The 57,671-nt window shown below is 67.6% G+C and carries 43 protein-coding genes (1 of these 43 running past the window's edge); 23 read left to right on the forward strand and 20 right to left on the reverse strand.

The genetic code is table 11. The features are described 5' to 3' along the window. Window positions 1–1,311 (reverse strand): septum formation family protein (locus AWC25_RS13865; protein ID WP_425320230.1); only part of this gene is annotated, 1,311 nt, incomplete at its 3' end. Between the two features lie 117 nt (window positions 1,312–1,428). On the opposite strand from AWC25_RS13865, the gene serS reads away from it, so the two are divergent. Continuing rightward, complete coding sequence (serS, locus tag AWC25_RS13870) at window positions 1,429–2,682, forward strand: serine--tRNA ligase (protein WP_069401506.1); 1,254 nt, start codon at window positions 1,429–1,431, stop codon at window positions 2,680–2,682. Here serS and AWC25_RS13875 read toward each other — a convergent pair. Beyond that, window positions 2,679–3,164, reverse strand: a complete 486-nt coding sequence (locus AWC25_RS13875) for a DUF2834 domain-containing protein (protein ID WP_085166951.1) — start codon at window positions 3,162–3,164, stop codon at window positions 2,679–2,681. The genes serS and AWC25_RS13875 overlap by 4 nt on opposite strands. Window positions 3,165–3,252: 88 nt before the next feature. Here AWC25_RS13875 and AWC25_RS13880 point away from each other — a divergent pair, with 88 nt between their 5' ends. After that, window positions 3,253–3,897, forward strand: a complete 645-nt coding sequence (locus AWC25_RS13880; protein ID WP_069401508.1) for a TetR/AcrR family transcriptional regulator — start codon at window positions 3,253–3,255, stop codon at window positions 3,895–3,897. A 48-nt stretch (window positions 3,898–3,945) separates the two neighbouring features. Then, window positions 3,946–5,502: a phytoene desaturase family protein gene (locus AWC25_RS13885; protein ID WP_069401509.1), complete on the forward strand. Its 1,557-nt coding sequence runs from the start codon at window positions 3,946–3,948 to the stop codon at window positions 5,500–5,502. Here the strand turns inward: AWC25_RS13885 and AWC25_RS13890 are convergent. Together AWC25_RS13890 and AWC25_RS13895 are read right to left on the reverse strand one after the other, a co-directional pair. Continuing rightward, window positions 5,499–5,825 carry a hypothetical protein gene (locus AWC25_RS13890; RefSeq protein WP_069402467.1) on the reverse strand — a complete coding sequence of 109 codons (327 nt, stop codon included), beginning with the start codon at window positions 5,823–5,825 and terminating at the stop codon, window positions 5,499–5,501. The two genes, AWC25_RS13885 and AWC25_RS13890, sit on opposite strands and share 4 nt — an antisense overlap. Beyond that, on the reverse strand, window positions 5,822–7,372 hold the full coding sequence (locus tag AWC25_RS13895) for an MBL fold metallo-hydrolase (protein ID WP_069402472.1): 1,551 nt from the start codon (window positions 7,370–7,372) through the stop codon (window positions 5,822–5,824). The genes AWC25_RS13890 and AWC25_RS13895 overlap by 4 nt, the downstream gene beginning before the upstream one ends. A gap of 153 nt (window positions 7,373–7,525) precedes the next feature. Between AWC25_RS13895 and AWC25_RS13900 the strand changes: the two genes are divergently transcribed. The 8 genes from AWC25_RS13900 to AWC25_RS13935 all read left to right on the forward strand — a co-directional run bounded on the left by AWC25_RS13900 (window position 7,526) and on the right by AWC25_RS13935 (window position 13,486). Continuing rightward, window positions 7,526–8,293, forward strand: a complete 768-nt coding sequence (locus AWC25_RS13900) for a lysophospholipid acyltransferase family protein (protein ID WP_069402466.1) — start codon at window positions 7,526–7,528, stop codon at window positions 8,291–8,293. Between the two features lie 6 nt (window positions 8,294–8,299). Further along, window positions 8,300–9,049: a lysophospholipid acyltransferase family protein gene (locus AWC25_RS13905; RefSeq protein ID WP_085166952.1), complete on the forward strand. Its 750-nt coding sequence runs from the start codon at window positions 8,300–8,302 to the stop codon at window positions 9,047–9,049. Between the two features lie 23 nt (window positions 9,050–9,072). Next, window positions 9,073–9,858: a lysophospholipid acyltransferase family protein gene (locus AWC25_RS13910; protein WP_069402464.1), complete on the forward strand. Its 786-nt coding sequence runs from the start codon at window positions 9,073–9,075 to the stop codon at window positions 9,856–9,858. Between the two features lie 56 nt (window positions 9,859–9,914). Next, complete coding sequence (locus tag AWC25_RS13915) at window positions 9,915–10,742, forward strand: Cof-type HAD-IIB family hydrolase (RefSeq protein ID WP_069402463.1); 828 nt, start codon at window positions 9,915–9,917, stop codon at window positions 10,740–10,742. Between the two features lie 166 nt (window positions 10,743–10,908). After that, window positions 10,909–11,550, forward strand: a complete 642-nt coding sequence (locus tag AWC25_RS13920) for a hypothetical protein (protein ID WP_232327292.1) — start codon at window positions 10,909–10,911, stop codon at window positions 11,548–11,550. Continuing rightward, window positions 11,547–12,713 carry a glutathionylspermidine synthase family protein gene (locus AWC25_RS13925; protein WP_069402462.1) on the forward strand — a complete coding sequence of 389 codons (1,167 nt, stop codon included), beginning with the start codon at window positions 11,547–11,549 and terminating at the stop codon, window positions 12,711–12,713. Before AWC25_RS13920 ends, AWC25_RS13925 begins: the two co-directional genes overlap by 4 nt. 29 nt (window positions 12,714–12,742) lie before the next feature. Next, the gene (locus AWC25_RS13930) at window positions 12,743–13,216 is read left to right on the forward strand and encodes a DUF350 domain-containing protein (protein ID WP_069402461.1); all 474 of its coding nucleotides are present in this window, start codon (window positions 12,743–12,745) and stop codon (window positions 13,214–13,216) included. A 9-nt stretch (window positions 13,217–13,225) separates the two neighbouring features. Beyond that, window positions 13,226–13,486, forward strand: a complete 261-nt coding sequence (locus AWC25_RS13935) for a hypothetical protein (protein WP_085166953.1) — start codon at window positions 13,226–13,228, stop codon at window positions 13,484–13,486. On the opposite strand, the gene AWC25_RS27410 is transcribed toward AWC25_RS13935, so the two are convergent. The 3 genes from AWC25_RS27410 to AWC25_RS27415 all read right to left on the reverse strand — a co-directional run bounded on the left by AWC25_RS27410 (window position 13,483) and on the right by AWC25_RS27415 (window position 18,246). Further along, the gene (locus AWC25_RS27410; protein ID WP_244899516.1) at window positions 13,483–15,414 is read right to left on the reverse strand and encodes an alanine racemase; all 1,932 of its coding nucleotides are present in this window, start codon (window positions 15,412–15,414) and stop codon (window positions 13,483–13,485) included. The two genes, AWC25_RS13935 and AWC25_RS27410, sit on opposite strands and share 4 nt — an antisense overlap. 37 nt (window positions 15,415–15,451) lie before the next feature. Beyond that, complete coding sequence (locus AWC25_RS13945) at window positions 15,452–17,104, reverse strand: LGFP repeat-containing protein (RefSeq protein ID WP_211281048.1); 1,653 nt, start codon at window positions 17,102–17,104, stop codon at window positions 15,452–15,454. A 140-nt stretch (window positions 17,105–17,244) separates the two neighbouring features. Next, window positions 17,245–18,246, reverse strand: a complete 1,002-nt coding sequence (locus AWC25_RS27415) for a PirG (RefSeq protein WP_244899517.1) — start codon at window positions 18,244–18,246, stop codon at window positions 17,245–17,247. A gap of 250 nt (window positions 18,247–18,496) precedes the next feature. Here AWC25_RS27415 and glf point away from each other — a divergent pair, with 250 nt between their 5' ends. The 11 genes from glf (at window position 18,497) to AWC25_RS14005 (ending at window position 37,832) form a co-directional block, all read left to right on the forward strand. Next, window positions 18,497–19,714, forward strand: a complete 1,218-nt coding sequence (gene glf, locus AWC25_RS13955; RefSeq protein WP_085166956.1) for a UDP-galactopyranose mutase — start codon at window positions 18,497–18,499, stop codon at window positions 19,712–19,714. Window positions 19,715–19,763: 49 nt separating this feature from the next. Further along, window positions 19,764–21,650, forward strand: coding sequence for a glycosyltransferase (locus tag AWC25_RS13960; RefSeq protein ID WP_069402455.1), 1,887 nt, complete (start codon window positions 19,764–19,766; stop codon window positions 21,648–21,650). After that, the gene (locus AWC25_RS13965) at window positions 21,643–22,179 is read left to right on the forward strand and encodes a phosphatase PAP2 family protein (protein ID WP_069402454.1); all 537 of its coding nucleotides are present in this window, start codon (window positions 21,643–21,645) and stop codon (window positions 22,177–22,179) included. The genes AWC25_RS13960 and AWC25_RS13965 overlap by 8 nt, the downstream gene beginning before the upstream one ends. An 11-nt stretch (window positions 22,180–22,190) precedes the next feature. Beyond that, window positions 22,191–23,102 (forward strand): decaprenyl-phosphate phosphoribosyltransferase, encoded by a 912-nt coding sequence (locus AWC25_RS13970; RefSeq protein ID WP_069402470.1) that lies wholly within the window; start codon window positions 22,191–22,193, stop codon window positions 23,100–23,102. Beyond that, window positions 23,089–25,059: a terminal beta-(1->2)-arabinofuranosyltransferase gene (gene aftB, locus AWC25_RS13975; protein ID WP_269749149.1), complete on the forward strand. Its 1,971-nt coding sequence runs from the start codon at window positions 23,089–23,091 to the stop codon at window positions 25,057–25,059. Before AWC25_RS13970 ends, aftB begins: the two co-directional genes overlap by 14 nt. Window positions 25,060–25,382: 323 nt before the next feature. Further along, a complete protein-coding gene (gene ag85A, locus AWC25_RS13980) occupies window positions 25,383–26,423 on the forward strand; it encodes a diacylglycerol acyltransferase/mycolyltransferase Ag85A (protein ID WP_069402452.1) in 1,041 nt (346 codons plus the stop codon). A 149-nt stretch (window positions 26,424–26,572) separates the two neighbouring features. Beyond that, on the forward strand, window positions 26,573–27,484 hold the full coding sequence (locus AWC25_RS13985) for an esterase family protein (protein ID WP_276048679.1): 912 nt from the start codon (window positions 26,573–26,575) through the stop codon (window positions 27,482–27,484). 131 nt (window positions 27,485–27,615) lie between these two features. Beyond that, window positions 27,616–28,629: a carboxylesterase Culp6 gene (culp6, locus tag AWC25_RS13990; RefSeq protein ID WP_085166957.1), complete on the forward strand. Its 1,014-nt coding sequence runs from the start codon at window positions 27,616–27,618 to the stop codon at window positions 28,627–28,629. Between the two features lie 274 nt (window positions 28,630–28,903). Continuing rightward, window positions 28,904–30,802: a long-chain-fatty-acid--AMP ligase FadD32 gene (gene fadD32 / locus AWC25_RS13995; RefSeq protein WP_069402450.1), complete on the forward strand. Its 1,899-nt coding sequence runs from the start codon at window positions 28,904–28,906 to the stop codon at window positions 30,800–30,802. Between the two features lie 116 nt (window positions 30,803–30,918). Next, window positions 30,919–36,252: a polyketide synthase Pks13 gene (pks13, locus tag AWC25_RS14000; protein ID WP_244899520.1), complete on the forward strand. Its 5,334-nt coding sequence runs from the start codon at window positions 30,919–30,921 to the stop codon at window positions 36,250–36,252. After that, entirely contained in the window at window positions 36,252–37,832 is a 1,581-nt protein-coding gene (locus tag AWC25_RS14005) for an acyl-CoA carboxylase subunit beta (protein WP_069402449.1), read from the forward strand. Before pks13 ends, AWC25_RS14005 begins: the two co-directional genes overlap by 1 nt. Window positions 37,833–37,853: 21 nt before the next feature. On the opposite strand, the gene AWC25_RS14010 is transcribed toward AWC25_RS14005, so the two are convergent. From AWC25_RS14010 to AWC25_RS14045, 8 genes are all read right to left on the reverse strand, one after another. Continuing rightward, window positions 37,854–38,720: a cyclopropane mycolic acid synthase family methyltransferase gene (locus tag AWC25_RS14010; RefSeq protein ID WP_069402448.1), complete on the reverse strand. Its 867-nt coding sequence runs from the start codon at window positions 38,718–38,720 to the stop codon at window positions 37,854–37,856. A gap of 60 nt (window positions 38,721–38,780) precedes the next feature. Beyond that, the gene (locus AWC25_RS14015; RefSeq protein WP_085166959.1) at window positions 38,781–40,583 is read right to left on the reverse strand and encodes an acyl-CoA dehydrogenase family protein; all 1,803 of its coding nucleotides are present in this window, start codon (window positions 40,581–40,583) and stop codon (window positions 38,781–38,783) included. Between the two features lie 48 nt (window positions 40,584–40,631). Then, on the reverse strand, window positions 40,632–41,138 hold the full coding sequence (locus AWC25_RS14020) for a hypothetical protein (RefSeq protein ID WP_069402446.1): 507 nt from the start codon (window positions 41,136–41,138) through the stop codon (window positions 40,632–40,634). A gap of 174 nt (window positions 41,139–41,312) precedes the next feature. Next, window positions 41,313–44,555, reverse strand: a complete 3,243-nt coding sequence (locus AWC25_RS14025) for an arabinosyltransferase domain-containing protein (protein WP_069402445.1) — start codon at window positions 44,553–44,555, stop codon at window positions 41,313–41,315. Further along, window positions 44,552–47,875, reverse strand: a complete 3,324-nt coding sequence (locus tag AWC25_RS14030) for an arabinosyltransferase domain-containing protein (protein ID WP_085166960.1) — start codon at window positions 47,873–47,875, stop codon at window positions 44,552–44,554. The genes AWC25_RS14025 and AWC25_RS14030 overlap by 4 nt, the downstream gene beginning before the upstream one ends. Before the next feature lie 73 nt (window positions 47,876–47,948). Further along, window positions 47,949–48,575 (reverse strand): maleylpyruvate isomerase family mycothiol-dependent enzyme, encoded by a 627-nt coding sequence (locus AWC25_RS14035; protein ID WP_069402443.1) that lies wholly within the window; start codon window positions 48,573–48,575, stop codon window positions 47,949–47,951. Further along, on the reverse strand, window positions 48,572–49,051 hold the full coding sequence (locus tag AWC25_RS14040; RefSeq protein WP_069402442.1) for an SRPBCC family protein: 480 nt from the start codon (window positions 49,049–49,051) through the stop codon (window positions 48,572–48,574). The genes AWC25_RS14035 and AWC25_RS14040 overlap by 4 nt, the downstream gene beginning before the upstream one ends. Further along, the gene (locus AWC25_RS14045) at window positions 49,048–49,374 is read right to left on the reverse strand and encodes an ArsR/SmtB family transcription factor (RefSeq protein WP_069402441.1); all 327 of its coding nucleotides are present in this window, start codon (window positions 49,372–49,374) and stop codon (window positions 49,048–49,050) included. Before AWC25_RS14045 ends, AWC25_RS14040 begins: the two co-directional genes overlap by 4 nt. Before the next feature lie 87 nt (window positions 49,375–49,461). On the opposite strand from AWC25_RS14045, the gene AWC25_RS14050 reads away from it, so the two are divergent. Next, a complete protein-coding gene (locus tag AWC25_RS14050; RefSeq protein WP_085166961.1) occupies window positions 49,462–49,812 on the forward strand; it encodes a hypothetical protein in 351 nt (116 codons plus the stop codon). Window positions 49,813–49,815: 3 nt separating this feature from the next. On the opposite strand, the gene AWC25_RS14055 is transcribed toward AWC25_RS14050, so the two are convergent. The 5 genes from AWC25_RS14055 to AWC25_RS14075 form a co-directional block, all read right to left on the reverse strand. Further along, window positions 49,816–53,094: an arabinosyltransferase domain-containing protein gene (locus AWC25_RS14055; protein WP_084229557.1), complete on the reverse strand. Its 3,279-nt coding sequence runs from the start codon at window positions 53,092–53,094 to the stop codon at window positions 49,816–49,818. After that, window positions 53,094–55,061 (reverse strand): galactan 5-O-arabinofuranosyltransferase, encoded by a 1,968-nt coding sequence (locus tag AWC25_RS14060; RefSeq protein WP_069402647.1) that lies wholly within the window; start codon window positions 55,059–55,061, stop codon window positions 53,094–53,096. The genes AWC25_RS14055 and AWC25_RS14060 overlap by 1 nt, the downstream gene beginning before the upstream one ends. A 2-nt stretch (window positions 55,062–55,063) precedes the next feature. Next, window positions 55,064–55,828, reverse strand: coding sequence for a decaprenylphospho-beta-D-erythro-pentofuranosid-2-ulose 2-reductase (dprE2, locus tag AWC25_RS14065; RefSeq protein ID WP_069402648.1), 765 nt, complete (start codon window positions 55,826–55,828; stop codon window positions 55,064–55,066). Next, window positions 55,829–57,220: a decaprenylphosphoryl-beta-D-ribose oxidase gene (gene dprE1, locus AWC25_RS14070; RefSeq protein WP_069402649.1), complete on the reverse strand. Its 1,392-nt coding sequence runs from the start codon at window positions 57,218–57,220 to the stop codon at window positions 55,829–55,831. A gap of 110 nt (window positions 57,221–57,330) precedes the next feature. Further along, on the reverse strand, window positions 57,331–57,671 hold the 3' portion of the coding sequence (locus AWC25_RS14075) for a GtrA family protein (RefSeq protein WP_069402650.1). 82 nt of this gene lie beyond the right edge of the window; only the last 341 of its 423 coding nucleotides appear in the window; its start codon lies off the right edge, out of view — the gene reads right to left on this strand; the stop codon is at window positions 57,331–57,333.

Consider the following 57,671-nt stretch of genomic DNA (forward strand, 5'->3'; position numbering starts at 1 on the left):
GTCCGGCATGGGCGGCGGGGCTGGGTTGGCCGGTGGCGGGGGGGCGCCGGCATCGGCAGGCGGCGGCGGCACGTCCTGCGGCGCCTGAGTCTCCGGCGCTTGCGGGGCGGTCGCGCGCGGCGGCGTCACGACGGGTTGCTGTTGAGGCAGGTGCTGGTTACCCGGCGGCATCTCGGGCGGGGTGTTGGACTGCTGGGGCGGGCTGGCGGGCACCTGCACGGGGATCGGCGGCAACGTGAGCCGCTCCTCGGGAATGTCCGGCGGCGGCACCGGCGCCTGACCGTTGATCAGCAGCCGCCCCTTGGCGCTGTTGACCAATGTGGCCCAGCCGCCGTTGCCCAACGTCGCGCCGATGCTGCAAGCGACCTCGCGGCTGCCCGCAGACCAACTCGGCAGCGATACGGTCGGGTAGATCAGCGTCAGTGTGGTGGTGCGCAACTTGACCGGCGACAGGTAGGCGCCGGTCATCTTGGTGCAGGCGTCCTTGATGTAGCCGTCTTGCTCCGGTTCGGTCGGCAGCCCGCCGGGGAACTTCTCGCCCAGGTTGACCGTGCCGGTGACCTCCATCGCATGCGGGGCCTTGCAGTCGACCGGGACGTCGATGGGTTGGTTGGCGGTGGTATCGATGCCCAGGCAGGTCCCGGCGGGCCACACCTTGGACTGGTCGACATCGGCGACCTTGCCCTTGAACGCCGCCTGCTCGTTGTTGGACCCGGGCATCTGCAGCCCGCACAGCATGCGGCGCTCACCGGCCTGCCGCCAGGCGCGGTCACCCGCCCACAGCAGGCTGACACTGAACTTGCTGTTGGGGTCGTACTTGGGTCCCATGTAGCGGCGCACCGCCGCCTCGCACTGTTCCTGGCTGATCTGCTGAATCCGCGCCGGCGACGGCGGCGCGGCGGTGGGCCCGTACTCCGACCCGGGGAAGGTCCGCATGTCGATGGACTCGGCCACCTCGAACTTGTGATCATCCGAGCACTTGACGATGGTCGCCGCCTCCGGGGTGAGATCCGGCCACATCAGGCAGTCGCCGGACTTGGCGCGGTTGAAGGTGGCGTCGCTCTTCGCGCCGGTGCTGGGCACCGGATTGCTGTCCAGGTAGCCCGCAAGCCGGCCCTGGCCCGGACCGCCGACCGGCAGCGCGGTGACCAGCCCCGCGATCAACAGCCCGCCGAGGGCGAACAGCAGCAGGGCCCGTCGGGTCGCGGCCGCCTGCAGCGTGCGCGGCCACCGGAAGCTGGCCAGCTGTTCCTCCGCCTCGGCGGCGGGTGGGCTGGGTGCAGAAACTTCCGTCTGGAGGGCGTCCGACATCGCCTCCATTCTGACAGCACCCCCCGTCGGGCGTGACAAAAGTTACAGATGTGAGTCCTGGGGAGCACTCGCGGATGCTGCGCGCGCCCGTTGTGGGGAAAAAGTAGTCTTCAGGCCGTGATCGACCTCAAGCTGCTCCGGGAAGACCCCGACATCGTCCGCGCCTCTCAACTCAGCCGCGGCGAGGACCCGGCGCTGGTGGACGCGCTGCTGGCGGCGGACGCCGCCCGTCGGTCGGCGATCTCGACCGCGGACGCGCTGCGCGCCGAGCAGAAGTCCGCAAGCAAGAGCGTCGGCGCTGCGTCACCCGACGAACGCCCCGCCCTGCTGGCGCGCGCGAAGCAACTCGCCGAGCAGGTCAAGGCGGCCGAGGCCGCGCAGGCCGACGCGGAGACGGCGTTCACCGCCGCCCACATGGCGATCTCCAACGTCGTCATCGACGGGGTGCCGGCCGGCGGCGAGGACGACTTCGCCGTACTGGACGTCGTCGGCGACCGCCCCACGATCGAGAACCCCAAGGATCACTTGGAGCTGGGCGAGTCGCTGGGCCTGATCGACATGCAGCGCGGCGCCAAGGTGTCTGGTTCGCGGTTCTACTTCTTGACCGGGCAGGGTGCGCTGCTGCAGCTGGGCCTGCTGCAGCTGGCGCTGCGACTGGCCGTCGAGCACGGGTTCACGCCGATGATCCCGCCGGTGCTGGTACGCCCCGAGGTGATGGCCGGAACGGGGTTCCTGGGCGCCCACGCCGACGAGATCTACCGGGTCGAAGCCGACGATCTGTACCTGGTGGGCACGTCGGAAGTGCCACTGGCGGGCTATCACTGGAACGAGATCATCGATTTGTCCGGGGGGCCGTTGCGCTATGCGGGCTGGTCGTCGTGTTTTCGCCGTGAGGCCGGCAGCTACGGCAAGGACACCCGGGGCATCATCCGGGTCCATCAATTCGACAAGGTCGAGGGCTTCGTTTACTGCACGCCCGCCGACGCCGAGGCCGAGCACCAGCGGCTGCTGGGCTGGCAGCGCGAAATGTTGGCCCGCATCGAGGTGCCGTACCGCGTAATCGATGTGGCCGCAGGCGATCTGGGGTCGTCGGCGGCCCGCAAGTACGACTGCGAGGCGTGGGTGCCCACCCAGCACACCTACCGCGAGTTGACGTCGACCTCGAACTGCACCACGTTCCAGGCGCGCCGGCTCTCGACGCGTTACCGCGACGAGAACGGCAAGCCGCAGATCGCCGCCACGCTCAACGGCACGCTGGGCACCACCCGGTGGCTGGTGGCCATCCTGGAGAACCACCAGCAGCCCGACGGCAGCGTCCGCGTCCCCGCGGCGCTGGTGCCCTTCGTGGGCACCGAAGTGCTTGAGCCCTAAGCGTTTACGGCGGCGCGGTCCTGTTCGTGGCCGCGCTGGCGCTCGATCGTCGCGAAGTAGAAGGCGAACGCGAACGCGAAGCTGGTGAACAGGCTGGACACGAAGTACAGCCACGGGTGGCGCAGCCCGCGGCGGTATCCGTCGACGATCGTAAAGATCGGCAGCAGAATCACATTCGCGATCGTGTAGTCCTGGCTGGCCGAACTTGCGGCGGGGTTGGTGAACATCAACTTGATGTACTCCAGCCAGCTCCCGTGTTCACCCCACAGCGGGTTGGTGGAGCCTTGCGAGTACTCCCGCACGAAGGTGATGTTGAAGTACCAGCCGAGGGCGATCGACGCGATGCCGACGACGTAGTACACGATCTCCATGGGCGAGAACAGCCCACCATTGGTGGGGCGGGCGAAAACCGTTGGGTTGGCCCGGACGATCCAGGTGATGACGGCGAGGCCGAGTACCGCGTGAGTGAGTAGCGAGACCATGGGCGCAGTCTCACCCCGTGCGCAAAGTTTTGTCAACATTGACATAACAGGCGCAATGGCGGTGCGCGTGACTTGATACCTTACTGACATGGTCAGGCCGGCTCAGACGGCGCGCAGCGAACGCACGCGCGAGGCATTGCGGCAGGCTGCCCTGGTGCGGTTCCTGGCCCAGGGTGTGGAGGACACCTCCGCCGAACAGATCGCGGCCGATGCCGGGGTGTCGCTGCGCACGTTCTACCGGCACTTCAGCTCCAAGCACGATCTGTTGTTTGCCGACTACACCGGACTGCACTGGTTCCGCGCCGCCCTCGATGCCCGACCCGCCGACGAGGCGATCATCGATTCGGTGCAGGCCGCCGTGTTCTCCTTTCCGTATGACGTTGACGCGGTGGCCAAGATCGCCGCACTGCGCCAGGACGAGCTGGACCCCGTCCGCATCGTTCGTCATATCCGGGAGGTGCAGGCCGACTTCGCCGATGCCATTGCCACGCAGTTGCACCGGCGGAGCAAGGCCGTCAATGGGACGGCCCGCACGGCCGACGAGCAGGTCCGTACCGCGGTGACGGCGCACTGCATCGCGGCCGCGGTGTTCGGTGCGATGGAGGTCTGGATGACCGGCGGCGACCGCTCGCTCGGCGAACTTGCGCGGCTGTGCCACGTCGCCCTGGAGGCGCTGCGGGTGGGGATCACCGATACCTGGCGGACCGCAACCGATCGCCAAGTTTCGTCATAATTGACAAAACTTTGTGGCCATGCGAGCCTCCTTTGCGGAGGGCAGGACATGACTGACTTTGACGCGATAGTTATCGGTGCCGGGCACAACGGGCTGACCGCCGCCGTCCTGCTGCAAAAGGCGGGACTGCGAACACTGTGCCTGGATTCGAAGCTCTACGCCGGCGGAATGGCTTCTACGGTAGAGCTTTTCGACGGATACCAGTTCGAGATCGCGGGTTCGGTGCAGTTCCCGACGGCACAGGTGGTGGTCGACGAGCTGGGCCTGGACACCCTGCCGACCATCGACCTCGACGTGATGTCGGTGGCGGTACGCGGTGTCGGCGACGACCCGCTGGTGCAATACAGCGATCCGATCAAGCTGTTCACCCACCTCAACGAGGTGCACGGCGCGGACGCCGTCAACGGTATGGCGGGCCTGATGGCCTGGGGCCAAGGCCCGACCCGCGCCCTGGGCCGATTCGAGGCCGGGGCACCGCCCAAAAGCATCGACGAGATGTATGCCTGTGCCACAAGCGAATTCGAACGCGCAGCGATCGACGACATGCTGTTCGCCTCGGTGACCGACGTGCTGGACCGTTACCTGCCGGACCGCGAGAAGCATGGTGCGCTGCGCGGCTCGATGACGGTGCTCGCGGTCAACACGCTGTATCGGGGCCCGGCGACCCCGGGCAGCGCCGCCGCGCTCGCGTTCGGGCTCGGCGTGCCCGATGGCAGCACCATGCAGATGAAGAAGCTACGGGGCGGTATCGGCGCGCTCACGTCCCACCTGTGCGACGTGCTGACCGGTCACGGCGGCGAACTGCGGTTGCGCACCAAGGTGACCGAGGTCTTGGTCGACGACGGTCGGGTCGCCGGTGTGCGCACCGAGGCTGGTGACACGGTGACGGCGCCCATCGTGGTCTCGGGCATCGCCCCGGACGTCACGCTCAACGAGCTGGTCGATCCCGCCGCGCTGCCGGCTGACCTGCGTGAGCGCTATGCCCGCATCGACCACCGGGGCAGCTACCTGCAGATGCACTTCGCCCTGGACGAGGCACCGCTTTTCGCCCCTCCCTACGAGGCGCTCAACGATCCGGCGATGCAGGCGTCGATCGGCCTGTTCTGCACGCCCGAAGAGGTTCAGCAGCAATGGGAGGACGCGCGGCGCGGGATCGTCCCGGCCGACCCGACCGTGGTGTTGCAGATTCCCTCGCAGAACGATCCGGACCTGGCCCCGCCGGGCAAGCACGCCGCGTCAGCGTTCGCCCTGTTCTTCCCGATCGAGGGGGAGGTGGATTACGGGCAGGCCAAGGTGGAGATGGGGCAACGCGTGATCGACAAGATTACCCGGCTCGCGCCGAATTTCGAGCGGAGCATCATCCGGCACACCACCTTCACCCCACGGCACATGGGGGTGATGTTCGGCGCACCCGGCGGCGACTACTGCCACGGACTGTTGAACGCGAACCAGATCGGCCCCAACCGACCCGGGCCGAAAGGCTTTCTTGGCCAACCTATCCCGATCAAAGGACTGTACCTGGGAAGTGCGGGCTGCCATGGCGGCCCGGGCATCACCTTCACCCCGGGGTACAACGCCGCGCGCGCGGTGCTCGACGATCGCTAGCGGGCCAGCAGCTCGTCGAACAGGGCGATGAACTCGTCCGGGCGGGCCGGGGTGAACGCGGGGCTGGGCCGGGTGCCCGGCACGTCCAGGATGATCAACCGCGACTTGAGGGGCCGTTGCACGTCCAGCGGCAGCCAATAACGCGGATCCGTCCCGCCCCAGAAGGTGAAGCGCGCGGTGAACCAGCCGAGCGGCTGCGCCTTGTACCCGCGGATCGCGTCCAGCGCGATGATCTTCGAGGTACCGTCCGGAAAGTGGTAGCGCCGCAGCGTGATCGCCGTGCGGTCGAGTTGAACTACCCCGTCTTCGTAGGTATCGCTCATGTACGACGGCTTCGCAGCTGGTGACCGCGGGTGGTCAGGCAACGACCATCTTCCAGTCGCCACTGCCAGCCGTGCAGGTTGCACGTCAGTGTATTGCCTTCTACCACACCAAATTTCGATAGGTCCGCCTTCAGGTGCGGACAACGGCGCTGGATCTCCCAGCCGTCCAGAGTGATCGACGCGGAATCGTCGTGCGACTCGGCGAACCAGCCGTCGGCGTACGCGATCCGTTCATCGGTGAGGCACTTGAAGAAGGTGTACAGGTACTCGTTGTAGCCGCCGACGCGCCAGGCCCGGAACCGGGTCGACAAGAAGATGGTGTTGACCCAGTCCGGTTCGCGATCGCGCAGCACCGTGCGGACCAGCTCCGGCGCGATTTCGAACCCGTAGCGGACCTTCTCATGCGGAATTCGTTCGCGCACAGTTCGTTTAGGAAAGTCCAAGACCACCGTCTCCGGGCCGATCACCAATTCGACGGGGTAGCCGATGCCATCGCAGATCTCGTCGCTTTGCGACATGATCGGCTCGAACAATGCCCGCATCGGTTCCAGCAGTGGCTCGCCGGTGGCTGGTGCCCAGCTCTGCCGCTCGGCGGCCAGAACCGGCGCCATGCGCTCGGCGTAATCGGCGATATAGGTGGCCTTGCCGGTGGTGAAGATTGCGTCCACCTCCGGCAGAGGTAACGGATGCTGCAACGAGTTCAGTTGCTTACCAGTGAAATCCGCGACCGAACCGGGAATCATCAACAGGCCGCGGTCATGTCCGTGACGGCGCATTTGGTCGAGGAAAACCATTTGATCGGGGAAGATGTTGGCCGGGTCCCCGTGGTCGTCGTTGAGGTGCCGCAACTGCGGATCCAGGAAACACGGGGGACCTGCGGACGGGACCACCCAGGTCGCGTCGACCTGCGCGATGTACTGACGGGCGCGGTCCATCTGACGCTGCCGCTTCTGGGTACCGAACGACTCCTTGGCCCGGGCCGGCATGTCGTAAACCATCGGATACCAGATCGCACCGGAGTATTGCAGCAGGTGCACGTCGATGTGCCCGAACTCGGTGGCCAGCATGTCCAGGTCGACCGGGCGGGCGTCGTTCATGTTGAAAACCGTTGTCTGACCGTCGGACACGACCAGGGCCGAGTCACCGATGGGTCCGTCGGCGGGCGCCCGGAGCGCGACGATCATGATGTCGAGCGCACCCTTGGGTCCGTCGACCCGATGTTTGATCGAATCGCTGGTCTCGAAGAAACGCCAGAAACCCAACTCCTGCAACGCATTCCGGAGATCTGGAACCGGAAAGTCGGGCAGCAGTACCATCGCGTCCTTGTTGACGTGGTCCCGCAGCAGTTTGGCGTCGAAGTGATCCTTGTGCAGGTGCGAGACGTACAAATAGTCGCAGTCGCCCAACGCGTCCCAGTCCAGCCCGGAGTTGTCCGGAAACGGAAACCAGGAGGCGAAGTAGGCCGGGTTGACCCAGGGGTCGCACAAGATGCTGCCTGCCCGGGTCCGGATCAGAAATCCGGCGTGGCCTACGCTCGTGACCTGCACAAATGCCTTTCGCATCGGTTTGGGAATTGCTTGCAGCTTACCGTGCGGGGACACCGTCGGCCCGCCACCGCCGCCGCGCGGCTACCGATCCGGCCGGCGTCTGTTTTCCCCACTTTCCGCGGCGCGCCGGTGGTGGCACTAGGCTGAGAACCTGTGGAACCGGTATATGGGACGGTCATCTTCCTCGCGCGCACGATCTGGCGGCTTCAGGGGCTCAAGATCACCGTCTCGGGTGTGGAGCATTTGCCGGCCACCGGTGGCGCGGTCATCGCGATCAACCACACCGGCTACCTCGACTTCACCTTTGCCGGGCTGCCGGCCTACCAGCAGGGCCTCGGCCGCAAGGTGCGGTTCATGGCCAAGCAAGAGGTGTTCGACAGCAAGACCACCGGACCGCTGATGCGCAGCCTGCGGCACATCCCGGTGGATCGGCAGGACGGCGCCGCCTCCTACGAAGCGGCGGTCAGAAACCTCAAGGACGGCGAACTCGTCGGCGTCTACCCCGAAGCCACCATCAGCCGCAGCTTCGAGATCAAGGAATGCAAGAGCGGCGCCGCACGCATGGCGGTGGAGGCGGGCGTGCCGATCATTCCGCACATCGTGTGGGGTGCCCAGCGGATCTGGACCAAGGGCCACCCCAAGAAGCTGATCCGGCCCAAGGTGCCGATCACCGTGCTCGTCGGCGAACCGATTGAGCCGACGCTGGAAGTGCCCGAACTGCGGGGCCTGCTGCACTCGCGCATGCAGCATCTGCTGGAACGAGCGCAAGAGCAGTACGGCCCGCACCCGGCCGGCGAGTTCTGGGTACCGCACCGGCTCGGCGGCGGGGCCCCGTCGTTGGCCGAGACCGCCCGGCTGGACGCCGAGGAAGCGGCCGCGCGGGCGGCCCGGCGCGCCCAAGCCGCGGGGGCGCCGGAGTAGTCGCCGATGGTGGAGCCGACCTACCGCACCCTCGAGATCCTGGCCCAGCTGGCGGTGTTGGCCACCGGAACCAAAATCACCTACGGCGGGATCGAGCACATCCCCGAACGCGGTGGGGCGGTGGTCGCGATCAACCACACCAGCTACGTCGACTGGCTACCGGCCGGGTTGGCCATGCGCCGCCGCAACCGCCGGCTGCGGTTCATGATCAAGGCCGAGATGCAGCAGGTGAAGGTGGTCAACTTCCTGATCAAGCGCACCGGCTCCATTCCGGTGAACCGCAAAGCCGGCGCCGGCGCCTACGCCGAGGCGGTCCGGCGGCTGCGCGCGGGCGAGCTCGTCGGCGTCTATCCGGAGGCCACCATCAGCCGCAGCTTCGAACTCAAGGAGTTCAAAAGCGGCGCCGCACGCATGGCGCGCGAGGCCGAGGTGCCGATCATCCCGGTCATCGTCTGGGGCGCGCAGCGGATCTGGACCAAGGACCATCCGCGACGCCTGGGCCGCCGCAACGTCCCGATCACCGTGCTGGTCGGCCCGCCGGTGCGCGCCGATGACGACATCGCGCGCACCGATGACGCGCTGCGCGCAGCGATGACCGACCTGCTGCACGCGGCCCAGCAGCACTACCCGCACCCCGCGGGACAATATTGGGTGCCGCATCGGCTGGGCGGCGGGGCGCCGACGTTGGCCGGGGCGGCTCGGATCGAGGCCGACGAGGCCGCGGCCAGGGCGGCAAACCGGGCACCGCGCCAGTAGCCTTAAGGGGCGAAGGAGAAGACATGGCAGAGCCGTTCTATCGGTTCGGGGAATTGGTCGTTCCCTCACTTGTCGCGATGAACGGGACGAAGTTCACGTTCCGCGGACTCGAGAACATTCCGCAGCGCGGTGGCGCACTGCTCGCGCAGAACCACACCAGCTACCTGGACTGGCTGCCGCCGCTGTTCGCGGCGCGGGAGCGGGGCCGACGGATGTACTTCATGATCAAGGCCGAGATGGCCGACGTGAAAGCCGTCGACTACGTGATCAAGCACGCCCGGCTCATTCCGGTGGACCGCCGCAACGGACACGACGCGCTCAGCGTGGCGGTCCAGCGGTTGCGCGCCGGCGAGTTGATCGGGATGCATCCCGAGGCCACCATCAGCCGCAGTTTCGAGCTGCGGGAATTCAAGACCGGGGCCGCGCGGATGGCGCTGGAGGCCCAGGTGCCGATCGTTCCGGTGATCGTGTGGGGCGCCCACCGGATCTGGCCGAAGGATCATCCGAAGAAGGTGTTTCGCAACAAGGTGCCGATCACCGTCGCCGCGGGGAGGCCGATCCCGCCGCACGGCACGGTCGAGCAGCTCAACGTGACGCTGCGGCAGGCCATGAACACGCTGCTGTATCAGGTGCAGGAGGAGTATCCCCACCCCGAAGGTGAGTTCTGGGTGCCGCGACGGCTGGGCGGCAGCGCGCCGACCCGGGATGACTCGCAGGCGATCCGGCTGGCCGAACTGCAACAGCGGGTGCAGAAGTACGGAACCGACGGTGTGACCCGGCCCGGGCAGTCGCAAAGTGGACGGCATTGACGAGCGTGCCTGGCCGGCCGGGTGGATCGGCCCAGTGACCGCTCGATGACACCTAAATGACGGGGCCGACTTCCAGGCCGGCGCTGATTGCGTGCGATGTCGACGGCACCCTGTTCGACGACAACGAGGCCATCACTCCGCGTACCCGTGACGCCGTGCGGGCCGCCGTCGGCGCGGGCGCCACCTTCGTGGTGGCAACCGGTCGGCCGCCGCGCTGGATACGCCCCATCGTCGACGAGCTGGGGTTCGCGCCAATGGCGGTGTGCGCCAACGGCGCGGTCGTCTACGACCCGGCCCACGACCGGGTGGTGTCGGCACGCACCCTGTCGGTGGACACCTTGGCCGAATTGGCCGAGGTCGCGATGCGTGTGATTCCGGGCGCCGGCCTGGCGGTGGAGCGCATCGGTCGCAGCGCCCACGACACCGCCACGCCGCAGTTCGTCAGCTCCCCGGGCTATGAGCATGCGTGGCTGAACCCGGACAACACCGAGGTGTCCATCGAGGACCTGCTCAGCGCGCCGGCGATCAAGCTGTTGATCCGCCAAGCCGGCGCGCGCAGCGCGGACATGGCGGCCGAACTCGCCAAACACGTCGGCATCGAAGGCGACATCACCTACTCGACCAACAACGGGCTGGTGGAGATCGTGCCGCTGGGCATCAGCAAGGCCACCGGCATCGAAGAGATCGCCGTCCCGCTGGAGATCGGTAACGACGAGGTGGTGGCGTTCGGGGACATGCCCAACGACCTGCCGATGCTGCGCTGGGCCGGGCGCGGCGTGGCGATGGGCAACGCCCATCCCGACGTCCTGGCCGCCGCCGACGAGGTGACCACACGAAACAACGACGACGGGGTGGGACGGGTGTTGGAGCGCTGGTGGAGCTAGCGCAGGGCCGTGCTGGTAGCCCCGCCGAGCTCCGCCACAGCCGTAGCAAAATGTGGCAGACTGCCCGCGTGCCCGCCTTCTGGCCCGTCGCTGTCCGTCAGGTGTTCGCTCGCCTGACCGGCAGGGGTGCTGGGGGCGGCCTGGTGTCCGGACCGAAGGACCGGTAATGGTGTCCGACGAAGAGCCGCCCAAGGGTGGCGAGCGCGCGGACGACAAGTCGCAGCCGTCCAGCGCCGGCGACGCGGCCGAGGTGGAAGAGCAACCGACGCAGCAGGACGACGACTCGGACGAGTTCGCCGCCGGCGGCAGCATGCAGTTTCAGGACGCGGAGACGACCAAGCCGCGCCCCCCGACCCCGGCCGAGGTGCGGGCGCGGGACAAGTACGCCAAGAAGCAGCAGGAGCTTGAACAGGCGCGTCTGGAAGCCGAGGAGAAACGCCGCCGCCAGCGCCGCGTCTTGATGGGCGCCGCGGCGGGGGTCGGAGTGGTCGGTTTGGTGGCCGGCCTTGGATATTGGATGTTTTCGTCGCCCACCGTCACCGCGCAATGCGTCCGGGATGATCCGAGTGGTCAGCCGATCATCGTGCCGGACAGTTACTGCACCGGGCACACCGCGGGGCTCAACGGCTTTTTCTTCTTTGGCGGACACCAATACCGCTACTACTACGGCAGTTCCGGGACGATAGGGTCGCGGCCCACCGGCGGCAGCACCGTCGCGCCCAAGGGTGCCACCATCACCACGAAGTCCGGAACCACCATTTCGCGCGGCGGGCTAGGCGGCTCATCGAGTAAGAGCAGCGGATCGTGAAGCGTGCCAGGCACCAGCCGCGGCCGACGTGGCAGACGATCGTGGAATCGCAAGGGCTGGTGTACGGGACACCCGCGCGCGACGCCCGGGGCCGGGCCCGGCCATATTGGGACGAATCGGTTCACTACGTGTTCGACATGGACGAGATCCTGGCGCTGGAGGCCGATGTCGAACTGCTGCACTCGATGTGCCTGAACGCCGTCGAGCAGGTGGTGCTGATGGAACGGTTCGCGGATTTCGGTCTGCCGGAATGGAGTTGGCAGGCCATCGCCGAGTCGTGGCGGCGCTCCGACCCGCATGTGTACGGCCGTTTCGACTTGCGTTACGACGGGCGCCGGCCGGCGGTGCTGCTCGAGTACAACGCCGATACGCCGACGACGCTCTTGGAAGCCGCTATCCTGCAATGGTATTGGCTCAAAGACGTCTTCCCCGCGGATGACCAGTGGAATTCCCTGCATGAGCAACTGGTGGACCGCTGGAAGCAGCTGCGAGATCTGCTGCCCAGCAACGAATTACACCTGAGCTGGTCCGGGGTGGAAGCCACCGGCGAGGATCAGATCACCACCACCTACATGCAGGAGACCGCGGCGGAGGCGGGTTTTGCAACGGTAGGGCTGATGATCGAGGACCTCGGCTGGGATTCCGCCCTGGAGCGTTTCGTCGACCTGGAAGAGGCCCCGATCGACGCGGTGTTCAAGCTCTACCCGTGGGAGTGGGTGCTCGACGACGAGTTCGGCAAACACGTGGTGTCCAGCCTGCCGCAGACGGCGTGGATCGAGCCGCTGTGGAAGACCCTGCTGTCGAACAAGGCGATTCTGGCGGTGCTGTGGGAAATGTATCCGGGACACCCAAACCTGTTGCCCGCCTACATCGATGATCCGCATGAGCTGACCGAGTACGTGCGCAAGCCCAAGCTCGGGCGGGAGGGGGCGAACATCACCGTCGTCGGCGCCGGTATGCAGGCCGCGACCGGTGGTGTCTACGGCGAGGAGGGCTACGTCTATCAGTTGCTGGACCCGTTGCCCGAATTCGACGACATGCGCCCCGCGCTGGGGGCCTGGATCGTCGGCGATTCGGCGGCCGGGCTCGGTATTCGCGAGACCGCGGGGCTGATCACCGACGACGGCGCGGCCTTTGTCCCACACCGGATTCCCCGGAAGTGAACTTCTGAGCAAGTGAACGGAGTTGATCGATGACGACAACAACCATCGTGGCGCTGAATCCGAGTTATTGGGACCACGGCTACTGGTCCGTGCTCGGCCGGGGCGCCGGGGCCATCGTCTTGTACGCCGTGGTGGGCCTGATCCTGATGCTGGTCGGGTTCTACGCCATCGACCTGACCACGCCGGGCCCGCTGCGCCGGATGGTGAGCGCGGGCAAGCCGAACGCGATCGTCGTCTCGGCGGCGGGCATGGTAAGCATGGCGTTGATCGTGGTGCTGGCCATCTACTCGTCGTCGGGAAAACTGCTCGAGGGCCTGGCGGGGTCGGCGGTGTTCGGCCTGGTCGGGATCGTCGCCCAGGTCGTGATGATGCGGATCGCGACGCTGGCGATCGGCATCGACATGGACGCGGTGTTCAACTCCGATGAATTCGAGTACGAGGCGCTCATGGTTGCCGCCGCGCAGGTCGCGCTGGGCATCGTGGTAGCGGTTGCAATTCTTTGAGGTGCCAACATGTTTGAGGCGGGCGAGCAGCTGCGCGTTGCCGTTGACGTGATGACGGCGTGGACGACGGATCCAGACAACGTGGATTTTGCGATCGGCCGGGCCAAGGGGTACCTCGACGAGGGGCCCGACGGCTATCAGACCCTGCTGGCCGGGTTCGTCGGGCTCTCCGGGTGGCTGCTGATCCGGCTGGCCAAGGCCGAGAGCGGCAAGGCCACTCGGGACGAGATGAGGACGATTCTGCAGGACATCGCGCGCAGGTCCATCTAGGTTTCGCGCAGGCTTTTCGGTGGCACGCAGGCCGCTCTCAGGGTGTCGGCGTCGATGCTGCGCGGCCGGTAGGGCAGCGCCGGCAAGCGCGCCACCATCACCGCCAGGGGATCGATTTCGGCGTCGGTCAGCCCGCACAAAAACGACCATTCATGTTCGTCGCTGCCGAAATAGCTTACGGTTGCGAAGGATTGGCGAAAGCGCAGCCACGATTGGCGCAGCGACTCGTTGCGCCAGAGCGTCGGGCAGCCGGCCTGTGCGACCACGACGCGACCGATCGCACCGCAGCGCTGCAGAAATGCCGTGTCGTAGAGGCGGTTGTGCTGGGCGGGCTCGAGCCGCTCGTCGGGAAGGTCGATGACCACGATGTCGTAGGTCGCGCCGGCGCGCTCGACGAATTCCCAGCCGTCGCAATAGTGCATTCTGATCGGGCCGAATCCGGCTTCGGCCCGGCACAATTCGTCGGCACTGTAGCCGTAGGGCAGGTGTCGTGCGCACAGCCGCACCGCGTCGCGGTCGATGTCGACGTGATCGACGTGGGTGGCGCCGGCCGCCACGGCGAGCTGGCTGATCACGCCCTCACCCGAGCCGATGACCAGGACCCGGGTCACCGTACCGGCCAGCAGCAGCGCAGGAACCAGCAGCGCCTCGTGATACACGAGCTGGCTGAATTCGGTGCTCTGCCGTTCCCCGTCGCTGAACAGCGCGACACCCTGGTGGGTACGGCCGATCACCAGGTGCTGGAATCCGGTGTGCACGTCGCAGCTGACCTCGCTGATCCGCCAGCTTCGGGTCAGCCCCGGTGCCAGCGGCTCGACCACTTCCCGGTGCGGCGCGGCGGGCGTGTCGACGAAATATGTTGGCAATGCCGGAAACCCGTTGAACGACACGGAGGCATAGCTGAAGGTGTAGGCGCCGGTGTCCGCAATCTCGACTCGGTCGCCGGGGACCAGGGTGACGGGGAGGGGATAGCTGCGGTACAGCACGTCGTCGCCGTCGCAGGTCGGTCCCGCGACGACCGCATCGGCGAATCGATCGCCGTCACGGTCGGTGCGGAGTCGGTACCGGATGTATTCGTTCTCGGTCTCGGCCAGGCCACCGTAGCGCCCGATGTCGAGGTATACCCACCGCCGGGCATCGGTGCCGGTGCGCACGGCCACCACCTGGCAGGTGATGGTTCCCGCCGCGGCCACCAGCAACCGGCCGGGCTCCAGCACGAGCCGGGGCGGACGGGCACCGAAATGCCGGGCCAGCGCGTCGGTGATGGTTGCCGCGATGGTGTCGAGATCCGGCGCGTCCTGCGCGTAGGAAACCGGGAAGCCGCCCCCGATGTTGAGCGTGTCGAGTCCGTCAATTGCGTCGAATATCTGTGCAGCGCTTTGTATTCCGAGGGCCCAGGCCGTGGGATCCAATTGTTGGGAGCCCACATGAAAGCAGACGCCTTCCGGCCGCAGTCCCAGTCGCGCCGCGTGCGTCAGCAGCTCCGCCGCGGCCTGCGGCGCGCAGCCGAACTTATGCCCGAAGGGCGTGACCGACGCCGGAAAGTCCGCTGCGATGCGGCATTCCACGCCCGCACCCGGGGCGTGCTCGGCAATGGCGATCAAGCCCTGCTCGGTATCGAAGGCGAAGTGCCGGACCCCGCGCGCGTGTGCCCGGGCGATGTCGGTCGGCTTCTTGATGGTGTTGCCGAACGTCAGCCTCGCGCCGTCGATGCCTGCGGCGCCACACGTCTCGATCTCACCGACGGAGGCGACATCGAAAGCGCAGCCCTCGCCGGCGAGCAGTCGCAGGATCGGCTCGGACGGATTCGCCTTGACCGCATAGCGGATTTGCGCCCCCGGCAACGCGGCGCGCAGCGCGCGATAGTTCTGCCGTACCCGGCCGAGATCGAGGCTCAGGTACGGGGTCGCGGCGCTCCGATCGGGCACAGCTCGCACACTAGTACGCGTCGGTCGCGGCCCGGCGTCAGCTGTCCGGGTGGGCCGGTAACGAGAAGTGTTCGGGCGGCACCTCCGGGGCGCTGGGCTCCTGCCCGGACAGTTGTGTGGTGATGCCGTGAAGCACCTGGTTGACGTTGCCGGTGAGACGGTTGTAGTTCAATGTCCCGTGCTGGAAGTTCTGTGTGATCTGCAGCGGCTCTTGTATTTCGGCGCTGGTCGGCAAGCCCAACGGACCGCGCTCATAGCTTTGCGCCGCCCAGGCGTCGTAGATGGCACCCGTGACGGGCTGTGCACCGGTGGCCGGCGACCAGTACATGGCGCCCCTGGCGAAGGTGGAGTAGCGGGCACCGCCTTCGGCGTTGTCCTCGGGTGACGTCGGCGCACCCAGCACGCTGTTCATCCCGCCGAGTTCCTGCCAGCGCTGATAAATCGCGCCACCGGCCAGCGCCTGGATCAGTTCCTCCGGCGGGTCGTTGAAATGCGATGCGATATCCCGGATTTCGTCCATCAACGCGTACGCGGCATTACCCGGGCAGTCGGTGTTGCCGACATCGCGGTGGGTGAAGATGGTCGGCAGCGTGGCGAGGGCGCCCGCCGGGAAGGTGGTGTAGTGGCTGCCCGCGGACTCCAGCGTCACCGTGCCTTTGGGGTCCACACCGTCCAGGCCCAGCCGCCAGCCCAGCAGCCGGCCGACGGCCCGCAACTGCAGGGGCGTCGGGGGGACGTCGTCGAAGTTGCCGATCATCGCCACGCCCCAGGTGTTGCGGTTGAAGCCGCCGGTATGGAAGCCCTCGACCGCCTTGGTCAGCCCGCCGGCACTGCCCTCGAACACCTGACCGTACTTGTCGACCAGCGCGTTGTATGCGATGTCGCACCAGCCCAGCGTCTTGCTGTGGTAGGTGTAGATCGCCTTGACGATGCCCGCCGATTCCAGCGGCGAATAGTCGTTGCTGCCGGCGGTGTGGTGAATGACGGCGGCGCGCACCCCGTTGTCGTACTGCGGGGCCCCGCAGCGCAGCGACTCATCGGCGCCCCACTCCGCACGGCTGATGATGGGGGGCGCCTGGCCGGGCATCACGACTCCGGACGGCGGCGTCCATTGGGTGTCGACCGGGGCCTGCGGTGGGGAGATCAGGATCGCGGAGATGTTCTGTCCGAACGGCTGTTCGCGGGACGCGGGGCGATAGCCCAGGTCGGTGTCCGGTTTCGGGATCAGCGGAGGCAGGCTGGGAGCGGCGTCGAGCGGGCGGGTGACCGCGATCTGCACCGTGGTGGTGGTGCCGACGAACAGCGGGTCGGTGCTGCGGGGGCCTTCGGTGGGACCCGGCTGGGCCGACTCTGCTTCGGCCGCCTTGTCCGGAGCCGCGGTTTCGTACTCGGTCTGATACCACGGCCCCCAGGAGCCGTCGGCGTGCTTGGCCCGCACCCGGGTCGACGTGCCGGCCAGGTCGCCGGTCAAAGCGACCAGCGAGAACGGCGTCGGTTGGGTGAGTTCGCGGACCGTGACGCCGCCGGTGAGTCCGACCAGCGGCTGTTCGGCGAGCTGGGTGTCGCGGGCCGGTGCCGCCGTGGCGGGACCGCCGTGCTCGCGGGTTAGATCCGCCACCGCCGAAACGAGGACAACCGTCGCCGCGACGGCGGTGAGCAACGTCGTGGGCGCGCGGCGACGAGACGACACCAGCTGATGTTACGTGTGTTTCTGGTGTTATTTATGTGACGACACGTCGTCGGTGTGTCCTCGACGCGGCCCAAACGTTCGACGGCACCGCAGAGTGTGGTGGCTCTGCGGTGCCGTCAGGTGACAGGACCCCCAAAGGTCTAGACGGGAGGCAGCGCCGGCGGAAGCGCGGCACCGGCCGCCGGCAGGGCAGCGCCCGCGGCGGGCAGGGCGGCACCGGCCGCCGGCAGGGCACCGGCGGCATGCGGGAGCGCGGCCGCCGCACCAGGCAGGGCACCCGCCGCGCCAGGCAGGGCACCCGCGGCGCCGGGCAGGGCCCCGGCGGCACCGGGCAGGCCCGCACCACCTTGCGCCTGCGCGATGGCCGGCATCACCAACCCCTTGAGCAGGTCGATGGCCTGGCCGGCACCCAGCTGGTTGGCGGCCTGCATCACGTCATTGACGAGTCCGCCGCTACCGCTGCCGCTGCCGCCGCCGACCGGCGAGGTGCCGCCGAGCGTCGAGGGGTCACCCAGGATCGGATACGTGCCGTCGACACCCGGGTCCAGCGGAGCGCTGATCGGCACTTCGCCGGGGGTGCCCACGCCCGGGGTGAGGCCGGCCGGGCTGGTCAGTGCCGGGTTTAGCCCTGCTGCCGGTGTCGTCGGCAGGCCGGGGGTTGGCACACCGGGCTGCGGCAGCGCGCCCGGGCTGGACAGGCCCGTGGCGCCCGGCGTCAGGCCGGGACTCGTCAGGCCGGGGCTGGTCAGCCCCGGATTCGTCAGGCCGGGTGTGCCCAGCCCAGGCGTTCCCAGCCCCGGGCTGGTCAGGCCGGGACTGGTCAAGCCCGGGCTGGTCAGACCGGTGGTCCCCAAGCCGGGAGAACCGAGCCCCGGGCTGGTGAGGCCCGTGGTGCCGGTGCCACCCAGGGCGGGCACCGGGGGCAGGTTGATCCCGAACGAGGACAGACCCTGGGTCAGGGCTCCCATGAGCTCACCCGGCAGGTCGGACATGACGGCGGCCTGCTTGAACTCGTGGTGCTCCACCGGTTTGTTGGCGGCGGTCGATTCGTAAACCAGGAAGTACGCGCAAGGACTCGCCACTGCCAGGGCGGCGACCGCGCTCATGGCTGTCGAGAGCTTGCGACGGCGTCGGTTCGGCACGGAAGTCTCCTCAATCTATCGGTTGTGTCGGGGCGCCCGGCCGGTCCGTTCCGGTGGGAACCACACAGAATTGATGGTACGAGTGAGAAGCTCGTGACTAGAGTGGCGATATTGAATCGTGAGGTTTTTGCGACCCTGCGCGTTACGTGCGATTCGAATCACTGCAAACCACTTTTTACGTGCTCGAACCCCGGCCCGCCCGGCTCGCCGGATGGGGTAGCCGCGCGGGGTCCGATACCCTAAGCAACCGATGACCGCTCGTTTTGACCTCCTCGTCGTCGGTTCCGGTTTCTTCGGCCTCACCATCGCCGAGCGCGTGGCCAGCCAACTCGGGAAGCGCGTGCTCGTCGTGGAGCGCCGCCCGCACATTGGCGGCAACGCCTACTCGGAAGCCGAGCCGCAGACGGGGATCGAGGTCCACAAGTACGGCGCACACCTGTTCCACACCTCCAACAAGAGGGTCTGGGACTACGTGCGCCAGTTCACCGACTTCACCAACTATCAGCACCGCGTGTACGCGATGCACAACGGGCAGGCCTACCAATTCCCCATGGGTCTGGGCCTGGTCTCGCAATTCTTCGGCAAATACTTCACCCCCGACCAGGCCCGGCAGCTGATCGCGGAGCAGGCCGCCGAGATCGACACCGCCGACGCGCAGAACCTCGAGGAAAAGGCCATCTCGCTGATCGGCCGACCGCTCTACGAGGCGTTCGTCAAGGGTTACACCGCCAAGCAATGGCAGACCGATCCGCGGGAACTGCCCGCGGCGAACATCACCCGGCTGCCGGTGCGCTACACCTTCGACAACCGCTACTTCAACGACACCTACGAGGGCCTGCCAGTCCACGGGTACACGGCGTGGCTGCAGAACATGGCCGCCGACGAGCGCATCGAGGTTCGGCTGAACACCGACTGGTTCGACGTCCGCGACCGGCTTCGCGCCGAGAACCCCGACGCCCCGGTGGTCTACACCGGGCCGCTGGACCGCTACTTCGACTACGCCGAAGGCCGGCTCGGCTGGCGCACCCTGGACTTCGAGCTGGAGGTGCTGCCCACCGGGGACTTCCAGGGCACCCCGGTGATGAACTACAACGACCTCGACGTGCCCTACACCCGTATCCACGAATTCCGGCACTTCCACGTCGAACGCGACTATCCGACCGACAAGACGGTGATCATGCGGGAGTACTCCCGCTTCGCCGCGGACGATGACGAGCCGTACTACCCGATCAACACCGAGGCCGACCGCATCCTGCTGGCCGCCTACCGGGCCCGGGCGAAGTCCGAATCCACCTCTGACAAGGTGCTTTTCGGTGGCCGCCTGGGTACCTATCAATACCTGGACATGCACATGGCGATTGCCAGCGCACTGAGCATGTACGACAACACCCTGGCGCCGCACCTGCGGGACGGCGCATCGTTGACCCAGGACGACAACGCCGAGAGCAAACAGGACGGTGCGCGCTGATGCGCGCCCACCACGATGCACCGCGACGCATGATGAGGAGTGGCGCCCAATGACTGCCGTGAGCTTGCTGTCTCGTATCATCTTGCCCCGGCCGGGTGAACCGCTCGACGTCCGAAAGCTCTATCTGGAGGAGTCGACCACCAACGCGCGGCGCGCGCACGCGACCAGCCGTACCTCGCTGGAGATCGGCAAGGAATCCGAGGTGTCGTTCGCCACCTACTTCAACGCCTTCCCGGCCAGTTACTGGCGACGCTGGTCGATCTGCACGTCGGTGGTGTTGCGGGTCGAGCTGACCGGAACCGGGCGCGTGGACGTGTACCGCACGAAAGCCACCGGGGTGCGGATTTCCGTGCAAGGCCGCCAGTTCGTCGGCACCGACGAACAACCCGCCGTCGTCGAGATCGAGGTGGGGCTCAAGCCCTTCGAGGACGGCGGCTGGATCTGGTTCGACATCACCACCGACACCGAGGTCACCCTGCGCAGCGGCGGGTGGTATGCGACCGAGCCCGCCCCCGGCACGGCCAAGGTCGCCGTCGGCATCCCCACCTTCAACCGCCCCGCGGACTGTGTCAACGCACTGGCCGATCTCACCGCAGATCCCTTGGTGGACGCGGTAATCGGTGCGGTCATCGTGCCGGATCAGGGGGTCCGGAAGGTGCGCGACCACCCCGACTTCCCGGCCGCGGCCGCGGGCCTGGGCACCCGGCTGTCCATTCACGACCAGCCCAACCTCGGTGGCTCCGGCGGCTACAGCCGGGTGATGTACGAGGCGCTGAAAAACACTGACTGCGAACAGATTCTGTTCATGGACGACGACATCCGCATCGAGCCGGACTCGATCCTGCGGGTGCTGGCCCTGAGCCGCTTCGCCAAAACGCCGATGCTGATCGGCGGCCAGATGCTCAATCTGCAGGAGCCCTCGCACCTGCACATCATGGGCGAGGTGGTGGACCAGTCGAACTTCATGTGGACCGCCGCGCCGCACGCCGAATACGACCACAACTTCGCCGAATTCCCGTTGGGGGACAAGAACGAACGCAGCGCGCTGCTGCACCGGCGCATCGACGTCGACTTCAACGGTTGGTGGACATGCATGATCCCGCGGCAGGTCGCCGAGGAACTCGGCCAGCCGCTGCCCTTGTTCATCAAATGGGACGACGCCGAATACGGTCTGCGCGCCGGCGAACACGGCTACCCAACCGTCACCCTGCCCGGTGCGGCGATCTGGCACATGGCCTGGAGCGACAAGGACGACGCGATCGACTGGCAGGCCTACTACCACCTGCGCAACCGGCTGGTGGTCGCGGCGTTGCACTGGGACGGCGACATCACCGGACTGGTCCGCAGCCACCTCAAAGCAACGCTGAAACACCTTGCCTGCCTTGAGTATTCGACTGTGGCGATCCAGAATCGCGCCATCGACGACTTCCTGGCCGGACCGGAGCACATCTTCTCGATCTTGGAATCGGCGCTGCCGGAAGTGCATCGGCTGCGCAAGGAATACCCGGACGCCGTCGTGCTGCCCGCGGCCAGTGAGCTGCCGCCACCGCGGGACAAGACCAAGGCGATGAAGCCGCCGGTCAACCCGGTGTCGATCGGCTACCGGCTGGCCCGGGGAATCCTGCACAACCTCAAGGCCGCCGACCCGGAAAGCCACCGGCGTCCGCAGTACAACGTGCCGACCCAGGACGCGCGCTGGTTCCGGCTGTGCACCGTCGACGGCGTCACCGTCACCACCGCCGACGGATGCGGCGTGGTGTACCGGCAGCGCGATCGACGCAAGATGTTCACCTTGCTGCTGCAGTCGCTGCGCCGGCAGCGTCAGCTGTTGCGCCGGTTCGATGAGATGCGCCGGGTCTACCGCGGTGCGCTGCCGGTGCTGTCCAGCAAGCAGAAGTGGGAGACGGCGTTGCTGCCCGCGACACAGCATGGCTGAACCCGCGGTCGAGGCGCCCACCGGCGAGGTGGCCGCGATGGTCGCCGTGCAATCGGCACTGGCCGGCCGCCCCGGGGCGCTGGCCGTCGCCCGCGCCATGTCGCACTTCGGCGAGCACAGCCTCGGCTGGCTCGTCCTCGCGGCGTTCGGTGCGCTCGTGGTACCCGCGCGCCGCCGCGACTGGCTGGTCGCCGGGACGGGCGCGTTCACCGCGCACGCGAGTGCGGTGCTGATCAAGCGGGTGGTGCGCCGCAAGCGCCCGCATCACCCCGCCGTCCAGGTCAACGTCGGCACCCCCAGCCAGCTGAGTTTCCCGTCCGCGCACGCCACCTCGACCACGGCCGCGGCGGTGCTGATGGGACGGGCCGCCGGGCTGCCGCGGGGACTGAGCGCGGCGGTGCTGGTGCCGCCCATGGCGCTGTCGCGGATACTGCTGGGCGTGCACTATCCCAGCGATGTCGCTTTCGGCGTGGCGCTCGGCGCCACCGTCGCACGCCTTGCACTCTGGCTCGATAGGAAGTCGAGATAGGTGTGTCGGAGATGAGCGAAGACGTGGTGACCGGACGGCCACCGGCGAACCTGATCACCGGAGTGATCAAGGCGATGCGCCCGCGCCAGTGGGTCAAGAACGTGTTGGTGGTGGCGGCCCCGGTGGCCGCGGCCGGGCGCGGCGGCCGCTACGACTACGCCGAGGTAGCGACAAAGGTGGGCGTGGCGTTCGTCGTGTTCAGCCTGGCGGCCTCGGCGATCTACCTGATCAACGACGTCCGCGACGTGGAGGCCGACCGCGAGCATCCGACCAAGCGGTTCCGGCCGATCGCGGCCGGTGTGGTGCCCGAGTGGCTCGCCTACCTGCTGGCGGCGGTGCTGGGCATCGCCTCGCTGGCCATCTCCTGGTGGCTCACCCCCAACCTCGCTGTGGTGATGGCCGTCTACATCGCGATGCAACTGGGCTACTGCTTCGGGCTGAAACACCAAGCGGTGATGGACATTTGCATCGTGTCGTCGGCGTATTTGCTGCGGGCCATCGCCGGAGGCGCGGCCACCGACATTCCGCTTTCCCGGTGGTTCCTGCTGACCGCGGCGTTCGCGTCGCTGTTCATGGTGGCCGGCAAACGCTATGCCGAGTTGCAGCTGGCCGAGCGCACCGGCGCGGCCATCCGCAAGTCGCTGGAGAGCTACACCAGCACGTATCTGCGGTTCGTCTGGACGTTGTCGGCGACCGCGGTGGTGATGTGCTACGGCCTGTGGGCTTTCGAGCGGGACCGCTACTCGGGTTCCTGGTTCGCGGTGTCGATGGTCCCCTTCACGATCGCGATCCTGCGCTATGCCGTCGACGTCGACGGCGGACTGGCCGGCGAGCCCGAAGACATCGCACTGCGTGACCGGGTGTTACAGCTGCTGTTCCTGGCGTGGATCGCAACGGTTGGTGCCGCGGTTGCCTTCGGCTAGTCCCGGCCTGGAGGCCATCAAGCGTGAGGTGATGCGCCGCCGGGCCGGGGGCAGGCGGCGTGGTCGGTCGCCGTTCCCGTACGACACCGTGGTGCGGGCCAGCCTGTGGATTAGCGTGGCGGTGGTCGCGGTGCTGTTCGGGTGGGGTGCCTGGCAGCGGCGCTGGATTGCCGACGACGGACTGATCGTGCTGCGCACGGTGCGCAACCTGCTGGCCGGCAATGGCCCGGTGTTCAACCAGGGCGAGCGGGTGGAGGCGAACACCTCGACCGCCTGGACCTACCTGATGTACGCCGGCGGCTGGGTCGGCGGACCGCTGCGGCTGGAGTACGTCGCGCTGACGTTGGCGCTGGTGCTGTCGGTGACCGGAATCGTGCTGCTGATGCTGGGCACGGGCCGGCTCTACGCCCCCAGCCTGCGGGGCCGCCGCGCGATCATGCTGCCCGCCGGGGCGCTGGTCTACATCGCGCTGCCGCCGGCGCGTGACTTCGCCACCTCCGGCCTGGAAAACGGCCTGACGCTGGCGTATTTGGGGTTGCTGTGGTGGATGCTGGTCTGCTGGTCCCAGCCGGTGCGCAACCGTCCCGACAGCGAGCTGTTCCTCGGGACGCTGGCCTTCGTCGCGGGATTCAGTGTGCTGGTCCGTCCCGAGCTGGCGCTGATGGGCGGACTGGCGCTGATCATGATGCTGACAGCGGCCCGAAGGTGGCGACGCCGGGTGCTGATCGTGGTGGCCGGCGGGCTGCTGCCGGTGGCGTACCAGATTTTCCGGATGGGCTACTACGGGCTGCTGGTGCCCGGCACCGCGCTGGCCAAGGACGCCGCAGGTGACAAGTGGTCGCAGGGCATGATTTATCTGTCCAATTTCGTCCACCCCTACGCGGTGTGGCTGCCGGTGCTGCTGCTGGTGCCGCTGGGGGTGATGGTGATGGCCGCGCGACGCCGGCCGTCGTTTCTGCGCCCGATGCTGGCGCCCAATTACGGCCGGCTGGCCCGCCGCGTGCAGAGCCCGCCGGCGGTGGTCGGCTTCGTCCTGGTCAGTGGGCTGCTGCAGGCGTTGTACTGGACCCGGCAGGGCGGCGATTTCATGCATGCGCGAGTGCTGTTGGCGCCCCTGTTTTGTTTGCTGGCACCCGTCGCCGTGGTGCCGGTACTGATTCCCGACGGACAGGATTACTCCCGCGAGACGGGGTACTGGCTGGCCGGCGCCGCCGGCCTGCTGTGGGTAGGTCTGGCGGGCTGGTCGCTGTGGGCAGCAAACTCACCGGGGATGGGCTACGACGCCACCCACGTCACCTACACCGGCATCGTCGACGAGCGGCGGTTCTACGCCCAGGCGACCGGGCACGCCCACCCGCTGACCGCGGAGGACTACCTGGATTACCCGCGCATGGCCGCCGTGCTGACCGCGCTGGATAACACGCCGGAGGGAGCGCTGCTGCTGCCGTCCGGCAATTACACGCAGTGGGACCTGGTGCCCATGCTGCAAGCGCCACCCGGCCAGCCTCCGCAAAAGCCCCAGCACGCAGTGTTTTTCACGAATTTGGGGATGCTGGGCATGAACGTCGGGCTCGACGTGCGGGTGATCGATCAGATCGGGTTGGCCAACCCGCTTGCCCAGCACACTCAGCGCCTGACGCACGGGCGGATCGGGCACGACAAGAACCTCTTCCCCGACTGGGTGATCGCCGACGGGCCCTGGGTGAAGCTGTACCCGGGTGTTCCGGGCTATCTGGACGTCAATTGGGTCGCTCAGGCGGTGGCTGCCCTGCAGTGCCCGGAGACCAAGGCCGTGCTGGCCTCGGTGCGCGCGCCGATGACGGTGCATCGGTTCGTCTCAAACTTCTTGCACTCCTTCGAATTCACCGCCTATCGGATCGACCGGGTACCCCGCTACGAACTCGCTCGGTGCGGTCTTCCGGTGCCACCGGAGATTCCCCCGCCGCCCCGGGAGTGATATTGCGGGGATAAATCTCACAGATCACGAACCAATCTCGATTCTGCTGATGCCACACACTGACAGCAAATTCACATCTGCGGGACGACCAGCGTGCGAACACCGCCCGGCACATGGGCAAACGTCCGTTTCTTGTGCGGCGTCCGTCGGTAAAAGCCGACGAAAACAGCGCCGGGAGCCGGTTTGCGGAGTCTCCTCGATGCGAGCCCCGCCGGTTGGTGTGGTTCACTACTTCAGTACTGCCGCGCCCTTTGCGCATGCAGTCCGAACCAATCGACGACGCGCCCTGCTGAAGGACGCGCCGAAAAGATGAGGAAGCAAGGATGACGCTTGTTGACAGGTTTCGCGCCGCCGTGGCACGGATGCCACGCCGACTCGTGGTGGGTGCCGCAGGTGCGGCTCTGCTGTCGGGTCTGATCGGCGTCGTGGGGGGCTCGGCAACAGCCGGGGCGTTCTCTCGCCCCGGTCTGCCGGTGGAGTACCTGCAGGTTCCGTCGGCGGCCATGGGCCGTGACATCAAGGTCCAATTCCAAAGCGGTGGCGCCAACTCGCCGGCGCTGTACCTGCTCGACGGCATGCGCGCGCAGGACGACTTCAACGGCTGGGACATCAACACCCCGGCGTTCGAGTGGTACAACCAGTCGGGCATCTCGGTGGTCATGCCCGTCGGGGGCCAGTCGAGCTTCTACTCCGACTGGTACAAGCCCGCCTGCGGCAAGGCCGGCTGCACCACCTACAAGTGGGAGACCTTCCTGACCAGCGAGCTGCCGCAGTACCTGTCGGCGCAGAAGCAGGTCAAGCCGACCGGCAGCGCGGCCGTCGGTCTGTCGATGGCGGGCTCGTCGGCGCTGATCCTGGCCGCCTACCACCCCGAGCAGTTCCCGTACGCCGGCTCGCTGTCGGCGCTGCTGGACCCGTCGCAGGGGATGGGGCCGTCACTGATCGGCCTGGCCATGGGTGACGCCGGTGGCTACAAGGCCGCCGACATGTGGGGTCCGTCGAGCGACCCGGCATGGCAGCGCAACGACCCGTCGCTGCAGGTCGGCAAGCTGGTCGCGAACAACACCCGGATCTGGGTGTACTGCGGCAACGGCAAGCCGTCGGACCTCGGTGGCGACAACCTGCCCGCCAAGTTCCTCGAGGGCTTCGTGCGGACCAGCAACCTGAAGTTCCAGGACGCCTACAACCAGGCCGGTGGCCACAACGCGGTGTGGAACTTCGACGCCAACGGCACGCACGACTGGCCGTACTGGGGCGCGCAGCTGCACGCCATGCTGCCCGACCTGCAGTCGGCGCTAGGCGCGACGCCGGGTGCGGGGCCGGCCACCGCGGCCGCCGCTGGTTCCACCACCCAGGGCACCTAAACACAGCACGACCGAGCGGCGGGAACCCTTGCGGGTTCCCGCCGCTTCGTCGTTTGCGGGGGTGTGACGTGTTTCACTACCCTGCGGGTCGGCCGTACTTCGGCGCTGGTTACTGTGCAAACACAGCGACTACACGATGGAGGGTGGACATGACGGTCGTGCGGGGTGTGCCAGCGGTTCTCCGGGTGCTCTGCGTGGCGGTGCTGGCGGCCGGGCTGGCCTTGGCGCTACAGCCGGCCGGACTCGTCGGCAAAGCCAGGGCGGCAGGCTACGAAAGCCTGATGGTGCCATCGGCGGCCATGGGTCGCGATATCCCGGTGGCGTTCTTGGGCGGCGGACCGCACGCGGTGTACCTGCTGGACGCTTTCAACGCGGCGCCCGATGTCAGCAACTGGGTGACCGCCGGCAACGCGATGAACACGCTGGCCGGTAAGGGCATCTCGGTGGTGGCCCCCGCGGGCGGCGCGTGGAGCATGTACACCAACTGGGAGCAGGACGGCAGCAAGCAGTGGGATACCTTCCTGTCCAGCGAGCTACCCGACTGGCTGGCCGCCAACAAGGGCCTGGCCCCCGGTGGTCACGGCGCAGTCGGCGCCTCGCAGGGCGGGTACGGCGCGCTGGCGCTGGCGGCGTTCCACCCCGACCGCTTCGGTTTCGCCGGCTCGCTGTCCGGGTTCGTCTACCCCTCGAGCACCAACTACAACGGCGCGATCCTGGCCGGCCTGCAGCAGTTCGGCGGTATCGACGGCAATGGCATGTGGGGAGCACCGCAGCTGGGCCGCTGGAAATGGCACGACCCCTACGTGCATGCCGCACTGCTGGCGCAGAACAACACCCGGGTGTGGATCTACAGCCCGACAACCCAGGCCGGTGACGATGCCGCCATGATCGGGCAGGCGGGGGCCGCGATGGGCAGTTCGCGAGAGTTCTACCAGCAGTACCGCAGCGTCGGCGGCCACAATGGGCACTTCGACTTCCCGGCCGGCGGCGACAACGGCTGGGGCTCGTGGTCGGGCCAGCTGGGTGCCATGTCCGGCGACATCGTGGGTGCCATCCGCTAACCCCGAGACCGGTTTGCCAGCACGGACGGCGCTCCGCGCCGAGCCGGTACCGTGTATTGGAAGCAGCAGAGGGCCCGCCGGCCGCTTGACCGTATTCGAGCTGCGACCACCGACTCTGCTAGCAGGAGAACATGGCCACGAACTCCCGGCGCAATAAGCGCCGCCGCATCCTCGCCTGGGCCGCCGCGCTCAGCATGGCCGGAGTCGTCCTGTTGGTCATCGTTGCGGTGGTGACCATGCTGCGCAGCTCCGAAACCCCACCGAGCGCGGTCCCGCCGGGCGTGCTGCCGCCGTCGTCCACCAGCACTCACCCGCACAAGCCGCGGCCCGCGTCGCAGGATGCGTCGTGCCCGGACGTCGAAATGATGGTCATTCCCGGCACCTGGGAGTCGTCCCCGCAGGACGACCCGCTGAACCCGGTGCAGTTCCCGAACGCGTTGCTGCACAAGGTCACCGGGGCGATCGCCCAGCAGTTCCCATCGTCGCGGGTGCTGACCTACACCGTCCCGTATACGGCGCAATTCCGTAATCCGTTGAGCGGTGACACCCAGATGTCCTACAACGAGAGCCGGGCCGAGGGCACCCGCGCGGCGGTCCAGGCCCTGACCGACATGACCAACAAGTGCCCGCTGACCAGCTACGTGTTGATGGGGTTTTCCCAGGGCGCGGTGATCGCCGGCGATATCGCCAGCGACATCGGTAACGGCCGCGGCCCGGTCGACGACGACCTGGTGCTCGGCGTGACGCTGATCGCCGACGGCAGGCGCCAGCAGGGCGTCGGCAACGACATCGGGCCCAACCCGCCCGGCGAGGGTGCCGAGGTCACGCTACACGAGGTCCCGGTGCTGTCCGGACTGGGGCTGACCATGACCGGGGCGCGGCCGGGCGGTTTCGGCGACCTGAACAGCAAAACCAACGAGATTTGCGCGCCGGGCGATCTGATCTGCGCCGCCCCGAACGAGGCGTTCAGCATCGCGAAGCTGCCGAATACACTCAACACCCTGGCCGGCGGTGCGGGACAGCCGATCCACGCCATGTACGCCACGACGCAGTTCTGGAATCTGGACGGCGCCGCGGCGACGGATTGGACGCTGAATTGGGCGCGTAACCTCATCGAAAACGCGCCACACCCCAAGCACGGATGACTGGTCGGGGACACAGCGGTCAGGTGGCCGGTACCGGCGGCAATCGGCGGTACCTTGAGATTTGGTCTGCCGCGCGCCGCCACCTAACATTAAGAGAAAACTAAGAGCTATTAGAGTTTGGTGGATTTCCTACGACGGGTCGTAGCTCGCACGGACCGGCGCACAGTGCGCCCCGGACGAGGCTGCGGAGCTGGCCCGCGCAGACAGACGGTCGGCGAAGCCGACACCAGAACCGCCGGAGCTGCTGACCGGCGAGCGTGAAGGAGAGAGCGGCATGGCGTACCACAACCCGTTCATTGTGAACGGACGAATCAAGTTCCCGGACAATACGAACCTGGTTCGGCATGTGGAGAAGTGGGCGAAGGTCCGCGGCGACCGGCTGGCGTACCGGTTCGTGGACTTTTCCACCGAGCGCGACGGGGTGTACCGCGACATCGTCTGGCGCGATTTCAGCGCCCGCAACCGCGCCGTCGGGGCCCGCCTGCAGCAGGTTACCCAGCCCGGCGACCGAATCGCCATCCTGTGCCCGCAGAACCTGCACTACCTGATCGCCTTCTTCGGCGCGCTCTACGCCGGCCGCATCGCGGTGCCGCTGTTCGACCCCAGCGAGCCCGGCCACGTCGGTCGCCTGCACGCCGTGCTCGACGACTGCCACCCCTCGACCATCCTGACCACTACCGAGGCCGCCGAGGGCGTCCGCAAGTTCATCCGTGCCCGGGCGGCCAGGGAACGGCCACGCGTCATCGCCGTAGACGCGGTGCCCGACGAGGTCGCCGCCACCTGGGTCGAGCCCGAGGCGACCGAGGAGACCATCGCCTACCTGCAATACACCTCCGGTTCCACCCGCACCCCCACCGGCGTGCAGATCACCCACCTCAACCTGCCCACCAACGTGCTGCAGGTGCTGGTCGGCCTGGAGGGCAAGGAAGGTGACCGCGGCCTGTCCTGGCTGCCGTTCTTCCACGACATGGGCCTGATCACCGCGTTGCTGTCACCGGTGCTCGGGCACAACTTCACCTTCATGACGCCGGCCGCGTTCGTACGCCGCCCCGGCCGCTGGATCCGCGAGATGGCGCGCAAGCCCGACGACGCCCCGGACTGCGAGGTCTTCACCGTCGCTCCGAACTTCGCGTTCGAGCACGCCGCCGTCCGCGGCGTCCCGAAGGACGGCGAACCGCCGCTGGACCTGAGCAACGTCAAGGCGATCCTCAACGGCAGCGAGCCGGTGTCGCCGGCGTCGATGCGCAAGTTCTACGACGCCTTCGCGCCGTACGGTCTGCGCGACACGGCGATCAAGCCGTCCTACGGCCTGGCCGAGGCGACGCTGTTCGTCTCCACCACGCCGATGGACGAGGAGCCGACCATCATCCACGTCGACCGCGACGAGCTGAACAACCAGCGCTTCGTCCAGGTGCCCGCGGATTCGCCGAAGGCGGTCGCGCAGGTGTCCGCCGGTGTCGTCGGCGTCGACGAGTGGGCGGTCATCGTCGACCCGGACACCGCCACCGAGTTGCCCGACGGCCAGATCGGCGAGATCTGGCTGCACGGCAAGAACCTCGGCACCGGCTACTGGGGCAAGGAGCAAGAGACCAACCACACCTTCCGCAACATCCTCAAGTCGCGTATCTCCGAGTCGCACGCCGAGGGCGCGGCCGACGACGGGTTATGGGTGCGCACCGGCGACTACGGCACCTACTTCGAGGGCCACCTCTATATCGCGGGCCGGATCAAGGACCTGGTCATCATCGACGGCCGCAACCACTACCCACAGGACCTCGAGTACACCGCCCAGGAGGCCAGCAAGGCGCTGCGCACCGGATACGTGGCCGCGTTCTCGGTGCCGGCCAACCAGCTGCCGCAAGCGGTGTTCGACAATCCGCACACCGGGCTCACGTTCGACCCCGACGACACCTCCGAGCAGTTGGTGATCGTCGCCGAGCGCGCCGCGGGCACCCACAAGCTCGAGTACCAGCCCATTGCCGACGAGATTCGCGCGGCCATCGCCGTGCGCCATGGCGTCACCGTTCGTGACTTACTGCTGGTTCAGTCGGGGTCGATTCCCCGGACGTCCAGCGGCAAGATCGGCCACCGCGCCTGCCGTGCCGCCTACCTTGACGGCAGCCTGCGCAGCGGCGTGGGATCCCCGACCGCCTTTGCCAACGCAACAGACTGAATCCAGGAATCATGGCTGACACAGAATCTGACCTGCCAGACCCCGCCGATAACACCGCCGACAACACCGCTGAAGACGCCGTCCCCGGCGGCCAGGTGCCTGCCAAGAAGACGGACATGACCGTCGCCGAGATGCGGGCGTGGCTGCGTAACTGGGTGGGCCGGGCCGTCGGCCAGTCGCCCGACGCGATCGACGAGTCCGTTCCCATGGTCGAGCTGGGCCTCTCGTCGCGCGACGCCGTGGCCATGGCCGCCGACATCGAAGACCTGACCGGCGTGACGCTATCGGTTGCCGTGGCGTTCCAGCACCCGACCATCGAGTCGCTGGCAACCCGCATCATCGAGGGCGAACCCGAACGCCCCGACTGGGATTCCGGCGACCTCGACGGCGTCGACTGGACCCGCACCGGCCCGGCCGAGCGCGTCGACATCGCGATCGTCGGGCTGTCCACCCGGCTGCCCGGCGACATGAACAGCCCGGACGAAACCTGGCAGGCGCTGATGGAGGGCCGCGACGCCATCACCGACCTGCCCGAGGGCCGCTGGTCGGAATTCCTCGAGGAGCCGCGCATCGCCCAGCTGGTCGCCAAGGCCCGCACCCGCGGCGGCTACCTGAAAGACGTCAAGGGCTTCGACTCGGAGTTCTTCGCGATCGCCAAGACCGAGGCCGACAACATCGACCCGCAGCAGCGGCTGGCGCTCGAGCTGACCTGGGAGGCCCTCGAGCACGCCCGCATCCCCGCGTCGAGCCTGCGTGGTGAGGCCGTCGGCGTGTACGTCGGATTCTCCAACCACGACTATCAGTTCCTGGCGGTGGCCGACCCGACCGTCGCGCACCCCTACGCCATCACCGGCACCGCGAACTCGATCATCGCCAACCGGGTGTCCTACTTCTACGACTTCCGTGGCCCCTCGGTGGCGCTGGACACCGCGTGCTCGAGCTCGTTGGTGGCGACGCACCAGGCGGTGCAGGCGCTGCGCAACGGCGAATGCGACGTGGCCCTGGCCGGCGGCGTCAACGCGCTCCTCACCCCGCTGGCGACGTTGGGCTTCGACGAGATCGGTGCCGTGCTCGCGCCGGACGGCCGGATCAAGTCGTTCTCCAAGGACGCCGACGGCTATACCCGCTCCGAGGGCGGCGGCATGTTCGTGCTCAAACGGGTCGCCGACGCCCGCCGCGACGGCGACCAGATCCTGGCCGTCATCGCCGGCAGCGCGGTCAACCACGACGGCCGCTCCAACGGTCTGATCGCCCCCAACCAGGACGCTCAGGCCGAGGTGCTGCGCCGGGCCTATAAGGACGCCGGGATCGATCCGCGCAACGTCGACTACGTCGAGGCGCACGGCACCGGAACCGTTCTCGGTGACCCGATCGAGGCCGAGGCGCTGGGCCGCGTCGTGGGCCGCGGCCGGCCCGCCGACCGGCCGGTGCTGCTGGGAGCGGTGAAAACCAATGTGGGCCACCTGGAGTCGGCCGCCGGCGCGGCCAGCCTGGCCAAGGTGGTGCTGTCCCTGCAGCACGACAAGCTGCCGCCGTCGCTCAACTTCTCCGGGCCCAGCCCCTACATCGATTTTGACGGCATGCACCTGAAAGTCGTTGACACCGCCACCGATTGGCCTCGTTACGGCGGCTACGCCCTGGCCGGCGTGTCGAGCTTCGGCTTCGGTGGCGCCAACGCGCACCTGGTGGTGCGCGAGGTGTTGCCCAGCGACGTCGTCGAGCGCGAGCCCAAGCCGGCGCCGGAGGCCCAGCCGTCCGCGCAAGCCGAGCAGACCCAAGCGCCCGCGTCCGAGACCCACTCGCTGCGGTTCGACGATTTCGGCAACATCATCACCGACGATTTCGCCGTCGACGATTTCGAACCCGAGCTGCCCGGTCTCACCGAAGAGGCGCTGAGCCTCAAGGCGGCCGCCTTGGAAGAGCTTGCGGCACAGCAGGAAGCGGAGCCGACCAAGCCACTGATCCCGCTCGCCGTGTCGGCGTTCTTGACCTCGCGCAAGAAGGCCGCCGCCGCCGAGCTGGCGGATTGGATGGAAACCCCGGAGGGCCAGGCGTCGTCGCTGGAGGCGATCGGGCGGTCGCTGTCGCGGCGCAACCACGGCCGGTCCCGCTCGGTGGTGTTGGCCCACGACCACGCGGAGGCCATCAAGGGTCTGCGCGCGGTGGCCGAGGGCAAGCAGCGGCCCGGAGTGTTCAGCGTCGACGGGCCGGTGGCCAACGGCCCGGTGTGGGTGCTCGCCGGATTCGGTGCGCAGCACCGCAAGATGGGCAAGAACCTGTATCTGCGCAACGAGGTTTTCGCCAAGTGGATCGAGAAGGTCGACGCCCTGGTCCAGGACGAGCTGGGCTACTCGGTGCTCGAGCTGATCCTCGACGACTCCCAGGACTACGGCATCGAGACCACGCAGGTCACCATCTTCGCGATCCAGATCGCGCTGGGTGAGCTGCTCAAGCATCACGGCGCCAAACCCGCTGCGGTGGTGGGTCAGTCGCTCGGCGAGGCCGCGTCGGCCTACTTCGCCGGCGGCCTGTCGCTGCGCGACGCCACCCGGGCGATCTGCTCGCGTTCGCACCTGATGGGTGAGGGCGAGGCGATGCTGTTCGGCGAATACATCCGGCTGATGGCGTTGGTGGAGTATTCCGCCGACGAGATCAAGACGGTGTTCTCCGACTTCCCCGATCTCGAGGTGTGCGTTTACGCGGCGCCCACCCAGACCGTCATCGGCGGCCCGCCCGAGCAGGTGGACGCAATCATCGCCCGCGCCGAGTCGGAGGGCAAATTTGCCCGCAAGTTCCAGACCAAGGGCGCCAGCCACACCTCGCAGATGGACCCGCTGCTGGGCGAGCTGAGCGCCGAACTGCAGGGGATCAAACCGATGAGCCCCACCGCCGGCATCTTCTCGACGGTGCACGAGGGCACCTACATCAAGCCGGGCAGCGAGCCGATCCACAACGTGGAGTACTGGAAGAAGGGCTTGCGCCACAGCGTGTACTTCACCCACGGGATCCGCAACGCCGTGGACAGCGGGCACACCACCTTCGTGGAGCTGGCGCCCAACCCGGTAGCGCTGATGCAGGTGGGGCTGACCACCGCCGCGGCGGGATTGCATGACGCGCAACTGATCCCGACGCTGGCGCGCAAGCAGGACGAGGTCGAGTCGATGATCTCGGCGATGGCCCAGCTCTATGTCTACGGTCACGACCTGGACATCTGGACGTTGTTCAGCCGCGCTTCTGGGCCGGCAGGCCCAGAAGACTTTGCGAACATCCCGCCGACCCGCTTCAAGCGCAAGGAACACTGGCTCGACGCCCACTTCACCGGCGACGGTTCGGTTGTCATGCCGGGCGCCCACGTCGCGTTGCCGGACGGCCGGCACGTCTGGGAGTTCGCGCCGCGTGGTGCCGAGGTCGACCTGGCGGCGCTGGTGCGAGCCGCTGCGGAGCAGGTGATTCCGGACGCCCAGTTGACCGCCGCCGAGCAGCGCGCGGTACCCGGCGAGGGTGCCCGGTTGGTGACGACGCTGACCCGGCATCCGGGCGGCGCCGCCATTCAGGTGCATGCGCGCATCGACGAGTCGTTCACGTTGGTGTACGACGCGCTGGTGGCCCGGGCGGGTCAAACCGTCGGCGCACTGCCCACGGCGGTGGGCGCCGGCTCGGCGATCGCGCCAACGCCCGCAACGGGATTGGCAGAAACGCCAGCCGCCGCGCCGGCCGAGGACCAGGCCGAGGACGCCGAAATCCTGTCGGACAGCCTGACCAACCGGTACATGCCGAGCGGCTTCACCAAATGGTCGCCGGAGTCCGGGGAGACCATTGCCGAGCGGCTCGGCGCGATCGTGTCGGCCGCCATGGGATACGAGCCCGAGGACCTGCCCTGGGAGGTTCCGCTGATCGAGCTGGGCCTGGACTCGCTGATGGCGGTGCGGATCAAGAACCGGGTGGAGTACGACTTCGACTTGCCGCCAATCCAATTGGCGGCGGTGCGAGACGCCAACCTCTACAACGTCGAGAAGCTGATCGAGTACGCGATCGAGCACCGCGACGAGGTGGAGCAGCTGCACGAGTATCAGAAGACGCAGACGGCCGAGGAGATCGCCCGCGCGCAGGCCGAAATGCTCAGTGGCGCAACGCCGTCGTCGGTGGTGCCTGCACCGGACCCGCAGGCCGAGCCGCAGACCCAGCCATCGGCCCCGGCCTCGGATACGCCGATTCCACCGCCGCCGACGGATCCGTCCGGTCCGGCGGGCAGCGGTTCGGTTAACGGTTCAGTCAATGGTGCGCAGTCGAACCTGACCCCGGATTTGGGCAAGGCGTCCGCGGCACTCAGCCAGGAGACCGTCGCGCAGGCGCTCAACTCCGACGTACCGCCGCGCGACGCCGCCGAACGGGTCACCTTCGCCACCTGGGCGATCGTGACGGGCAAGTCGCCGGGCGGCATCTTCAACCTGCTGCCCAAGCTGGACGAGGACACCGCCGCCAAGATGGCGCAACGGCTTTCCGAACGCGCGGAGGGGCCGATCACGGCCGAGGACGTGCTCACCTCGGAGAACATCCAGGCGCTGGCCGAGAAGGTGCGCCAATACCTGGAGGCCGGGACGGTCGACGGGTTCGTGCGCACGCTGCGGGCCCGCCCTGAGGACGATCCCACCAAGGTGCCGGTGTTCGTGTTCCATCCGGCCGGCGGCTCGACGGTGGTGTACGAGCCGCTGCTCAATCGGCTGCCGGCGGACACGCCGATGTACGGCTTTGAACGGGTCGAGGGCACCATCGAAGAGCGTGCGGCGCAATACGTTCCGAAGCTGATCGAGATGCAGGGCGACGGGCCCTACATCCTGGCCGGCTGGTCGCTGGGCGGGGTGCTGGCCTACGCGTGCGCGATCGGCCTCAAGCGGCTCGGCAAGGACGTTGCGTGGGTCGGCCTGATCGACGCGGTCCGCGCCGGCGAGGAGGTGCCGCAGACCAAGGAGGAGGTCCGCAAACGCTGGGACCGCTACGCCCGGTTCGCCGAGAAGACCTTCCAGGTCACCATCCCGGCGATCCCCTACGAGCAACTCGAGGAGCTCGACGACGAGGGCCAGATCCGGTTCGTGCTGGAGGCCGTCAAACAGAGCGGGGTGCAGATCCCGGCCGGCATCATCGAGCACCAACGCACGTCGTATTTGGACAACCGGGCGATAGACACCGCCGAGATTCAGCCATACGACGGGCACGTCACGCTCTACATGGCCGATCGCTACCATGACGACGCGATCATGTTCGAGCCGCGCTACGCCGTGCGCAAACCGGACGGCGGTTGGGGTGAGTACGTGTCCGACCTCGAGGTCGTCCCGATCGGTGGGGAACACATCCAGGCCATCGACGAGCCGATCATCGCCAAGGTCGGCGCGCACATGACCCAGGCGTTGAACGAGATCGTGCACCGCCGCACAAGTGAGGTAGGCAAGTAGTGACGGATGTAGCGCCTGGACCGGCTCCTGTCGTCCACACCACGGCCGAAAAGCTGGCCGAGCTCAACGCTCGACTCGAGCTGGCCAAGGAGCCCGGCGGCGAGAAAGCCGCCGCCAAGCGCGACGCCAAGGGCATCCCGAGTGCCCGCGCCCGCATCCACGCGCTGGTCGACCCGGGCACCTTCTTGGAGGTCGGCGCGCTGGCCAAGACGCCGAACGACCCCAACGCGCTCTACGGGGACGGGTGCGTCACCGGCCACGCCATGATCGACGGCCGGCCGGTCGGGGTGTTCTCCCACGACCAGACCGTGTTCCAGGGCACCGTCGGGGAGATGTTCGGGCGCAAGGTGGCCCGGCTGATGGAGTGGTGCGCCATGGTCGGCTGCCCGATCATCGGCATCCAGGACTCCGGCGGCGCTCGCATTCAGGACGCGGTCACGTCGTTGGCCTGGTACGCCGAGCTGGGCCGCCGCCACGAAGCGCTGTCCGGGGTGGTGCCGCAGATTTCCCTGATCTTCGGGAAATGCGCTGGGGGAGCGGTGTATTCGCCGATCCAGGACGATCTCCTGGTCGCGGTGCGCGACCAGGGCTACTTCTTCGTCACCGGGCCCGACGTGATCAAAGAAGTCACCGGCGAGGAGATCACGCTCGACGAGCTGGGCGGCGCCGACATCCAGGCCCGGCACGGCAACATCCATCACGTCGTCGACACCGAGGCCGAGGCGTTCCAGTACGTCCGTGACTTTCTGTCGTTCCTGCCGTCCAACGTGTTCGACCAACCGCCGATCGTCAACCCCGGGCTGGAGCCGGAGGTCACGCCGACCGATCTGGAACTCGACACAATCATCCCGGACAACGACAACGCCGCCTACGACATGCACGAGATCCTGCTGCGGATCTTCGACGACGGCGACTTCCTCGACGTCGCCGCGCAGCAGGGGCCGGCCATCATCACCGGTTTCGCCCGGGTCGACGGTCATCCGGTCGGCGTGATCGCCAACCAGCCCATGCACCTGGCGGGCTCGATCGACAACGAGGCATCCGACAAGGCCACCCGGTTCATCCGGTTCTGCGACATCTTCGAGCTTCCGCTGATCTTCGTCGTCGACACGCCCGGGTTCCTGCCGGGGGCCGAGCAGGAGCGCAACGGCATCATCAAGCGTGGCGGCCGGTTCCTGTCCGCCGTCGTGGAGGCCGACGTGCCGAAGGTGACGATCACCGTCCGCAAGTCCTATGGCGGTGCCTACGCCGTGATGGGATCGCGCCAGCTGACCGCCGACTTCAACTTCGCCTGGCCCACCGCGCGCATCGCGGTGATCGGCGCCGAGGGGGCGGCCCAGCTGCTGATGAAGCGGTTCCCCGATCCGACGACGCCCGAGGCGCAGCAGATCAAGAAGGACTTCATCGAGGGCTACAACCTCAACATGGCGATCCCGTGGACGGCCGCCGAACGCGGCTTCATCGATGCCGTCATCGATCCGCACCAGACCCGGCTGCTGATACGCAAGTCGCTACATCTGTTGCGCGACAAGCAGATTTGGTTCCGCGTCGGCCGCAAGCACAGCCTGCTGCCGCTCTAGCCGAAAACCCAGCCGCGGCCGCTACTTGCGCAGGGTGAACTGGTTGAGATCGGTGTAGCCCTTGCGGAACAGGTTCGCGCAGCCGGTGAGGTACTTCATGTACATCTCGTAGACCTCTTCGGACTGGATCGCGATGGCCGCGTCCTTTTGTGCTGACAGGTTAGCGGCCCAGACGTCCAGCGTCTTGGCGTAATGCCGCTGCAGCGATTGGCGTCGCTTCAGCTTGAAGCCGGCCTTCTGTGAGAACTCCTTGACCATGTCGATGGTCGGCAGGTACCCGCCGGGGAAGATCTCGGTCTTCATGAAGTCGCTGAACTCGACGATCGCCGGTGTCAGCGGCAAGCCGGACGCGATGATTTCCTTTTCCGACAGGACGGTGATGGTGTGCAGTAAGAACGTGCCGCCGGCGGGCAACAGTTCGTACGCCCGCTCGAAGAACGCGGTGTAGCGGTCGTAGCCGACATGCTCGAGCGGCCCGATTGCCACGATGCGGTCGACCGGCTCGTGAAACCGCTCCCAGCCCTCGAGCAGCACCCGCTTGGAGCGCGGGCTGTCCAGTTCGTCGAGCATCTTCTGGGCGTGGGTGGCTTGGTTCTTCGACAGCGTCAAGCCGATGACGTTGACGTCGTAGCGTTCGATGGCCCGCTTCATGGCGGCTCCCCAGCCGCAGCCCAGGTCCAGCAGTGTCATGCCGGGCCGCAAGTCGAGCTTGCCGAGCGACAGGTCGATCTTGGCGATCTGCGCCTGTTCCAGCGTCATGTCCTCACCGCCGAGCCAGTACGCGCAGGTGTACATCTGGGTGCGGTCGAGAAACAAGCGGAAGAAGTCGTCCGAGAGGTCGTAGTGCGCCTGCACGTCTTCGAAATGCGGCGTCAGCTCCTCAGCCATATGCATCACCTTAAGACGAACACGATTGCGGCGCGCCCCGCAGGGCGCCGGCGTCCGTGACTATCGGTGTTGTAGTCGCAGCGCCCCGTTCGCCAGCTCGTCGAAGCGCTGCAGCGCCTCGTCGGTGTCGGCGTCGATGCCGCGCAACGGTCCGGGATCGGCGAGGTAGCGGCGTGCAAACAGGGCGGCCACCAACGCTTTGCGTGCGCCGGCACAGGTTTGTCGCTCCCAGGCGGCCTGCTCGATCAGCAGGGCGCCCGCGTACACGTCGCCCATGAACTGGGCCAGCGGGAACAGCCGCGCCTCGGCCACCGCGCCGTCGAGCTTCGTCCAGGCGGTGATCGCGGCGTCGAGGTCCTCGATGCGGCGGGCGACCAGCGCGGTGGTCTCCCCACCGTCCCCGCCGTCGTCGGCCACCGACACGGCGTCGCGCATGCGCGCCAGCAGCGGCTCGTGCGCTCGGGTCTGTTCGATGCCGCGGCGCACGTCCAGGCACAGGATGTTGTCGGGGCCCTCCCAGATCGTGTTGACCTGTGCGTCGCGCAGAATCCTTGCCACCGGCCAGGTTTCGATGTAACCGTTGCCGCCGTGGATCTCGATCGCGTCCGAGGCGGCGGTGATGCCCAATCGACACACCTTGAGCTTGGTGACGGGCACGGCGATGCGCTGCCGCAGGCCTTTAGGCTGGCGATGATTGACGGCGCCGGTGCCGTCGAACACCATGGCCTGGGCGGCTTCGACGTCGACGATCAGCTCGGCGAGCTTGCGGCGCATCAGCGGCTTGTCAATCAGCGCGCTGCCGAACGCTTCCCGTTGCCGCGCGTAACACAGCGATTCGACCAGGGCGCGGCGCGCGTTCGCCAGGCCGAACAACGCGATGCCCAGGCGGGCGGCGTTGGTCAACTCCATCATCCGGCCCAGCCCCTTGCCGTCGGAGGGGCCCGCGTCGCGGCTCGGTTCCCCGGATAGCAGGAACGCCTCGGCGTCGACGAACTCGACCTCGCCGGAGGCGACCGAGCGGGTGCCGAGCTTGTCCTTCAACCGCCGCACACGCACCCCGTTGCGGGAGCCGTCGCGACGGGTGCGCAACACCAGGAAGTTGGCGACGCCTCGCGAATTATCCGGGGCGCCTTCGGGTTTGGCCAGCACGACGAAGGCCTGGCCCGCGCAATTGGAGGCAAACCATTTGAATCCGTTCAACACCCAGGCGTCGCCGCTGCGGCGAGCCGTCGTCTCCAGCGCGCCGAGGTCGGAGCCGCCGGTGCGTTCGGTCAACAGTTGCGCGGTCTCGCCCGCCCACTCACCGGAGGCGAACTTGCCCAGCACGTACTCGGCCACGTCGGCCGGCGCATACGCCGACACCAGCGACTGGACCATGCCGCCGCCGGTGCCCAGCGCGCAGCCCATCCCGATGTCTGCCTGATTGAGCAGATAGTTGGACGCGAACAAGGCCAGCCCGGAGCTCACTTTGGCCGCGCGCGCGTCGGCGCGCAGCGCCTGTTGTGCGTCCAGCACCGCGCGTTTGGCCCGGGTGAACGACTCCGGCATGACGACCTGGCTGATGTCGTGTCCCCACCGGTCATAGCGCTCCAGCCGCGGCGGGTTGCGGTCGGTCTCCTCGGCCCAGCGCGCCACCCGCCCACCCATCAGCTCGCCGACGTTCTCTAAATGTGGTTCCAGGACCGATAATTCGTCGGGCTGCAGGTAGTACGCCATGATGAATTGCAGGGTGGGATCGGTGCGATACCAGTTGAGCCCGACGGCGCCGCGGTAGTGGTCCGTTTGATAGCGCCGCGACTTCTCCGGTGTCGAGAAGGGCAGCCGGTCCACGGCCTCGAGGTCATAGCGCGGGTCGTCGCTCATGTCGCGACGGTATAACAGCCGGGGCGCCGGGTGAAGGTGCGGCGCGGCTTACACCGGTGCGACGAACTCCGACGTGTAGTACTCGGCCGGGGTCTGGGAGTTGGGGTTCGGGCGCTGGATGATCACCCAGACGCCGGTCGTGCGCGGCCGCAGGGTGTCCGACACGGTCACCGTACCGTTGCCGGCGCCGTCGGTGTCCAGGCCGGTGAAGGCGGTGCCGGGCGCACCGGGACCGCAGTTGCCCGCGGCCGGCCGGGGCGTCTGGATCAGGCCGACGTCGAAATGCGTGCCCGGTTGCGGGGAGTCGGACAGATGCACTTCCGCGACCGCCTGCCCGCCGAGCTTGCGGACGATGACCGATCCGGTGCCCAGCGCGTTCTGCGGCACCATGGGCACGGTGCTGATCAGGCTGAAATCGCAGCGACGCAGCTTGGCGTCCAGGACGACGATCGTTCCGTTCTCCGCTGCGGCGGTGGCGATCCCCCCCGTTGTAACCGGGCACAGCGCCGCGGTGAAAGCCGCCCCGACCGCGCCCAGTCGTTTCCAAGTCGCCATCGGACCCCCAACCTCCCCGCCGTGTTACTCAAATCACAGCGGAGTAGATATGACCATTTATTGCGCGAATTAAACCGAATACCAAGGCTTACTCAAGCGTCAATAAATGGCCATTGTTTTACCGATGCCTAATTACCGGCCGCGAATGGACGACGGGTGTTTTTCCGAGCGCTTTTATGGCTTGATCCGGATTTGGCCGGGCGACCACCACCCCGTCCGGGTCGCCTTACCGAGGTCGATCTGTGCGGGTTGGGCATCCGCGATCGTGTCGAACTTACGCAGCGATCCCCAGTCACGGCCCCAGTCTTCGGACAGATATGTCGACATCACGTGCGCTCGCAATAACAGGTCGGTGATTCCCAGCAAACCGCCGTTGACGCCGTCCTGCCAGGTATCGGTGTCTTGTTTCTTCGCGTTGTAGTCCGGGGTAATGCGGAACTTCGGGATTTCGGTGACACCGTTGGAATGCAGCATCGGCTGTTGGCACGGGAACGCCAATCCGACCGCCCAGTCCATCAACACGGGCTGCGACGAGCCCACATACTCCTGCAACGACCGCAGCTCTGGAACCCGCGGTGGCGTCACCGCGATCCAGTCGTCCGGAGTCAGGGACAGATCTTCGGCGACCACCCGGACCGCGACCGCGTCGGCGGGCAACTGGGAGCGGGCGAAGCGCAGGTTTCGCCACACCTTCGGCTGTTCGCCGTACAGGTCGTAGGGCACCAGCCGGCCGGCCGGCAGCACCGAGCCGTCCGGGCCGGGTCGACCGTATTCCAGTTCCACGGTCTGCCCGTTGGTGTGGTGGTGCAGGATGCTGTTGCCGGCGATCGTGCCCGCGGCGGTCACCACGACGAGCGGGTGTCCGTCGTCGGGCTTCGGCAGTTGATACCACGCCGAGGTAAGCCTGCTCTGCTGCTGGGCGCCGGTGGTGTAGCTGCCCGCGAGGGGCACCCGATCAGGGTCGAGCCCGTAGGGCAGCGGCACGGTCGAGCCGTTGATGCCCGGCTTCGTCAGCTTGAGCGGTGCATCCCAGTCGTAGTCGGTGCCGGGCTGCGGCACCGAGGTCTCCTTGACCGACTCGGCCAGAGTGCGATCCGGCACGCCGTTGGGGCTGAACCCGGTCGGGTTGACCCCACCCAACGGCCCCAGCGGACCATAATTCTCTGGCTCCCCAGTTTTCACCGGCGCCATGAACCCGGCGTTGCTGTCCGGTTCGACCAGGACGTCGTCGGCCAGACCGCAGCCGCCGCTGAACTCGCGCAGGTTGTCCCAGGCATTGGAATAGGTGGGGTACTGGCGCACGATGCCGGCCGCCATCGACCCGACGAACACCAGCGCCATGAACCCGGCGGCCAGCGGCACCGGCGCCGCCGTCAGCGCCCGCGCCAGTCGGCCTTCGCCGTGGCTGGGATCCGCGAAGTGCAGCCAGGCCGCATAGACCGCGGTGATCGCGAAGAGCGCGAAAAAGATTGTGCTGATCGATATTCCGCTGATTCTCGGCATGCTGTTGTTGAACGGAACGCCATAGCTGGAGACGTACCACCAGCCGTTGGTGGTGGCGAAGCACAGCGCCAACACGAACAGCACCGCGGACAGAAACGCCATCCGGTTGCGCGACCAGCGCAACACCTTGGGCGACACCAGCACCGTCGTCAGCGCCGCCATCGCGGCGCCGACGGCGGCGAACAGGCCGAAGTGGTGCACCCACTTGGTGGGGGTGAACATCAGGAAGAACATGGTGCCGAAGATGACGCCCATCAGCCGCCACGCCGGGCCGCGGGCCACGCCGGGAACCCGCTTGCGGCGCAACATGATGAACACCGCCGTGAACAAGCACAGCGCGGACAGCAGGAACCCGAATCGGCGGGACAGCGAGCCGTCGACGGTGGGCAGGATCAGGTAGTAGTAGCGCAGGTTTTCGGTGTACCAGGCCTGGCTGGGCCCGATCGCGGTGCGAATCCTGGTGGCTTCCAACACTGTTGACAGTGTCTGGTCGGCGAACACCACGGTGAGGATGACGAATCCGGCGGCCAGCATCGGTGCCACCAGCGGCCAGGTCCCCACCAGGCGATGCCGTTTGACCAGGATGCGCAGGATGGGACGGCCACCGGCAACCAGTGCGGCCACGGCGATCAGGCCGGTCGGCTGCACGCCCAGCGTGAACGCCGCGGTGATCACGGCCAGGGCCGCCGGTGTCAGCCGGGATGCGCACATCGAACGTTCGATCAGCACGTAGGTGATCAGCGACCCGAGCGCGATGATGGGCTCGGGACGCAGGCCGTTGTCGAACGGCATCCACGCGGTCAGCAGGACCATCGCCGCCGCCCAGTTCGCGGCCTTGGACGAGGTCACCGCGGGCCCCAGCCGGGGCAGCACCTCACGCGACAGCAGCAGCCAGCACACCAGGCCGGCGACCAGGTCGGGCAGCCGCATCCACAGGCTGTCGTCGCTGACGTGGGTCATCAGCGCTAGCAGGTTGTAGTACCACCCGAACGGGTCCTCCGGGCTGCCGAACCAGCGGAAGTAGTTGGACATGTAGCCCGCGCGGTCGGCGACCCGGGCCATGCCGAGGATGTAGCCGTCGTCGGAGGAGTTCGCCCCGATCACGTGCCACAGCACGAACCCGAAGATGACCGTGGCGTCGGTGAGGGTGAACTTTTTCCACCGGGTCGGAATCAGCCGATGCATGCGCCGGCCGTCCAGCTGGTCCAGCCGCCACAGCGCGATCAGTGACACGACGGTGGCCAGGATGGCGCCGATTATCGCCAGCAACTTCAAAGTCGTTGGCGTGGTGGAGAAGCGGGTGTCGATGGTCGCGGAGAAGTTCAGCCCCGGCGGGGCGGGACCGCGCAGGTCGGTGAACACCCCGACGATTTGGGGACGCAGGTTGGGGTCGGCGAAACCACCGGATAGTGGCTTGCCCGCCCGATCGGTGAGCCCGACGAAGGTGGCGAAAGTGCCGGCGTGGGTGGAGGTTATCTCGATGCGCTGACATTGCGGGGATTCGGCCTGCTCGCGGGCGGCGCTGGCGATCACCACGTTGCGGTCGGTGACGTCGACGCGTTTGCTGTTCACCACGACGAACAGCGCATTGAGCGCGGCGTCCTTACCTTTCTTGGGTGCGGTGCTCAGCACGACACCGCCGTCGGGTGGCAGGTCGCGCACCACGGCGCAGGGCACGGTGACCGTCGCGTCCACCGGGGACAGCGAAATGAGCGGTGCCGTCACGCTATTGAGCTGGCCGTTCTGCGGCCAGCTGAGCTTCGCCGTCGTCTGCACTACCGGCAACAGCGGCGTCGCGACGGACAGCAGGAACCCGATCAGCCCGGCGACCGTCGCGACCCAGCGCGTCATCCGCACGGTGTCGCGGGTGCCGGCGCGGGCGGTCGTCTGCTCGTCGTGCTGGACAACGCTCATGGCAGTGCTCGAATCGGTCCCTGCCGGCTCCAGCCGTTCACGGTCATCACACCCTGTTCAACGACGGCGTTCGGCGCCTGATCACTGGGCACCAACTGGTGATACTGCTCGACCGATCCCCAGTCGCGATACCAGTCGCCGCGCAGATAGGTCGAGATGGTGGAGGTGCGTAACAGCGTCTGGGTGAACAGGAACGGGCCGCCGGCCTCGCCGGCCTCCCATCCGTTCGAGGAGGACGCCGTCTGCTTGTGGTCCGGCAGGATCCGGTATGCCGGAAGTTCGGCAACGCCAAGGTGTTCGGAGAACGGCCGCTGGCACGGGAAGTTGGCGGCGGTCGCGATGTCCATCAGCACGGGCGTTTGCGATCCCATCAGCTGCTGCAGGGTCTGCAGCACCGGGACCCGCGGCGGGGTGAACGCGAACCACTGATCCGAACTGAGGTTCGGGTCGTAGGCGACGATGCGGGCCACGTTGGCCTCGGGCGGCGCCCAGGTCAGCGGGAAACGCAGATTGCGCCACGCCGGCTCCGGTCCGATGTCGATGGGCTGCACCTCGGTGAGGGGTTGGGTGCTGCCGTCGGGCCGGGTGACCCCCCACTGCAGTTTCAGGGACTGCCCGTAGGTGAAGGTGCCGTCCTCCTTGTACGACCAGATGGCACCGGATGCCGAGACCACCACCAGCGGGCGCTCGGCGGTCCGGGGTGGCAGTTGATACCACGCGGAGGTGGCGGTGGCCGCCAGCGAATTCTCGCCGTAGCTGCCCATCACCGGTGTGCGCGCCGGGTCGAGGCCGAACGGCAGCGCCACGTTCGAGTTGTTCACCCCGACCGGGCCCCGCCCGCCGGCCGTGCCCGCGGAGTCGGTCATGGTGGCGTTGGGCTTGTTCGGTGAGGCGTCCGAATTCACCACGCCCGGTTTGGTCACCACCGGGTAGGACCTCAGGTCGTCACCCACCCCGTCGGGTTTGAAGCCCACCGGGTTGACGCCGCCCAGCGGGCCGTCGGGGCCGAACGTCTGGCCCGGAACCGGTTGCAGCAAGCCAACATTGGGGTCAGGCTCGGTGAGCACATCATCGGCCATCGCGCAGCTCGCCGACGATAGGCCGGACGTCAGCGCCGCGAGGTTCGCCTTGCCGGTGGTGTAGAGCGGATAGCGGAACACCGCGCCCTTGGCCAGCGAACCGACCTCGCCGAGCACCATGATCGTCGCCACCACCAACAGCGGGGTGGACGCCAGGATGCGGTTGCGTCGGCTTTCCTTGATCTCCGTGTGCCCCGCGTAGTCCATCCGGAAGTGCAGCCAGGCGGCCAGCAGGCCGGTCGCGATCGACAACGCCAAGAACATCGACGTCACCGGGTGGCTGGCGATGACGGGCTGGATGTCGTACCACGGCACGCCGTAGTTGCCGACGTAGAACCAGCCGTTGACGCCGGAGGTGGCCACCGCAAGCACGAACAACAGCGCCGTCACATACAGCGTCAGGTTGCGGCGGCTGTGCAGACCGATGCGGGCGAACGCGAACGCGGTGACGGCGCCGAGGGCGCCGGCCAGGCCGGCGAACGCGCCGAATTGCACGGCCCATTTCGTGGGCGTGAACGTCAGCACGAGCAGACCGAGTGCCGTGGTGCCGATCAGCCGCCAGGCGGGTCCGCTAGCCATGCCCGGCACGCGGCCCCGCCGCAGCAACACCATCAGCATCCCGAACAGGCACAGGAACAGCACCAGCACGGCGAAGCGTCGCGCCATCGACCCGTCCGGGTTGGATTCCACGGTGAGGAAGTAGTAGCGCAGCCAGTCCTGGTACCAGGCGATCGTCGGGCCGACTTTGTATTTGATGCGGGCCGACTCGGCGACCGTGGCCAGGGTCTGACTGCGGAACACCACGACCAGAATCAGCGACAGCGCGGCCGCCAGCACCGCCAGCGGCGCTAACAGTCCGTCGCGGTCGCGGCGGCGCCGGATGACCGTCGCGATGGCGCGCGCGCCGGTCAGCAGCGCGGCGACGGCGATCAGACCCTGCGGGGCGAGGGTGACGGTCAGCACCGCGACCACGATGGCCGCGGCGGCCGGCGCCAGCCGCTGCAGGGCGATCGCCCGCTCCACCAGCATCCAGGTGACGATCGCCCCCAGGGCGATCAGCGGCTCGGGGCGCAGGCCGTTGTTGAACGGCAACCACGCGGCGACGAACACCATGCCGCCGGTCAACACCGCCACCGTGTTGGAGCCCAGGCCGCCCCGACCCGGCCCCAACCGACGCAACCCCCAGCGGCTGATGACCAGCCAGCAGGCGATCCCGGCGAGCGTGGCCGGTAGCCGCATCCACACCCCCGCGGTGCTCACCGACGCCAACTTCGACAGCACCGACAGATACCAGTCGAAGGGTGCCTCGGTGGTGCCGAAGTAGCGGTAGTAGTTGGCGACGTAACCGGCCTTCGGCGCCACCCGCGCAATGGTCAGGTTGTAGCCGTCGTCGGAGGAGGTGGCCCCGATGACGTGCCAGACCAGCAGCGTCGCGACCACACCCAAGTCGGCCAGCACGGTTGCCCAGCCGGTTCGCCATCGCCCGGCCCAGCCCGCGCCCGCGCGGTTGCGGGACAACCGGCCGAGCGGGGAGCGCCAGCCGGCCAGCGTGGCGCCGCGGCTGTGCCGGTCCAGCACGACCAGCGCGCAGATGGCGACCAGGACCGCCAGCACACCCCCGGCCATCGCCAGTTTCTTGAGGGCGGTCGGCGCGGTGATGAACCGGGTGTCGATGTCGACCCGGGCCGACAACCCCGGTTGGGCCGGCACTGTCAGATCGGTGAAGATGCCGCCGACCTGAGGCTTCTTCTCGGCGGACAGTGTTCCGGCGGCGCCCGGTATGCCGACGAACTCGGCGCCCGTCGCGCCGGTGTCCGCCCACACGTGCAGCACGCTGCAGGCGCCCGCGGCGACGGCCGCGCGCTTAGCCACCGCGGCCACGGTGTCCCGGAATGCGACGACGACAACGTCCTTGTCGGCGCGGACGAACAACCCGTTCTTGCCCGGGTCCACGCCGCCGGTCGGCAGCGTCGAGATCACCAGTCCGCCGCTGGCCGGCAGGGTGGCGATCGCCGCGCACGGGATGGAGATGTCGAGCGCGCGGGGCGCCCCGGACACCAGGGGGGCGGTGAGTTGGGTGACGTGCCCGTCCACGTCGCCCTGCGGCCAGGCGATGGTGGCGGTGGTCTGCTTGACCGGGAGCAGCGGCACGGTCAGGCACAGCAGCAGGCCCGCGAGCCCGGCGACGACGGCGATCAAGCGGACGATTCGCTGCGATCGCTCATTACCGTCGTGGGGCACGGGGTTCGATGGTAGGGGACGCCCCTTTGTCGGTTGAGGATGCGGGGCCGCGGGACGATGCTTTTGGCGAACGCTATTCGGGCAGCCGTGCGGCCAGCGTCGCGCGACCGGGGCCGGTGAGGTCGGCCAGGGCGGCGCGACGGCCGCTCATCGTCATCAGTAACGCTTCGCCCGGCCCGGTCACCTCGGGCCCGTCGCCGTGTACCCAGTCGACATCGGTGGCGCGCAGCCGAAGGCCCCTGATCCGGCGGCCGGCGCCGAGCCGTGGGTTGCCCGGCACCAGTTGCAGCACACGTTCGAGCCGGTCGCGCGGCACGCGGCGCGGGCGACCGAGCGCTCGGCGGATGTCCTGGTGATGGATCGTGCCGTCGACCAGCGCGATCATGCCGGCAAAACCTGCCGTCAATCCCCTCGGTTGGAAATGGTCACGCAGGAATGCCAGCAGTTCTGGCGCGCTCAGCACGCTGAACTCGTCGACACCCACCTGGTTCGCCCGGACGACCCAGCCCTTCGCGAAACGCTTCACCAGCCCGAGCGGACCGAGTTCCTCGTAGCTAACAACGTGTGCGACAACATCTTTGACCGTCCACTTGGAACAATGGCTGGGCGCCTGCCAATCCTGGGGTGCCAGCGTGGCCAGAAAATCCGCGAGGTCGGATCGTTCGGCGTGGGCCATGGTCATCAGGGAAGGGGCCGTCATTGCCGCGCTCCGAAGCGAAGCTCGGCGTAGCGGTGCAGGTACAGCGGCCATCCGGCCTCGCCGTCGACGCCGTCGGCAACCGAGCGCCAACCCGGGCCGTGCCGGTCCAGGTGACGGTGCTCCAGGTCGACGCGCGTGCGGGATTCCGACTCTGCGGTGAAGCGCACCTCGACCTCGCTGGTGCGCGACAGGTCGGGTTCCAGTTGCCACGACGGACTGATGTCCCAGGTGAAGACCAGCCGCCGCGGCGGCTCGTAGACCAGCACCCGGGCCCAGCGACACACACTGCCGTCCGCGCCGCGGTCGTAGATGTGGCCTCCGGCGTGGGGTTCGAACACCGTCTGGACGATCGGCACCGCCAGCAGGTTGTGTTCGCGAGGCTTGAAGTCGCCGAATTGTTCGGTGAAGACGGCGAACGCACGATCGATCGGGGCGTTGACGACCACGTGATGTCGAACGGTCGGAATGCGCGTCATGACGAGTGTCCTTCGGGCTCATTGAATTTGGCGGCGTAGTCGGTCAGGGCTTGCGTCCAGAACCGGTCCAGCTCGACGCGCAGCGCTTCCAAACCCACGGGGTCGAGCTGGTAGATGCGTCGGGTTCCCGCCGCGCGATCACGCACCAGCCCCGCGCATTTGAGCACCTTGAGGTGCTGCGACACGGCGGGCCTGCTGACGGGTAGCTCCCGAGCCAGCTCGCCGACGGCTGCCGGCCCGTGCGCGAGTCGATCCAGGATGGCCCGGCGGGTTCGGTCGGCCAGGGCGCCCCATGCGTCACCGTCGGCTTGGTAAGTGACCACGAACCGTAAGTCTATGCTTACCAATAAGGCCCGGCAAGGTCATCAATTTTGGGATTGGTAGTGCACCCACCGGTGTGCACTGTTGCCATGAACATTTCGCACCGCATGACGCGGCTCTTCACCGAAGCTCTGCTCTCGGGCGGCTTGGCCGCCGTCGGGTTGGGGTTGGCCGCGGGCACCGGGCACGCACAGCCCGCGCCGATGGTGTGCCAGGACGGCGGCACCGTCGCGACCCCGACCAACAGCTGCACCTATCAGTGGTGTCCGGGCTCGCCGGAGCTGAAGAACATGCCGAACTGGGACCGAAGCGTCTGCCACCCCTGGTACTTCGACCAGAACAGCCCGCCGACCAATTCGACCATCATCGAGGGGTTCCCGCCGCCACGGCCTCCGTCGCCGCCGTGCATACCGTTCATCAACTGCCTGCCGGGGCTATGAGGCCTAACCCCGGCGCAGCGGGGCCGGATCCCACAGGCCACTGCGCGTCGCCCTGCCCAGTTGCAGATCCGCCGGCGCGGCGTTGGGGTAATACGGCGTCAGCCGTTGCAGCGATCCCCAGTCGCGAGACCAGTCGTCCTTGAGATAGGTGGCCATCGTGGTCGCCTTCACCAGCAGGTCGGTGACCCCCAGCGGGCCGCCCCCGTTGTTGTCCATCACCGGCGAGTTGGCCTCGGCCCCGAACCGGTCGGGCAGGATCCGCCACTTGGGCGTCTCGTCGACGCCGTTCTGATGGCCGAACGGCCGCTGGCACGGGAAGGCCAGACCGACCAGCCAGTCCAGGAAGACCGGGTCGCGGGAGCCGACGACCTGCTGCAGCGTGCGCAGGTGCGGGATTCGCGGCGGGGTGACCGCGATCCAGTGCTGTGGCGCCAAGTCCTCGTCGTTGGCAACCAACCGAACCTGGGTCGCGGAGGCGGGAATCCAGTTCAACGGCATCCGCAGGTTGCGCCACGCCGGTGAGGCGCCCACGTCGAAGAACTGGAAGGACCCGCCCGGGTGTCCGGCCACCGCGTCGGCGTCGGTGGCCCACTGCACCTGCACCTCCCGTGGATCGAACCGGCCGGCCGCCGAGACCACCAGCAGCGGCCCCGCCTGGTCCCGCGGCGGCAGTCGGTACCAACCCGACCGCAACCGGGCGGGTACCTGGATGCCGGATCGCCAGCTGCCTAGCACGGGAGTGCGCGCCGGGTCGAGGTTGTAGGGCAGTTGAGCGCGCGAGCCGTTGATCCCCGGCGCGGCGCTGGTGCCGCCCTCGGTGCCGGCCTCGCTGGTGGTTGTCTTGCCGTCGTCGTTGACGAAGCTGCGGTCAGCCGGGCGTTCCATCACCGGATCGGCGGAGACGTCGGCCGGAATCCCGTTGGCGGTGAAGGCTTCCGACAAGCCCGCCCCCAACGCGTCGCCCACCGAACCGGCCACCGGCGTCAGCATGCCGGCGTTGGGTTCCTGCTCCACCATGACGTCCTCGGCCAGCCCGCACGATTTTCCCGCCAGAGCCTCCAGGTTGGACCGGCCGACCGACCACGCCGGGTATTGGCCCACCATCGCCAGCGTCAACGACGCCACTTCGAAGGTCACCAGCAGCCACGCCGCAACCGCCAGCGGAGACTGGATGATGCCGGCCGTCCGCGGCCCGATACGTTGTCGCGCACCAGAACGTCCGTTGGCTGCGGCGAAATGGAACCAGGCCGACACCAGCAGCACCACCACCGTCAGCCCCAGCAGCACGGTGGCAAACGCGTAGTGCCATGCCGGGAATGAATTCGACCATGGCACACCGAAATTGGAGACATACCACCAGCCGTTGACGCTGGCGAAGGACAACGCGGCCAGGAACAGCACGGCGGCGGCGAACACGGTACGGTTGCGACGCGAACGCATCGCCACACTGGTCACCGCCACCGCGGCCAACGCGCCCAACGAGCCGGCCAGCCCGGCGAACACCCCGAAATGGTGCGTCCATTTGGTCGGGGTGAACATCATCGCCAAAAACGAGATGATGGTGATCCCGACGATGCGCCGGCTCGGGCCGGCCGCGGTGCCCGGGATTCGGCCCTTGCGCAACGACATTGCCACCGTGATGCCGAGCGCGAGCAGCACCGCCAGCACCGCGAAGCGCCGGGCAATGGACCCGTCGGGGCTCGCCATGAACAGTCGCTCGTAGCGGATGTGCTCGTCGAACCAGCTCAGGCTGGGCCCGAGCGCACGCTTGAGCGCCGTCGCCTGCAGCTCGCCGGCCAACGTCTGGTCGCGGAAGATCAGGATCACGGTGACGGTGGCCGCGGCCAGGATCGGCGCCAGCAGCGGCAGCACGCCGAACTGCCGGGAGCGGCGGTGGATGATCGTGCGCAGCGGGCCGATCGCGACCAGCAGGGCGCCGATGGACGCGATGCCGGTCGGTCCGGAGAACAGGGTCAGCGCGCCGATGATGCACGCGATCGCGACCGGCAGCAGCCGGTTGGTGGCGACCGCTCGCTCCACCGAACACCAGGTCAGCAGGATGCCCAGGGCGATGATCGGTTCGGGGCGCAGCCCGTTGTCGAGCGGCAGCCAGGTCGCCAGGAACAGCCCGGCGGCCGTCCATGCCGCCGCGCGGCTGGTCTTCACGGCGTGGCCCAGGCGCGGCATTACCTCGCGGCTGATCGCCCACCAACAGGTCAGGGCCATGGCCAGGGTGGGCAGCCGCATCCACACGCTGCTGGTGCTGACGTGTGCCCACACCGCGAGCAGGTCGTAGTACCAGCCGAACGGCGCCTCGGGAGTGCCCAACCAGCGGTAGTAGTTCGCCATGTAGCCGGCATGCTCGGACACCCGCGCCATCGTCAGGATGTAGCCGTCGTCCGAGGTGTTCGCCCCGACGAAATGCCACCACACCAGCACGCCGATGACGAGGGCGTCGAGGCCGCCGATCGACCACCACCGCGCGGGCAGGAAGCGGCGGTGCCTGGTGCCCGGGAAGTCGCCGCCGGAGTCGAGGATGTGCAGGGCGATCAGGGCGACGGCCGTCAGCAACACGCCGAGGATCATCGCCGCCATCTTCAGCGGGGTGGGGCTGCTGCTGTACCGAGTGTCGACGGTCGCCGAGAAACTCAGGCCCGCCGGTGCCGGCCCGGACAGATCGGTGAACACGCCGACGATCTGCGGCCGGAAGTCGTACCCGCTCTTCTCGCCGCGCAGCGGGGCGCCGGGATGTTCGGCGTTGGGTCCTTGGGTTAGCCCGACGAATTCGGCGGTGACCTTGTCGGCGTGGGCGGTGAACGTCAACCGCTGGCAGGCCGGGCTGAGCACCTCGGTCAGCGGCGCGGTCACCACCGGGACGTTGCGCACCACCAGCACCAGTTCGTCGTTGGCGCGCAGGATCAGCAGCCCGCGGTCGACGGCCTTCGGCGCTTGTTTGGGCACCGTCGACAGCAGCACCGTCTTGCCGCCGTTTTGCCGCCCGGTCAAACCGGCGGCGGCTTGACAGGGCACGGAGATGTTCAGCTCGGGGGCCACATAGCCGATCAGCGGCGCTTCGACGCTCGCGAAGGTGCCGTGCTGCGGCCAGTTGAGCTGGGCGGTGGTCTGGCTGACCGGCAGCACCGGCGTCAGAATCGCCAGCAGCGTTCCGAGCAGACCGGCCACGACGGCCACCACACGAGCAACCCGATAGCGTGCGCCCGCGCTCTTCACGGACCTAGATGGTAGTTCTTCGACCAAGTCGCGCGAGGTGTCGGTCGCCATCAGCGGGTTACCGCCGGTGGGGCCGTGGGCGTGCGGATTGCCAGCACAAAGGGGCCGATTGTTTGCACGGCAAAGCGCGGGTCGTCGAACAGCGCGGCGCGCAGCTCGACGGTGTAGCGGCGAACGTTGGGCTGATTGGGGTAGACGTCCTCGGCCAGCCGCAGCGTGTAGTTGTTGTTTCCGCCGCGGCGCATCAGGAACACCGTGGGCGGCTGCCACGGCGAGGTGTCCAGCGCGTGGATGAACTCGTCGGGGCTCTTGAGGGCGGACCACTTTTTGATCTGCTTGGCGCGCAGGTCGAACTGCGCAAGCGGGTTGGCGTAGTGCGACGTCAACCCCTGGAAGCCCCAGTACGGGTAGTAGGACAGGAAGCTGTAGTCGGCGGTCAGCACCACCGTCTGGTCCCGGGGTTTGCCGGTGACCCGCCGGATCGCGGAGTCGACGGCGGGGTAGAACTTCTCCGAGCTCGGCGGCCGGCGATCACCGCGCTGGCCCAGGCCGTCGGTATCGGTATAGGCGATGGTCAGATCCGGCCGCAGCACGTCGGGGATGTCCTGGCTGAAGGCGATCGCGGCGGTCAGCCCGATGACGCCGGCCACCGGGAGCGCGGCTCGACTTCGGTGTCGCAGGGCGAGCGTGGCCTCGATGAAGCCGAACACTCCGGCCGCCACCAGCAGCACGCTCAACGTCGGCTGCAGCCGGAACGACAGCAGCGTCGTGCGCGCCAGCGTGGTCAGCATCGACAGCAGCGACCACAGGTAGATGGCCAGCACAGCGATCGTCAGCGCGCCGGCCCGCACCGACGAACGCGTGCGCACCACCAGCCACAGGGTGCCCAGCATGCAGATCGCGCCCAGCAGCGAGAACTGCAGCATCGGGAAGGTCAGCTCGGCGCCGTCGGCCGGCAGGTAGTGGAATGCGCTGCCGGAGTTGCTGACCGGATTGCTCGCCGCGCGCAGCAGAAACGGCAGCCAGGTCGTGGCCGCGATGGCCGCGGCGATCACGGCGATGACGGCCACCCGGCGCAACGGGTCGAGCGCGGCTTTGCGGCCGGATCGTCGCCAGCGGGATACCGCCAATACCAGCGCCATCAGCGCGATCGTGAAGGCGGTGTAGCCGAACAGCAGCGAGTACCAGGTGGCGGTGAATCCGAGGAACAGCCCGGACCCGACGATGGCGGCCCAACCGCGGGAACCCGCCCCGAGAGTGAAGTTAGTTTCACGCTCGGCCTCGAGTGTGAAGTTAGTTTCACGCTCGGCACCGAGCACCGGGCGTTCGCCCGCACGCAGACCCGACCAGGTCAACACCAACACCGGCGGCAGCAGGACCGTGATCATCGCGGAGTAGGGCTCCGGTGAGCTGTAGGCCAGTGTGACCGCCGCCGTTGCCGTCGTGACGATCAGGGCGTACTCGAAGCGGATCAGCCGCCACCACAGCACCAGCGCGACGGCCACCGCGATGGTGATCGAGGTGATCGCCCACGGCTTGAACATCTCCCAGGCCGGTATCCCGGTCAGCGCGGCGGCGCGCCCGCCGATCCAGAACCAGCCCGGCGGATAGAACGACGGCAGCCCGAGATAGGTCATGTCGTGCAGGGCGGGGCTGTCGGCAAGCCGGGTCAGGTACTCGGTGCGGAACTGTTGATCGACCGAGATGCCGAACAGATACAGCTTCGTTGCCCCCAGCGGCATGCCCAGTGTCACCACGCTGAACGCCGAGACGAACACCAGGGCACCGACCTGGGCGGCGAGCCGCCAGCGGCCGGAGCGCCGCCATAGCCAGCCGACGGCCACCAACCCGATCAGGCAGCCGACCTGGCCGACGGTGGTGAGGGCGTGCAGTTGATTCGACGACGGAAAGGCCGGCCATTGGACCCGCGCGATGGCGATCAGCGATACCACCGACACGACCGCGGCCACCGCGACCGCCACCACCATCTGGCCTGAGGTGGCCAGCGCGTTACGCATGATCAGATGGGCAGCTTGCGGAAGATGGGCCGCGGGACGTGTCGCAACACCATCATCACGTACCTGAATGCTGCTGGCGCCCAAACCAATTCCTTACCTTTTGCGGCTGCGGTCACCGCGAGGTTGGCGACGTATTCCTTGTCGACGGTCAGCGGCGCTTCCTTGACGTGCGCGCTCATCCGGGTCCGGACTTGGCCCGGGCGGATCACCAGGACCCGCACGCCGTATTCGCGCAGCGCTTCGCCGAGCCCCAGGTAGAAGCCGTCCAGCCCGGCCTTGGTGGAGCCGTAGACAAAGTTGGAGCGCCGCACCCGTTCGCCGGCCGCCGAACTCATCGCGATGATCTGACCGAAACCTTGGGCGCGCATCTTCTCACCGAGCAGGACACCCACCGAAACGGCTGCGGTGTAGTTGATCTCGGCGGCTAGGACGGCCTTGTGCTGGTTTTGCCATAGCTCCTCGGCGTCCCCGAGGATGCCAAACGCCACGATGGCCACGTCGACGTCACCGTCGGCAAAGGCCGCCTCGATCATCTTGGGGTGACTGTCCGGGGCGGTGGCCTCGAAGTCGATCACCTCGACCGAGCGCGCGCCGGCGGCTTGCATCTGCGCGACGGCGGCCGCACGCCCGGGGTCGTCGGGCATGGCGGCCAACACGATTCGGGCGCGGGCGTTACGCAGATAACGCTCGCAGATCGCCAGGCCGATCTCCGAGGTGCCACCCAGCAACAGGATGGTCTGGGGGTTCCCCACGGCGTCTAGCACCATTTACAGCAGCTCCAAACGTCGGGCCATGTCGGAGGCGAAGACCCGCATCGGGTCGACCTTGCGGCGCACCGCGATCCATTCGTCAATGCGTGGATACATGGCGTGGAAAGTTTCGGCGCTTACTCGAGAGTCCTTGGCGGTGTACACCCTGCCCCCGAATTCCAGTGCGCGCCGGTCGAGTTCGTTGAGGAATTCGTTGATGCCAGGCTTGTTGGGAAAGTCCATCGCGACGTTCCAACCGGCCATCGGAAAACTCAGCGGCGCGCGGTTACCCGGGCCGAACAGCTTGAACACATTAAGTGCCGAATAGTGGCCACTGGTTTGGATCCAGCGAATGATGGCCTTGAATTCGTCCATCGCATCCGGTGGGACCAAGAATTGGTGTTGAGCGAAACCCCTTGGGCCGTAAGCGTTATTCCAACCGCTGACCAGGTCGAGCATGTGGTAGAACTGCGACAAATTCATGATCTTGCCGGTATAGGTACCACCCAGCCGGTAATACACTTCGCCGATCGCCATAAACGACAGCTTGTTCATCGCGCTCACCGGGAAGACGTCCGGCACCGTCAACAACTGCGGCGCATCGAATTTCAGCGGATTCTTCGCCAGCTTCTTCGGCAGCTGCTCCAGGGTGGCCAGGCTGCCCCGGCTAACCGCGGCCCGACCGAGTTTCGGCGGCGGACTGATCAGGTCGAACCACGCGCTGGAATAGGTGTAGTCGGCTTCACTGCCGTCCAGGTGCACGGCGACGGTTTCGTCGAGGTCTTTCGTGGCGACCCCGTCGGCGATGAAGTACGCGGTCTCAGTCGGCGTCATGGCGACGGTGGCGCGCAGCACGATCCCGGTCAGCCCGTTGCCCCCGACGGTCGCCCAGAACAATTCGGCGTCTGCCGCGTTCGGGCCGTCGGGCGTGATGGTGCGGACGGTGCCATCGGCCAGCAGCAGATCCATCGACCGCACGTGGTTGCCGAAGCTGCCCGCACTGTGATGGTTCTTGCCGTGGATGTCGCAGGCGATGGCCCCACCGACGGTGACCTGGCGGGTGCCCGGCAGCACCGGAACCCACAGTCCGAACGGGAGCGCGGCCTTCATCAACTGGTCCAGGCTGACGCCGGCGTCGACGTCGACCAGTCGGGTGTCGGCGCTGATCGAGTGGATGCGGTTCAGCACCGTCATGTCGATCACCAGACCGCCGCCGTTTTGCGCGTTGTCCCCGTAAGAGCGGCCCAGCCCGCGCGCGATCACGCCCCTACCGCCGGCGTCGGCGGCCCGGGCGACGGCCTTGGCGATCACCTCGGGATCGCGGGTTGACAGCACCTGGGCCACCGACGGTGCGGTGCGGCCAAAGCCCGTCAGCCGGGTGGGCCTGGTCGGAAAGTCGGCGCTCAACATCGTCAAAGAGGCTACCGCCTGCCGAGGCGACGATGCGGGACGCTTGCGTCCCGTTGAGGAGGGAGGCGTTTGGACCCTGCCGAGGCGACGATGCGGGACGCTTGCGTCCCTCAGCGGATTCGGAAGATGACGAGCCGCTGCACGACGAAGTTGATCACCGTCGCGGTGCCCTGGGCGATCACGAACGCGACGACGGGAGCCCAACCGCGATAGTGCAACAGCACCAAACACAGATGGTTGAGGCCGACCTGGACGGCGAAGGTGATGCCGTAGAGCACCATGACCGCGACGAACCGGGCCGTGCTGGGCCCGGCTTGGAAGGTCCACCGGCGATTGATCAGGTAGGCGGTGACGGTGCCCACGACGAAACTGGCGGCCTTGGACACGTCGACCTGGAGCCCTAGTACCTGCCAAAGCACCATGTAGAGGCCGAAATCGACGATGCCCGCGA

This window comes from Mycobacterium sherrisii (assembly GCF_002102355.1).
Classification (GTDB): Bacteria; Actinomycetota; Actinomycetes; order Mycobacteriales; family Mycobacteriaceae; genus Mycobacterium; species Mycobacterium sherrisii.

Excerpts from the sequence above, each read along its gene's own strand:
- AWC25_RS13875 (WP_085166951.1), bottom strand. The coding sequence starts at position 3,164 with ATGGTCTCGCTACTCACTCACGCGGTACTCGGCCTCGCCGTCATCACC.
- AWC25_RS13880 (WP_069401508.1), top strand. The coding sequence starts at position 3,253 with ATGGTCAGGCCGGCTCAGACGGCGCGCAGCGAACGCACGCGCGAGGCA.
- AWC25_RS13885 (WP_069401509.1), top strand. The coding sequence starts at position 3,946 with ATGACTGACTTTGACGCGATAGTTATCGGTGCCGGGCACAACGGGCTG.
- AWC25_RS13890 (WP_069402467.1), bottom strand. The coding sequence starts at position 5,825 with ATGAGCGATACCTACGAAGACGGGGTAGTTCAACTCGACCGCACGGCG.
- AWC25_RS13905 (WP_085166952.1), top strand. The coding sequence starts at position 8,300 with ATGGTGGAGCCGACCTACCGCACCCTCGAGATCCTGGCCCAGCTGGCG.
- AWC25_RS13910 (WP_069402464.1), top strand. The coding sequence starts at position 9,073 with ATGGCAGAGCCGTTCTATCGGTTCGGGGAATTGGTCGTTCCCTCACTT.
- AWC25_RS13915 (WP_069402463.1), top strand. The coding sequence starts at position 9,915 with ATGACGGGGCCGACTTCCAGGCCGGCGCTGATTGCGTGCGATGTCGAC.
- AWC25_RS13920 (WP_232327292.1), top strand. The coding sequence starts at position 10,909 with ATGGTGTCCGACGAAGAGCCGCCCAAGGGTGGCGAGCGCGCGGACGAC.
- AWC25_RS13930 (WP_069402461.1), top strand. The coding sequence starts at position 12,743 with ATGACGACAACAACCATCGTGGCGCTGAATCCGAGTTATTGGGACCAC.
- AWC25_RS13935 (WP_085166953.1), top strand. The coding sequence starts at position 13,226 with ATGTTTGAGGCGGGCGAGCAGCTGCGCGTTGCCGTTGACGTGATGACG.
- glf (WP_085166956.1), top strand. The coding sequence starts at position 18,497 with ATGACCGCTCGTTTTGACCTCCTCGTCGTCGGTTCCGGTTTCTTCGGC.
- AWC25_RS13960 (WP_069402455.1), top strand. The coding sequence starts at position 19,764 with ATGACTGCCGTGAGCTTGCTGTCTCGTATCATCTTGCCCCGGCCGGGT.
- AWC25_RS13965 (WP_069402454.1), top strand. The coding sequence starts at position 21,643 with ATGGCTGAACCCGCGGTCGAGGCGCCCACCGGCGAGGTGGCCGCGATG.
- AWC25_RS13970 (WP_069402470.1), top strand. The coding sequence starts at position 22,191 with ATGAGCGAAGACGTGGTGACCGGACGGCCACCGGCGAACCTGATCACC.
- ag85A (WP_069402452.1), top strand. The coding sequence starts at position 25,383 with ATGACGCTTGTTGACAGGTTTCGCGCCGCCGTGGCACGGATGCCACGC.
- AWC25_RS13985 (WP_276048679.1), top strand. The coding sequence starts at position 26,573 with ATGACGGTCGTGCGGGGTGTGCCAGCGGTTCTCCGGGTGCTCTGCGTG.
- culp6 (WP_085166957.1), top strand. The coding sequence starts at position 27,616 with ATGGCCACGAACTCCCGGCGCAATAAGCGCCGCCGCATCCTCGCCTGG.
- fadD32 (WP_069402450.1), top strand. The coding sequence starts at position 28,904 with ATGGCGTACCACAACCCGTTCATTGTGAACGGACGAATCAAGTTCCCG.
- pks13 (WP_244899520.1), top strand. The coding sequence starts at position 30,919 with ATGACCGTCGCCGAGATGCGGGCGTGGCTGCGTAACTGGGTGGGCCGG.
- AWC25_RS14010 (WP_069402448.1), bottom strand. The coding sequence starts at position 38,720 with ATGGCTGAGGAGCTGACGCCGCATTTCGAAGACGTGCAGGCGCACTAC.
- AWC25_RS14015 (WP_085166959.1), bottom strand. The coding sequence starts at position 40,583 with ATGAGCGACGACCCGCGCTATGACCTCGAGGCCGTGGACCGGCTGCCC.
- AWC25_RS14020 (WP_069402446.1), bottom strand. The coding sequence starts at position 41,138 with ATGGCGACTTGGAAACGACTGGGCGCGGTCGGGGCGGCTTTCACCGCG.
- AWC25_RS14025 (WP_069402445.1), bottom strand. The coding sequence starts at position 44,555 with ATGAGCGTTGTCCAGCACGACGAGCAGACGACCGCCCGCGCCGGCACC.
- AWC25_RS14035 (WP_069402443.1), bottom strand. The coding sequence starts at position 48,575 with ATGACGGCCCCTTCCCTGATGACCATGGCCCACGCCGAACGATCCGAC.
- AWC25_RS14040 (WP_069402442.1), bottom strand. The coding sequence starts at position 49,051 with ATGACGCGCATTCCGACCGTTCGACATCACGTGGTCGTCAACGCCCCG.
- AWC25_RS14050 (WP_085166961.1), top strand. The coding sequence starts at position 49,462 with ATGAACATTTCGCACCGCATGACGCGGCTCTTCACCGAAGCTCTGCTC.
- AWC25_RS14055 (WP_084229557.1), bottom strand. The coding sequence starts at position 53,094 with ATGGCGACCGACACCTCGCGCGACTTGGTCGAAGAACTACCATCTAGG.
- AWC25_RS14060 (WP_069402647.1), bottom strand. The coding sequence starts at position 55,061 with ATGCGTAACGCGCTGGCCACCTCAGGCCAGATGGTGGTGGCGGTCGCG.
- dprE2 (WP_069402648.1), bottom strand. The coding sequence starts at position 55,828 with ATGGTGCTAGACGCCGTGGGGAACCCCCAGACCATCCTGTTGCTGGGT.
- dprE1 (WP_069402649.1), bottom strand. The coding sequence starts at position 57,220 with ATGTTGAGCGCCGACTTTCCGACCAGGCCCACCCGGCTGACGGGCTTT.